At 72.5% G+C, this 56,473-nt stretch carries 53 protein-coding genes, 1 tRNA gene and 2 pseudogenes (1 of these 56 cut by a window edge); 31 read left to right on the forward strand and 25 right to left on the reverse strand.

Translation table 11 applies throughout. The annotated features are described in order from the left end of the window. Positions 1-316, forward strand: partial view of an RNA helicase gene (locus AOM46_RS30150; RefSeq protein ID WP_062217964.1) — the final stretch only. It extends 2,198 nt beyond the left edge of the window; only the last 316 of its 2,514 coding nucleotides appear in the window; the start codon falls outside the window, past its left edge; its stop codon occupies positions 314-316. Here the strand turns inward: AOM46_RS30150 and AOM46_RS30155 are convergent. The 4 genes from AOM46_RS30155 to AOM46_RS30170 form a co-directional block, all read right to left on the reverse strand. Beyond that, the gene (locus AOM46_RS30155; protein ID WP_158920790.1) at positions 288-1,160 is read right to left on the reverse strand and encodes a DUF6397 family protein; all 873 of its coding nucleotides are present in this window, start codon (positions 1,158-1,160) and stop codon (positions 288-290) included. The two genes, AOM46_RS30150 and AOM46_RS30155, sit on opposite strands and share 29 nt — an antisense overlap. Positions 1,161-1,487: 327 nt before the next feature. Beyond that, entirely contained in the window at positions 1,488-1,880 is a 393-nt protein-coding gene (locus AOM46_RS30160; protein WP_062217719.1) for a roadblock/LC7 domain-containing protein, read from the reverse strand. A gap of 394 nt (positions 1,881-2,274) precedes the next feature. Continuing rightward, positions 2,275-2,457 carry a hypothetical protein gene (locus AOM46_RS30165; RefSeq protein WP_062217722.1) on the reverse strand — a complete coding sequence of 61 codons (183 nt, stop codon included), beginning with the start codon at positions 2,455-2,457 and terminating at the stop codon, positions 2,275-2,277. A gap of 195 nt (positions 2,458-2,652) precedes the next feature. After that, a complete protein-coding gene (locus AOM46_RS30170; RefSeq protein ID WP_062217726.1) occupies positions 2,653-3,735 on the reverse strand; it encodes an acyl-CoA desaturase in 1,083 nt (360 codons plus the stop codon). Between the two features lie 321 nt (positions 3,736-4,056). Here AOM46_RS30170 and AOM46_RS30175 point away from each other — a divergent pair, with 321 nt between their 5' ends. Together AOM46_RS30175 and AOM46_RS30180 are read left to right on the forward strand one after the other, a co-directional pair. After that, on the forward strand, positions 4,057-6,891 hold the full coding sequence (locus AOM46_RS30175) for a DEAD/DEAH box helicase (RefSeq protein ID WP_078857342.1): 2,835 nt from the start codon (positions 4,057-4,059) through the stop codon (positions 6,889-6,891). Next, a complete protein-coding gene (locus AOM46_RS30180; RefSeq protein ID WP_067226718.1) occupies positions 6,888-8,207 on the forward strand; it encodes an SWF or SNF family helicase in 1,320 nt (439 codons plus the stop codon). The genes AOM46_RS30175 and AOM46_RS30180 overlap by 4 nt, the downstream gene beginning before the upstream one ends. Here AOM46_RS30180 and AOM46_RS30185 read toward each other — a convergent pair. Further along, on the reverse strand, positions 8,180-8,992 hold the full coding sequence (locus tag AOM46_RS30185; RefSeq protein ID WP_062217731.1) for an SGNH/GDSL hydrolase family protein: 813 nt from the start codon (positions 8,990-8,992) through the stop codon (positions 8,180-8,182). The genes AOM46_RS30180 and AOM46_RS30185 overlap by 28 nt on opposite strands. A 276-nt stretch (positions 8,993-9,268) precedes the next feature. Here AOM46_RS30185 and AOM46_RS30190 point away from each other — a divergent pair, with 276 nt between their 5' ends. After that, positions 9,269-12,214: a glycoside hydrolase family 2 TIM barrel-domain containing protein gene (locus tag AOM46_RS30190; RefSeq protein WP_062217735.1), complete on the forward strand. Its 2,946-nt coding sequence runs from the start codon at positions 9,269-9,271 to the stop codon at positions 12,212-12,214. Positions 12,215-12,253: 39 nt separating this feature from the next. Here AOM46_RS30190 and AOM46_RS30195 read toward each other — a convergent pair whose 3' ends face one another. From AOM46_RS30195 to AOM46_RS30205, 3 genes are all read right to left on the reverse strand, one after another. After that, a complete protein-coding gene (locus tag AOM46_RS30195) occupies positions 12,254-13,063 on the reverse strand; it encodes an SAM-dependent methyltransferase (RefSeq protein ID WP_062217737.1) in 810 nt (269 codons plus the stop codon). A 111-nt stretch (positions 13,064-13,174) separates the two neighbouring features. After that, positions 13,175-13,411: a DUF397 domain-containing protein gene (locus tag AOM46_RS30200; RefSeq protein ID WP_062217741.1), complete on the reverse strand. Its 237-nt coding sequence runs from the start codon at positions 13,409-13,411 to the stop codon at positions 13,175-13,177. A gap of 3 nt (positions 13,412-13,414) precedes the next feature. Further along, complete coding sequence (locus AOM46_RS30205) at positions 13,415-14,239, reverse strand: helix-turn-helix transcriptional regulator (RefSeq protein ID WP_107080226.1); 825 nt, start codon at positions 14,237-14,239, stop codon at positions 13,415-13,417. A 179-nt stretch (positions 14,240-14,418) separates the two neighbouring features. Between AOM46_RS30205 and AOM46_RS30210 the strand changes: the two genes are divergently transcribed. From AOM46_RS30210 to AOM46_RS30235, 6 genes are all read left to right on the forward strand, one after another. After that, a complete protein-coding gene (locus AOM46_RS30210; RefSeq protein WP_234314122.1) occupies positions 14,419-14,871 on the forward strand; it encodes an ATP-binding protein in 453 nt (150 codons plus the stop codon). 435 nt (positions 14,872-15,306) lie between these two features. Beyond that, a complete protein-coding gene (locus AOM46_RS30215; RefSeq protein ID WP_062217747.1) occupies positions 15,307-16,329 on the forward strand; it encodes a TerC family protein in 1,023 nt (340 codons plus the stop codon). A gap of 113 nt (positions 16,330-16,442) precedes the next feature. Continuing rightward, the gene (locus tag AOM46_RS30220; protein WP_234314123.1) at positions 16,443-16,757 is read left to right on the forward strand and encodes a hypothetical protein; all 315 of its coding nucleotides are present in this window, start codon (positions 16,443-16,445) and stop codon (positions 16,755-16,757) included. Positions 16,758-16,868: 111 nt separating this feature from the next. Then, the gene (locus AOM46_RS30225) at positions 16,869-17,708 is read left to right on the forward strand and encodes an alpha/beta fold hydrolase (protein ID WP_062217749.1); all 840 of its coding nucleotides are present in this window, start codon (positions 16,869-16,871) and stop codon (positions 17,706-17,708) included. A 289-nt stretch (positions 17,709-17,997) separates the two neighbouring features. After that, on the forward strand, positions 17,998-18,861 hold the full coding sequence (locus AOM46_RS30230; protein ID WP_267887834.1) for a DMT family transporter: 864 nt from the start codon (positions 17,998-18,000) through the stop codon (positions 18,859-18,861). A gap of 71 nt (positions 18,862-18,932) precedes the next feature. Further along, positions 18,933-19,334 (forward strand): VOC family protein, encoded by a 402-nt coding sequence (locus AOM46_RS30235; RefSeq protein WP_062217756.1) that lies wholly within the window; start codon positions 18,933-18,935, stop codon positions 19,332-19,334. 57 nt (positions 19,335-19,391) lie between these two features. On the opposite strand, the gene xylA is transcribed toward AOM46_RS30235, so the two are convergent. Continuing rightward, a complete protein-coding gene (xylA, locus tag AOM46_RS30240; RefSeq protein ID WP_062217759.1) occupies positions 19,392-20,564 on the reverse strand; it encodes a xylose isomerase in 1,173 nt (390 codons plus the stop codon). 109 nt (positions 20,565-20,673) lie between these two features. Here xylA and xylB point away from each other — a divergent pair, with 109 nt between their 5' ends. The 6 genes from xylB (at position 20,674) to AOM46_RS30270 (ending at position 27,753) form a co-directional block, all read left to right on the forward strand. Further along, positions 20,674-22,107: a xylulokinase gene (gene xylB / locus AOM46_RS30245; RefSeq protein ID WP_062217762.1), complete on the forward strand. Its 1,434-nt coding sequence runs from the start codon at positions 20,674-20,676 to the stop codon at positions 22,105-22,107. A 30-nt stretch (positions 22,108-22,137) separates the two neighbouring features. Further along, positions 22,138-23,379, forward strand: coding sequence for an ROK family transcriptional regulator (locus tag AOM46_RS30250; protein ID WP_062217765.1), 1,242 nt, complete (start codon positions 22,138-22,140; stop codon positions 23,377-23,379). A 135-nt stretch (positions 23,380-23,514) separates the two neighbouring features. Next, positions 23,515-24,144 (forward strand): hypothetical protein, encoded by a 630-nt coding sequence (locus tag AOM46_RS30255; RefSeq protein WP_158920793.1) that lies wholly within the window; start codon positions 23,515-23,517, stop codon positions 24,142-24,144. Positions 24,145-24,153: 9 nt separating this feature from the next. Beyond that, entirely contained in the window at positions 24,154-24,924 is a 771-nt protein-coding gene (locus tag AOM46_RS30260) for a DUF4239 domain-containing protein (RefSeq protein ID WP_062217771.1), read from the forward strand. Between the two features lie 64 nt (positions 24,925-24,988). After that, positions 24,989-26,440, forward strand: coding sequence for an acyl-CoA synthetase (locus tag AOM46_RS30265; RefSeq protein ID WP_062217774.1), 1,452 nt, complete (start codon positions 24,989-24,991; stop codon positions 26,438-26,440). After that, positions 26,437-27,753 (forward strand): carboxyl transferase domain-containing protein, encoded by a 1,317-nt coding sequence (locus AOM46_RS30270; protein WP_062217777.1) that lies wholly within the window; start codon positions 26,437-26,439, stop codon positions 27,751-27,753. Before AOM46_RS30265 ends, AOM46_RS30270 begins: the two co-directional genes overlap by 4 nt. Here the strand turns inward: AOM46_RS30270 and AOM46_RS30275 are convergent. Beyond that, positions 27,750-28,772, reverse strand: a complete 1,023-nt coding sequence (locus AOM46_RS30275) for an MsnO8 family LLM class oxidoreductase (protein WP_062217781.1) — start codon at positions 28,770-28,772, stop codon at positions 27,750-27,752. The two genes, AOM46_RS30270 and AOM46_RS30275, sit on opposite strands and share 4 nt — an antisense overlap. Positions 28,773-28,861: 89 nt before the next feature. Here AOM46_RS30275 and AOM46_RS30280 point away from each other — a divergent pair, with 89 nt between their 5' ends. Further along, complete coding sequence (locus AOM46_RS30280) at positions 28,862-29,797, forward strand: ADP-ribosylglycohydrolase family protein (protein ID WP_062217978.1); 936 nt, start codon at positions 28,862-28,864, stop codon at positions 29,795-29,797. On the opposite strand, the gene AOM46_RS30285 is transcribed toward AOM46_RS30280, so the two are convergent. Beyond that, positions 29,794-30,228: a hypothetical protein gene (locus AOM46_RS30285; RefSeq protein WP_062217784.1), complete on the reverse strand. Its 435-nt coding sequence runs from the start codon at positions 30,226-30,228 to the stop codon at positions 29,794-29,796. The genes AOM46_RS30280 and AOM46_RS30285 overlap by 4 nt on opposite strands. Before the next feature lie 10 nt (positions 30,229-30,238). Then, entirely contained in the window at positions 30,239-30,775 is a 537-nt protein-coding gene (locus AOM46_RS30290) for an ATP-binding protein (protein ID WP_062217787.1), read from the reverse strand. 241 nt (positions 30,776-31,016) lie between these two features. Between AOM46_RS30290 and AOM46_RS30295 the strand changes: the two genes are divergently transcribed. Continuing rightward, positions 31,017-31,892 carry a helix-turn-helix transcriptional regulator gene (locus AOM46_RS30295; RefSeq protein ID WP_199824091.1) on the forward strand — a complete coding sequence of 292 codons (876 nt, stop codon included), beginning with the start codon at positions 31,017-31,019 and terminating at the stop codon, positions 31,890-31,892. Between the two features lie 100 nt (positions 31,893-31,992). After that, positions 31,993-32,808: an SAM-dependent methyltransferase gene (locus AOM46_RS30300; protein ID WP_062217790.1), complete on the forward strand. Its 816-nt coding sequence runs from the start codon at positions 31,993-31,995 to the stop codon at positions 32,806-32,808. Positions 32,809-32,923: 115 nt separating this feature from the next. Here the strand turns inward: AOM46_RS30300 and AOM46_RS30305 are convergent, their stop codons facing one another. Together AOM46_RS30305 and AOM46_RS30310 are read right to left on the reverse strand one after the other, a co-directional pair. Further along, positions 32,924-33,577, reverse strand: coding sequence for a response regulator transcription factor (locus AOM46_RS30305; RefSeq protein WP_062217792.1), 654 nt, complete (start codon positions 33,575-33,577; stop codon positions 32,924-32,926). Continuing rightward, a complete protein-coding gene (locus tag AOM46_RS30310; RefSeq protein WP_062217795.1) occupies positions 33,574-34,710 on the reverse strand; it encodes a sensor histidine kinase in 1,137 nt (378 codons plus the stop codon). The genes AOM46_RS30305 and AOM46_RS30310 overlap by 4 nt, the downstream gene beginning before the upstream one ends. Positions 34,711-34,877: 167 nt before the next feature. Between AOM46_RS30310 and AOM46_RS30315 the strand changes: the two genes are divergently transcribed. After that, positions 34,878-35,078 carry a hypothetical protein gene (locus AOM46_RS30315; RefSeq protein WP_062217797.1) on the forward strand — a complete coding sequence of 67 codons (201 nt, stop codon included), beginning with the start codon at positions 34,878-34,880 and terminating at the stop codon, positions 35,076-35,078. Between the two features lie 6 nt (positions 35,079-35,084). On the opposite strand, the gene AOM46_RS30320 is transcribed toward AOM46_RS30315, so the two are convergent. The 6 genes from AOM46_RS30320 to AOM46_RS30345 all read right to left on the reverse strand — a co-directional run bounded on the left by AOM46_RS30320 (position 35,085) and on the right by AOM46_RS30345 (position 41,328). Beyond that, on the reverse strand, positions 35,085-35,738 hold the full coding sequence (locus AOM46_RS30320; RefSeq protein ID WP_062217800.1) for an ABC transporter ATP-binding protein: 654 nt from the start codon (positions 35,736-35,738) through the stop codon (positions 35,085-35,087). Continuing rightward, on the reverse strand, positions 35,725-36,636 hold the full coding sequence (locus AOM46_RS30325; RefSeq protein WP_078857356.1) for an ABC transporter ATP-binding protein: 912 nt from the start codon (positions 36,634-36,636) through the stop codon (positions 35,725-35,727). Before AOM46_RS30325 ends, AOM46_RS30320 begins: the two co-directional genes overlap by 14 nt. 98 nt (positions 36,637-36,734) lie before the next feature. Continuing rightward, on the reverse strand, positions 36,735-37,622 hold the full coding sequence (locus tag AOM46_RS30330) for an ABC transporter permease (protein ID WP_062217805.1): 888 nt from the start codon (positions 37,620-37,622) through the stop codon (positions 36,735-36,737). A gap of 5 nt (positions 37,623-37,627) precedes the next feature. Beyond that, the gene (locus AOM46_RS30335) at positions 37,628-38,593 is read right to left on the reverse strand and encodes an ABC transporter permease (protein ID WP_062217986.1); all 966 of its coding nucleotides are present in this window, start codon (positions 38,591-38,593) and stop codon (positions 37,628-37,630) included. A 17-nt stretch (positions 38,594-38,610) separates the two neighbouring features. Then, positions 38,611-40,218: an ABC transporter substrate-binding protein gene (locus AOM46_RS30340; RefSeq protein WP_062217806.1), complete on the reverse strand. Its 1,608-nt coding sequence runs from the start codon at positions 40,216-40,218 to the stop codon at positions 38,611-38,613. A gap of 126 nt (positions 40,219-40,344) precedes the next feature. Further along, on the reverse strand, positions 40,345-41,328 hold the full coding sequence (locus tag AOM46_RS30345; RefSeq protein WP_062217808.1) for an acetylxylan esterase: 984 nt from the start codon (positions 41,326-41,328) through the stop codon (positions 40,345-40,347). Between the two features lie 137 nt (positions 41,329-41,465). On the opposite strand from AOM46_RS30345, the gene AOM46_RS30350 reads away from it, so the two are divergent. Together AOM46_RS30350 and AOM46_RS30355 are read left to right on the forward strand one after the other, a co-directional pair. Further along, positions 41,466-42,902, forward strand: a complete 1,437-nt coding sequence (locus AOM46_RS30350) for a lipase maturation factor family protein (RefSeq protein ID WP_062217811.1) — start codon at positions 41,466-41,468, stop codon at positions 42,900-42,902. A 74-nt stretch (positions 42,903-42,976) separates the two neighbouring features. Next, a tRNA-Pro gene (locus tag AOM46_RS30355) sits at positions 42,977-43,050 on the forward strand. A 73-nt stretch (positions 43,051-43,123) separates the two neighbouring features. On the opposite strand, the gene AOM46_RS35710 is transcribed toward AOM46_RS30355, so the two are convergent. Both AOM46_RS35710 and AOM46_RS35715 read right to left on the reverse strand, forming a co-directional pair. Beyond that, on the reverse strand, positions 43,124-43,411 hold the full coding sequence (locus tag AOM46_RS35710) for a tyrosine-type recombinase/integrase (protein WP_234314124.1): 288 nt from the start codon (positions 43,409-43,411) through the stop codon (positions 43,124-43,126). Then, entirely contained in the window at positions 43,389-43,808 is a 420-nt protein-coding gene (locus tag AOM46_RS35715; RefSeq protein ID WP_062217814.1) for a hypothetical protein, read from the reverse strand. The genes AOM46_RS35710 and AOM46_RS35715 overlap by 23 nt, the downstream gene beginning before the upstream one ends. 228 nt (positions 43,809-44,036) lie before the next feature. Here AOM46_RS35715 and AOM46_RS35720 point away from each other — a divergent pair. The 3 genes and pseudogenes from AOM46_RS35720 to AOM46_RS30375 all read left to right on the forward strand — a co-directional run. Next, positions 44,037-44,141: pseudogene (locus tag AOM46_RS35720) on the forward strand (DNA-binding protein); the annotation flags it as partial. After that, complete coding sequence (locus tag AOM46_RS30370; RefSeq protein WP_062217817.1) at positions 44,138-44,347, forward strand: DUF397 domain-containing protein; 210 nt, start codon at positions 44,138-44,140, stop codon at positions 44,345-44,347. The pseudogene AOM46_RS35720 and the gene AOM46_RS30370, both read left to right, overlap by 4 nt. A 465-nt stretch (positions 44,348-44,812) precedes the next feature. Next, positions 44,813-46,504, forward strand: coding sequence for a hypothetical protein (locus AOM46_RS30375; protein WP_199824092.1), 1,692 nt, complete (start codon positions 44,813-44,815; stop codon positions 46,502-46,504). A gap of 13 nt (positions 46,505-46,517) precedes the next feature. Here the strand turns inward: AOM46_RS30375 and AOM46_RS30380 are convergent, their stop codons facing one another. Then, positions 46,518-48,419, reverse strand: a complete 1,902-nt coding sequence (locus tag AOM46_RS30380; protein WP_234314125.1) for an NB-ARC domain-containing protein — start codon at positions 48,417-48,419, stop codon at positions 46,518-46,520. Positions 48,420-49,250: 831 nt separating this feature from the next. Between AOM46_RS30380 and AOM46_RS30385 the strand changes: the two genes are divergently transcribed. Together AOM46_RS30385 and AOM46_RS30390 are read left to right on the forward strand one after the other, a co-directional pair. Next, entirely contained in the window at positions 49,251-50,105 is an 855-nt protein-coding gene (locus AOM46_RS30385; RefSeq protein ID WP_234314126.1) for an aldo/keto reductase, read from the forward strand. A 256-nt stretch (positions 50,106-50,361) separates the two neighbouring features. Further along, positions 50,362-50,565, forward strand: coding sequence for a DUF2255 family protein (locus AOM46_RS30390; RefSeq protein WP_067226721.1), 204 nt, complete (start codon positions 50,362-50,364; stop codon positions 50,563-50,565). A 232-nt stretch (positions 50,566-50,797) separates the two neighbouring features. On the opposite strand, the gene AOM46_RS30395 is transcribed toward AOM46_RS30390, so the two are convergent. After that, positions 50,798-51,817: a zinc-binding dehydrogenase gene (locus AOM46_RS30395; RefSeq protein ID WP_062217823.1), complete on the reverse strand. Its 1,020-nt coding sequence runs from the start codon at positions 51,815-51,817 to the stop codon at positions 50,798-50,800. 390 nt (positions 51,818-52,207) lie between these two features. On the opposite strand from AOM46_RS30395, the pseudogene AOM46_RS36190 reads away from it, so the two are divergent. The 4 genes and pseudogenes from AOM46_RS36190 to AOM46_RS30410 form a co-directional block, all read left to right on the forward strand. Next, positions 52,208-52,330 (forward strand): annotated as a pseudogene (locus tag AOM46_RS36190) (cyclophilin-like fold protein); the annotation flags it as partial. A gap of 26 nt (positions 52,331-52,356) precedes the next feature. Further along, positions 52,357-52,560: a cyclophilin-like fold protein gene (locus tag AOM46_RS35920; protein WP_370592780.1), complete on the forward strand. Its 204-nt coding sequence runs from the start codon at positions 52,357-52,359 to the stop codon at positions 52,558-52,560. A gap of 174 nt (positions 52,561-52,734) precedes the next feature. Further along, a complete protein-coding gene (locus AOM46_RS30405; RefSeq protein WP_062217828.1) occupies positions 52,735-54,501 on the forward strand; it encodes an alpha-glucosidase in 1,767 nt (588 codons plus the stop codon). A gap of 184 nt (positions 54,502-54,685) precedes the next feature. Further along, positions 54,686-55,450, forward strand: a complete 765-nt coding sequence (locus tag AOM46_RS30410) for a glucose 1-dehydrogenase (RefSeq protein ID WP_062217829.1) — start codon at positions 54,686-54,688, stop codon at positions 55,448-55,450. 231 nt (positions 55,451-55,681) lie between these two features. Here AOM46_RS30410 and AOM46_RS30415 read toward each other — a convergent pair whose 3' ends face one another. Then, positions 55,682-56,428: an SDR family NAD(P)-dependent oxidoreductase gene (locus AOM46_RS30415; protein WP_062217832.1), complete on the reverse strand. Its 747-nt coding sequence runs from the start codon at positions 56,426-56,428 to the stop codon at positions 55,682-55,684. Between the last annotated feature and the right edge of the window lie 45 nt (positions 56,429-56,473).

Genomic DNA, 56,473 nt, shown 5'->3' on the forward strand with positions numbered 1-56,473 from the left:
GGAGTTGGCGGCGCTGGGACGGGTGTCGGAGCTGGGCGAGTTGGACGGCGAGGCGGGCTGGGACGCCGACGCGTGGCGCGCGGCGCTGGCCGGCTACTGGGAGGAGTACGACGAGCTGGGCACCGGGCCCGACGCGCGGGGCCCGCGACTGCTGCGGATCGAGGAGGTGCCCGAGGACGGGCTGTGGCGGGTGCGGCAGACCTTCGCCGATCCGGCGGGCGACCACGACTGGGGGATCTCCGCCGAGGTGGATCTGACGGCGTCCGACGCGGAGGGGCAGGCGGTGCTCAAGGTGACGGACGTGGGCCAGCTGTGACGGGCGCCGCCGGGGGCAGCGGCCGGCCTCTGGCGGCCTCCAGCGCGAGGCTCAACTGCGCGCGGTACCAGACCACCTCGTCCGGATCACGGGCGGTGAGGAGACGCCGCACCGAGCGCCAGGGGCCGGCCGCCAGCCGGGCGGCCATCAGCGGTGGGCGGAGCCGGCCCAGCACGGCGCGCTCCACCGGATCGGGCACCTCGGACTCCAGCGTGCCGTGATCGAGGACCGCGGCGGGCACGGCGGCGGCCTCCCAGGGGCCGGCCGCCTGGCCGGTGAGCACTCCCGTGCGCCTGGCGCGCCAGCGACGGGGGCGCCAGTCCTGGCCCTGGCGCAGGGAGTGGCGCAGCCCGTCGGGCAGTTGGCCGGTCAGCAGCCCTGGCCGTCGTCGGGCGAAGACGCTCAGCTCCTCGGGGGGATAGCGCCAGGCGACCACGCCGTGTTCGGTGAGGTGGAAATCGGAGGGGCTGAAGCAGCCGCCCCGGGCCAGCCGGGAGAAGCGGGCGGTGCTGATCCCCATCAGCACGGCGCCCGCCGAGGCGCTGACCGGCCGCTCGGGGAACCGCTTGGCCAGGGGCCGCCGGGGCGCGTAGCGCACGCGCTCGGGGCCGTGAACGGCGCGCTCGGCCCGCCCCCGAAGGCGCCCCTGACGCTTGGGCCGGCGCTGGGCGCCGCGCGCCGGACGCCGGGGCGCCGGCCGGGGCGGGAACGCCTCGGGCGATGTCCGGGGGGCCGGCTGCTCCAGCAGCGGCGAACCGGCGGCGACCGGGGCCGGGAGCCGGGACCGCCCCCGGGACGGCACATCGACGGGGCGCCCGGGGCACTCGAGGTGTGGGGACCGCACGACGGGCACGACCGGCACAAAGGACGCGGCGGATGCGGTGGGTGCAGCGGACGCGGTGGGCGCGGGACCGGCGGGCGCGGGTCGCGTGAAACGCACGGACATGGGGGTTCTCCAACAATTCGGCGATTACTCTCAGTAACGAGAGTAGATCACCGAACCCCACATCGCAACCCTCAGTGACGATCTCATTCCACTGGGTATCGCGACGCCGAACAGAACGACCACCCCGGAGTTCGCCTCCGCCCGGGCCGTCAGACGCCCGCCGGGCCCGGAGGCGCGCGGGGAGTCGGCGTCACGGGGACCCGCGGGCGAGCCTCCGCTCCCGAGTCAGAAGGACTCCCTGGCCGCCAACCCCATATGCTCACCGACCTTGTTGACCAGCAGCGTCATCTCGTACCCGACCTGTCCGACGTCCGCGTCGGGCCCGGTGAGCACGCAGAGACAGCTGCCGTCGCCGGCAGCCGTCACAAAGAGCACGCCGTCGTCGAACTCGATCATGGTCTGCCGGACGCCGCCGCACCTGAAGTGCTCCCCCACCCCCTTGGCGAGGCTGTGCAGACCGGAGGCGACGGCGGCCAGATGCTCCGCGCTGCTGCGCTTGAGACCTCGACTCACCGAGGTGACCAATCCGTCGCTCGACAGCAACAGGACATGTCTGACTCTCGGTAGCCGCTGCGCCAGATCGTCCAGCAGCCAGTCGAGCGTGGTGCTCAGTGCCATCCCCAGCTCCCCCTTCTCGTAAGGCGACCGCTGTGTCAGCCTTCCCCAGCAAGCGGTTGTCGGCAACCATTTGGGCCGCACCGCCATACGGAAGGGACCGTACCGCTTGCCAAGGTCAGCCATGTCACCGGGGTTTCCGAGCCACCCTCGGAGGTGACGGCCCGGGCGCCGGAAACGGCCCGGATGTGGTCGGTTGGCAGACGAAACGGGCCCCGGGCCGCCATGGTGGCGTCCGGGACCCGTCGCGAAGCAGTGAGAAAGCGATGAGAAAGCGGTGGGCAAAAACGTCCCGAAAGCATCGAGCGAGGGATCGACGGCTGGTCGACCGGGCGAACAACCGCCCACCGCGACCGCTCGCCCGGATCCGCCGGACACCACCGGGCACCGCGCGAAGTCAGCGCCCCAGCTCCTTGCGCCCCACGCGCCGCAGCCGGGTGCGCTGGGAGGAGTCGAGCAGCAGATACGCGCCCACCGGGATCCCCACCAGCACCAGCAGAGCGATCCAGAAACTGGTCAGCCACCAGAGCACCACTCCGGCGCCCACCGCGCCGATCGCGACCTTCGCACCCCGAGACATGGTCCGCACCTCCTCCGCCGTGGCGAGCCTCGCCCCGGCACTATGTGAACGTCTCTCCAGTGTCCACCGTTCCGGAGCCGAACGTCCCGACGGGGGAGATGTCCGACCGCGGAGCCGGGCAGGCCCGGGGGCGGGGTCGGACGGCCACGCGTCCGACCCCGCCCCCGGATCCCGCTCGAATCGTCCGGGGCCGCCTCAGCGGCCGGCCCGGCGCTGGGCGCGCAGCTCCGCGCCGACGCCGTGCATATGGGTCAGGGCCTGCCGGTAGGAGTCGATCAGCCCGGTCTCGGCGTAGGAGACGCCGACCTCCCGGCAGTAGTGGCGCACCATCGGCTGGGCCAGCCGCAGGTTGACCCTCGGCATGTTGGGGAAGAGATGGTGCTCGATCTGGTAGTTGAGACCGCCCATCATCCAGTCGGTGACCAGCCCGCCCCGCACGTTGCGGGAGGTCAGTACCTGGCGGCGGAGGTGTCCCCAGCGCACGTTGGGGTCGGGCATCTCCATCCCCTTGTGGTTGGGGGCGAAGACGGCGCCCAGGTGCAGCCCGAACAGCGCGTGGTGGATCGCCGCGAAGAGCACGGCCTTGCCCGGCCCCATCGTGGTGAACAGCAGCGCGGCATAGGCGACGAAGTGCGTGACCAGCAGCAGGGACTCGATCACCCGCGCGCGGCTCTGCTTCTCCCAGCCCTCACCCTTGATCACCATCTGGATGCTGGCCACCTTCAGGGCGATGCCCTCCAGCAGCAGCAGCGGGAAGAAGAGGCGCGCCTGGTTGCGGGTGAGCCAGCGGGCGAAGCCGGTGCGCTTCTCGGCCTGTCCCTCGGTCCACACCATGACGCCCTCGCCGACGTCCGGGTCCTTGTCGAGGTGGTTGGGGTTGGCGTGGTGCCGGTTGTGCTTGTCGTTCCACCAGGCCGAGCTCATGCCGAGCGCCAGGTTGCCGTGCAGCAGGCCGAGCAGCCGGTTGACCTTGCGGCTGCGGGCGATCTGCGAGTGTCCCGCGTCATGTCCGTAGAAGGAGGTGCGGGTGGAGAAGAGCGCGAAGGGCACCGCCAGCAGGACCGTCCACCAGGAGTCGCCCAGCCACAGCATTCCGGCCACCACGGCGGCCATGGCCAGCGCGTTCACCGTGAGTCCTGCGGTGTACCAGCCGATGCGCCGCTCCAGGAGCCCTTGCCCCTTGATCTGCCGCATCAGCGGGGTGAACTCCCCCGCGTCGCCCGCGGCGGCACTCGCGGCGCGCGGCGGCTCGGGGGTGATGAGGGTGGCCTCTGGCATGGGAACTCCGGCACAGTCGACAACTACGTAACACCAGCTTAGAAACGGCGAGTTCCGGTTCCCATGGCATCAACACCCCAACGGGGGGTGTAGCCAGTGACACCATGGACCGGTGGGCCGACCCCCCTGCGGGGACGCGTCGCCCCGGCGTTCATCGGTCGTTTCGTTCCCGCTCCTGGCTGAGGTACGCTCGGCCGTCGCCAGCCCACTAGTCAAATTTGAGGAGATCTTCGGCGCGTGAGTCCGAGTCCACCATCCCCCGCTCAGGTCGGCGCGCTGATCGGCTGTGCCGCGACCTTTCTGCCCGCCGATCCCCCGCGGATGTCCCGGGTCGCCTTCTGGCACCCCGACGGCGAGGAGGTGGGCGTCACCGATCCGCCCGGCGAGCGGTTGACCGTGGCGCTGCCGGCCGCGGACGGGGAGATTCACCTGGTCACCGTGGTCGCCTCGGTGCTTCCGCTGCGCGAGGCGCTGCCCGTGCTGACCCGGGCGCGCGCCGGGCGCGGGGCGAGCGAGGCGGCGCGCTTCTGGGGGGCTGCCGCCGTGCTGGCGCTGCAACTGGCCGCGCAGGGAAAGCTGTTGCCCGGGCTCACCGCCTCGGACCACGACGCCTGGCGGCTCGGTCCACTGGGCGCCGCCGACGCCGAGCGGCTGCGCGCGCTGGCCGACGCCATGCCGGCGCACGCCCACGCCGTCCCACTGCCCGAGACCGCACACGACGGAGCTGCGGAGGACGGAGAGGACGGGGCGGGGCCGCTGCTGCCGTATCCGGGCCCGTTGCTGCGCGCCTTTCTGGACGCGGTCGCCGACGGGCTGCCGCGCACCCCGGCCGCGTCCCTGGCCGCCGGCGGGGACGCCTTCGCCGGCCGGGCCGTGGCGCGTCGCCCCGAGCACCGGACCTGGGCGACCGAGGTGGCGGCGGGGCATGACGCGGGGGTGCGGCTCTCGCTGCGGGTGGAGGTCCAGGCGCCGCTCGCCCCGGAGCCGGCGGAGGAGGCACGGTTCCGCGCGGTGCTCCAGGCGCACAGTCTGGCCGACGCCTCCGTGGTGGTGGACTCGTCCGCGCTCTGGGCCGCCTCCGCCCCGCCCGCCGAGCACTTCGGCCCGGGTGCGCGGCGCGATGTGCTGCTCACCCTCCGGCGGGCGGCCGCGGCCTGGGAGCCCTTGTCGCCGCTGTTGAGCGCGGCGGTGCCGGACGCGGTGGAGCTGGCGGACGAGGAGGTCGGCGAACTGCTGGCGGCCGGCACCCGTCGGGCGCTCGGCGCGGCCGGCCTCCAGGTGCACTGGCCCAGGGAGTTGGTGCGCACGCTCACCACCCACGCCGAGGTCGGCCCGCGTTCCGCGGCGGCGGCCGAGCCGGCCCGTTCGGTGGCGCCCGGGTTGCTGTCGCCCGACGCGCTGCTGTCGTTCCACTGGCGGTTCGCCGTGGGCGACACCCCGCTCACCCGCGCGGAGCTGGACCAACTCGCCGAGGCCGGACGCCCGTTGGTGCGGCTGCGGGACCAGTGGGTGCTGCTGGCGCCGGACGAGTTGACGCGCGCGCGGACGTTGCGGGATCGCGAGGTCGGCGCGGGTGAGGCGCTCAACGCGGTGTTGACGGGCGAGGCGGACGTGTCCGGGGAACGGGTGGCGGTGCGGCCCACGGGCTGGTTGGCCGAGCTGCGGGAGCGGCTGGCGGACCCGGAGCGCGCCTCGGCCGATCCGGTCGAGCCGCCGCCGACGCTGCGCGCCACGCTCCGCGACTACCAGCGGCGCGGCCTGGAGTGGCTGGATCGGATGACCTCGCTCGGCCTGGGCGCCTGTCTGGCCGACGACATGGGCCTGGGCAAGACGGTCACGCTGATCGCCCTGCATCTGCACCGTCAGCGCTCGCCCGAAACGGCCGGCCCCACGTTGGTGGTCTGTCCGGCCTCGCTGCTGGGCAACTGGCAGCGTGAGATCAACACGTTCGCGCCGGGTTCACGGGTGCGGCGCTTCCATGGCAGCGCGCGGGAGCTGACCGGTCTGGACGAAGACTCGTTCGTGCTGACCACCTACGGCACGATGCGGCTGGACGCGGACCGGCTGGCGGGCGCGGTGCGGTGGTCTTTGCTGGTGGCCGACGAGGCGCAGCACGTCAAGAACCCGCTCTCGGCGACCGCCAAGCGGCTGCGCTCGATTCCGGCCACGGCCAGGGTGGCGCTGACCGGGACGCCGGTGGAGAACAACCTGTCGGAGCTGTGGGCGATCCTGGACTGGACGACGCCCGGGTTGCTCGGCTCGCTGCCCGCGTTCCGCCGGCGCTTCGCGGACGCGGCGGAGGCGGGCGGCGATCCGGCGGCGACGGAGCGGCTGGCCCGGCTGGTGCGGCCGTTCCTGCTGCGCCGCCGCAAGTCCGATCCGGGCATCGCCCCGGAACTGCCGCCCAAGACGGAGACGGACCGGACGGTGACGCTCACGGCGGAGCAGGCCGGACTGTACGAGGCCGTGGTGCGCGAGGGGCTGGCCGAGGTGGCGGGGAGCGAGGGGGTGGCGAGGCGCGGCCTTGTGGTCAAGCTGCTCACCTCGCTCAAGCAGATCTGCAATCACCCGGCGCAGTTCCTCAAGGAGGACGAGCCGGTCCTCGGGGGGCGTTCGGGCAAGTTGGAGCTGTTCGACGAGCTGGTCGACACGATGGTGGCGGGCGGGTCGAGCGTGCTGGTGTTCACCCAGTACGTGCGGATGGCGCGGCTGCTGGAGGCCCGGTTGAGTGAGCGCGGGGTGGCGAGCCTGCTGTTGCACGGTGGCACCCCGGTGGCCGGCCGGGAGGAGCTGGTGCGGCGTTTCTCCGCCGGGGAGGCGCCGGTCTTCCTGCTCTCGCTGCGCGCCGCCGGCACCGGGCTCAACCTGACCAGGGCCGAGCATGTGGTGCACTTCGACCGCTGGTGGAACCCGGCCGTCGAGGCACAGGCCACGGACCGCGCCTACCGGATCGGCCAGGACCGGCCGGTGCAGGTCCACCGGCTGATCGCCGAGGGCACGGTCGAGGATCGGATCGCCGCGCTGCTGCGCCGCAAGCAGGCGCTGGCCGAGTCCGTCCTGGGGGGCGGCGAGGCCGCGCTGACCGAGCTGAGCGATGCCGAGTTGGCCGCGCTGGTGACACTGCGGCAGGACGACGCCGGGGAGGGGTTCCGTTGACCGGGGTGCGGGACGGGAACGACCGGGACGACGAGGTGGTGCTGGAGGCGCTGCCGCCCGCGCGCGGCCGTGGCTTCGCGAGCACCTGGTGGGGGCAGAGCTGGCTGAAGGCGCTGGAGGACAGCGCGTTGGACGGCGCCCGGCTGCGGCAGGGGCGTCGGCACGCCAGGGCCGGCGCGGTGGGCGCGGTCTCGGTGCGGCCGGGCCGGCTGACGTCGGTGGTGCGGACGACCTCCGGGGACGGCCGGCGGGCCGATGTGCTGCTGCGACGGCTGTCCGAGGCGGAGTGGGATCGTCTGCTCACGACGGCGGCCAGGGAGGCGGGGCATCTGGCGGCGCTGCTGGACCGGGAGTTGCCGCCCCGGCTGGTGGAGGACGCGGCGGCGGCCGGCGTCGATCTGCTGCCGGGGATCGGGGATCTGGAGGCGGACTGCGAGTGTGGCGAGTGGGATCACTGCGCGCACACCTCGGCGCTGTGTTACCAGATGGCCAGGCTGTTGGACGCCGATCCGTTTCTGCTGCTGCGGCTGCGCGGGCGGGGCGAGCGTGAGCTGTTGGCGGAGCTGCGGCGGCGCGGCACGGAGCGGGCGGCGGCCGCCGGCCCGGCCGGGCCGGCGGGGGTGCCGGCCGCCGTCGCCTACGGCAGGACGGTGCCGCCGCTGCCCGCGCCGCCGGAGCCGGTGCGGGCTCCAGGCCCGGTGCCGGGGCTGGCCGCGACCGGCGGCGGGGCGGCGCGACTGGATGTGGCGGCCCTGGAGTTCCTGGCCGGGGACGCCGCCGCGCGGGCCGGGCGGCTGTTGGCCGAGGCGCTGTCCCCCGGGCATGCGGCCAGCGCCCCGGCGGAGGAGCCCGGCCGGTGGCAGGACGCGGTGCGGCTGGCGGCGGTGGGGCCGCCGGCGGCGGCGCTGCGGCGGCTGGCGGCCGGCTGTGGGTGCGGGGGCGCGGAGTTGACGCGCGCGGCGCACGCCTGGCGGGTGGGCGGCGCGGTCGGTCTCGCGGTGCTGGAGGCGCCGGCGGGGCCGGCCGATCCGCGCGCCGCCGAGGCGGTGGCGCTGGCCTTTGCCGATGCCGATGCCGATGCCGATGAGCGTCCTGAGGTGCGGGGCGAGGGGAACCGTTTCACCGTGCGGGGCGCGGACGTTCAGCTGCGGTTCGGTCCTGACGGCCGCTGGTGGCCGTATCGCAAGGAGCGTGGGCGGTGGTGGCCGGCGGGCCCTTCGGAGCCCGATCCGGCCGCCGCCCTGGCCGCCGCTCGGGAGCGGCGGCCAGAGGCCGCGGCGGGTGGGGGTCAGGCCAGCGACTCGAAGACCGCGTAGTAGCCGCCCGACTGGCCGGCGGCGGTCGGGTGGTAGGAGTCGCCGATGGGAATGGTGACGCTGTGCAGCCAGGAGTCCGCCGAGCAGATCTCATGGCCGGTAAAGGCCGGGCGCACATCGCCGTAGGTGAAGCCGTGGTCGGCCGCGCGCTTGCCGGTCACCGTGCTGAGGTTGTCCGCGGCGCCGTTGATGGCGGCTCGGGCCTCCTCGCTGATGCCCAGCGCACAGCCGCCGTTCAGCTCGTACATGCGGGGGTAACCGAGCACGACCACCTGGGCGTTGGGCGCCGCACCGCTGATCGCGGCATAGACGGCGTCCAGCCGCCCGGGCAGGGTGTCGGTGATATAGGTGTTGGCCTCGGCGACGGCGGCCAGGCAGGCGTCGGTGCCCTGGAGCACACAGGTCTGCATGGCGTCGGCGAAGCCCGCGTCGTTGCCCCCGATGCTGATGCTGACGAGCGTGGTGCCGGCGTCCAGCGGGGCGAGCTGGCTGTTGATCACATCGGTGGTGACCGCGCCCGAGCAGGCGGTGAAGGCGAAGTCGTCCGGGGCGTTGGCGTCGGCCCACAGCTGGGGGTAGGCGACGGTGCTCCGTCGGCAGTCCCCGCTGGAGTCGTCGTAGGAGCCGGCGCCGACGCCGGAGGAGTAGGAGTCGCCCAGGGCCACATAGGAGCCCGCGGCGGTGGGGGTTTCGCCGGCGGCCTGGGCCGTGGTGGGGGTGAGGGCTGTGACGCCGAGTACGGCGGTCGCGGTGACGACCGTCATCAGACAGCGACGCAGGTTCATGGAACCTCCTGGGGGTCCGGTGGGGGGACGGATGACGCAGCAGCACTTACCCCGGCAAGTCGTGTCCATGCCAGGAGAGTTGACGCCCCACCGGGCCAACGAGGCCGCGCCACCCCGGGAAACGGCACCGTGGGCGGTGACCAGCGAAGTGATCGGTTACGAGCAGGCCGGGTAAGGGCTTGTCGAAAGCCCGCTCATCGTTTTAGCGTCTTCCAACAGCACGCCACATTTCTCAACATGGGGCCGGGTCGTGGTCGCCATGTCAGAAGGAGACGTATGCAGACGCGGCCCGAGGGCTCCCGGCTCCCGTACTTCGAAGACCCCTCCCCCGGCTCCGGAACTCTCCCGCCCCGCACGTGGTTTCCGTCCTCGGACGCGGCCAGGATCTCCCTCAACGGCATCTGGTCGTTCCGGCTCTCCCCCACCGCCAAGGCCGCCGACTCCTCCTTCGCCACCGCGAACGAGGAGTCCTTGGCCGACTCGGCCGACTGGCACCCGCTGACCGTGCCGGGCCACTGGGTGCTCCAGGGCCATGGTGCCCCCGCCTACACCAATGTGAAGTATCCCTTCCCCGTGGATCCGCCCCGGGTCCCGACGGAGAACCCGACCGGGGACCACCGTCGCGTCTTCGATCTGCCGGACGAGTGGCCGGACGGCGGCGAGAGCGTGCTGCGCTTCGACGGGGTGGACTCCTGCGCCCGGGTCTGGCTCAACGGCACCGAGCTGGGCACCTTCCAGGGCAGCCGGCTGCCCCACGAGTTCGCCGTCGGACACCTGCTGCGCCCCGCCGGCAACGTGCTGGCCGTCCGGGTCCACCAGTGGTCGGCCGGCAGCTATCTGGAGGACCAGGACATGTGGTGGCTGCCCGGCATCTTCCGGGACGTCACCCTCCTCCACCGCCCCCAGGGCGCGCCCACCGACCACTTCGTCCACGCCGACTACGACCACACCACAGGCCAGGGCACCCTCCGCGTCGACAGCGACACACCCGGCCGCGTCCTCGTCCCCGAACTCGGCCTCGACCTGGCCACCGGCGAACCCGCCACCGTTCCCGTCCACCCCTGGTCCGCCGAGACCCCACGCCTCTACACCGGCCAACTCCGCACCGAGGGCGAACGGATCGAACTACGCATCGGCTTCCGCACCGTGCGGATCGAGGACGGCGTCTTCCAGGTCAACGGCCGACGTGTGCTCTTCCGTGGGGTGAACCGACACGAGTTCCATCCGGAGACGGGCCGCGCCCTGGACCCGGAGACCATGCGCGAGGACGTGCTGCTGATGAAGCGGCACAACATCAACGCCGTGCGCACCAGCCACTATCCCCCGCACCCCGCGTTCCTCCAGCTCTGCGACGAACTGGGCCTGTGGGTCATCGACGAATGCGATCTGGAGACCCACGGCTTCTGCGACTTCGAGGACTGGCGCGGCAACCCGGTCGACGACGAGCGGTTCACCCCCGCCCTGCTCGACCGGGCCGAGCGGATGGTGGAACGGGACAAGAACCACCCCTCGGTGGTGATCTGGTCGCTGGGCAACGAATGTGGCAAGGGCGAAGGGCTCTCCGCGATGGCCCGCTGGATACGCGGACGCGATCCGGGCCGCGCGGTGCACTACGAGAACGACTACAGCTATCGGGACAGCGACTTCTACTCGCGGATGTACGCCCCGCACGACGAGGTGGAGCTGATCGGCCGCCGCGCCGAGGAGCCGCTGGCCGACCCCGAGTTGGACGCGCACCGCCGCTCCCTCCCCTTCCTGCTGTGCGAGTACGGCCACGCCATGGGCAACGGGCCCGGCGGACTGGCCGAGTACCAGCGGCTGTTCCGGGACCACGAGCGCTGCCAGGGCGGCTTCGTCTGGGAGTGGATCGACCACGGCCTCCCCAAGGTCACCGAGGACGGCAGGACCTACTTCGGCTACGGCGGCGACTTCGGCGAGGAGCTGCACGACGGCAACTTCGTCTGCGACGGACTGCTCTTCCCCGACCGCACCCCCTCGCCCGGACTGATCGAGTACCAGAAGGTCATCGAGCCGGTCCTGATCGAGGCCGATCCGGCCGCCGGGCTGCTCGACATCACCAACGACCAGAACTTCGCCGACCTTTCGGCACTGACCTTCAGCTGGCGCTACGAGGTGGAGGGCGAGGGCGTGGCCGGCGGACCGCTGACCGTTCCCCCGCTGGGCCCGGGCGAGACGGCGCGGGTGCCGCTGCCGGACGCGCCGCGCACCGGACGGGCCGGCCTCGCGGTCTGGACCTTCGAGGCCCGGCTCGCCGACGACACCCCCTGGGCGCCGCGCGGACACCGCGTCGCCTGGGCCCAACTCCCCGTGCCCACCGTGCCCGACGCGCGCAAGGACGGGCGCGCGGCGGTGGCAGCGCGGCGCGTGGCGGACCGGATCACCCTGGGCCCCGGGGTCTTCGACGGGGCGCTGGGCACCCTGCGGGAGCTGGGCGGACTGGCCATCCCGCACCCGCCCCGGCTGGATGTCTGGCGCGCTCCCACGGACAACGACCTGGGCGCCAGCTGGCAGTCCGACGAGCGGCACGCCCGGACCTGGCGGGCGTTGGGGCTGCACCGGGTCCAGCACCGGGTGGACGCCGTGGAACCCACGGACTCGGGCCTGACCGTCCGCACCCGGGTGGCGCCGGCCGCGGCCGAGGTCGGGCTGGCGACCGTCTACGACTGGCGGGCCGACGGCGGCGCGCTGCTGCTGACCGTGACCGTGACGCCCGAGGGGCCCTGGGCGAGCACGCTGCCCCGGGTGGGCCTGCGGCTCGGGCTGCCGGCGCGTTGGGACGCCGTCACGTGGCTCGGCGGCGGCCCGGGCGAGGCGTACCCGGACACCCGGACGGCGGCGCTGCTGGGCCGCTACCAGGCCTCCGTCGACCAGCTCCAGACGCCCTATGTCCGCCCGCAGGAGAACGGCGCCCGCGCCGACGTCCGCTGGGCCGAGCTGCGCGACCAGGCCGGCACGGGGCTGCGGATCGAGGCCGGCGCCGAGCCGTTCTGGTTCACCGCGCGGCGCTGGACCAGCGAACAGCTGGACGCCGCCGAGCACACGCCGGACCTGACCCCGGGCGATACCGTCTGGGTCAACCTCGACCACGCCCAGCACGGCATCGGCAGCCAGTCCTGTGGACCGGGACCGCTGCCCGAATACCATCTGCGGCCCCGGGAGTTCCGCTTCTCGCTGACCTTCGCGCCGCTGGCGGCGCGGTAGTGGACGGGCCGGGCGGGGCTCGACCCGCCCGGCCCCGGGTCAGGGCTTGACGCCGACGCCGCAGTGAACCGCCAGGGTGCGCATCTCCTCCGTGTCGGGCACCGGAGCGGTCGGACGCCAGTGGGGCGGCTGCACCAGTCCGGGCTCCAGCAGGTCGAACCCGTCGAAGAAGGCCCGAATCTGCTCCCCGGTACGCAGGTTGAGGGACGCGGTGGCCTGCTGGTAGACCTCCCGTGGGTCCTCCCCCGGGGCGAGGCGGTGGAAGTCATGGGTGGCATGGCTGAGCACCAGGCAGCTCCCGGGGACCAGCCGGGAGGTCAACTCCCCGACGATCGCGGCCGGGTCCTCGGCGTCCTCGACGAAGTGCAGGACGGAGACCAGCAACAGCGCCACCGGCTGGTCGAAGTCGATCAGCTTCTCGACCGTGGGGTGTTCCATGACGGCGCGGGGTTCCCGCAGATCGCCCAGGACGAAACCGGCGTTGCCCTCGTTGGTGAGCTTCGCGCCCGCGTAGGTCGCGACGATCGGATCGTTGTCCACATAGGCGACACGGATGTCGGGGTCGACTCCGCGGGCCACCTGATGCGTGTTGGGCTCCGTGGGAATCCCGGTGCCGATGTCGATGATCTGTCGGATGCCCCGTTCGGCGACGGCCCGGGTCGCCCGGTGCAGGAAGAAGCGGTTCTCCCGCGCGCCGGCCCTGATCTCCGGGGCCATGGCGAGGGCGCGCTCGGCGGCCAGCCGGTCCACCTCGTAGTTGTCCTGACCACCGAGGTAGTAGTCGTACATCCGAGCCGGGTGGGGCCTGCTGGTGTCTATCTGGTCGGCCGCGAATCCCTCTGTACTCACCCAACGCTCCGTTCGTTCTCCGACGTGGATCGCACGTTCTCGTCGTCCCGGCGCGGTGCCCACGCCCCCCGTGCGCGGGCACCGCGCCCTCTCGTCCCCATTCGGTGGGGTTCACACCAGGAGGAAGTCGGCCTCTCCGGACTTCACTCCCTTGATGAAGGTCGCCATCTCGTGGTGCGAGCAGATCAGCGCGGGGCCCTCCGGGTCGGTGGACTGCCGCAGCGCCACCCGGCCGTCCGTCAGCCGCATCGCCTCGACACAGCTGCCGCCGTTGCCCCCGCTCCACGGCTTGTGCCAGCCCTCGGTGCCGAGGTGGGCCGCCGGCATGCCGTTGTAAATGCGATCCATGGTTCAGATCTCCTTGCGAATACCACTGAGGATGGCCTCAGTGCGGTGCACGGGCGCGGCTTGTGCGCACATCCGGTCCAGCGCCTCCCGAAACGTCGAGACGTCGTCGCGCTGGTCGAAGTAGGCGGCGCCGACCAGGTTCTCGGCGCAGGCGATGTCCGACAGCTCCGGGACGGGGAACCGGAAGAGGTGGAACGGGCCGTACATCGCCGGATGCGGTCCGGCCGAGAACGGCATGATCTGCAGCCTGACGTTCGGGGTCGTCGAGGCCTCGATCAGTCGGGAGATCTGGCCGCGCAGCACCTGGGGCAGGCCGATGGGTCGGCGCAGCACCGTCTCGTCCATCACGATCCACAGCAGCGGTGGATGCGGTCGGCTCAACAGCTCCTGGCGGGCGAGCCGCAGGGAGACCAGCCGCTCGATCTCACTCGCCGGGGCGTGGGGCATCCCGGCGCGCAACACCGTGGTGGCATAGGCCTCGGTCTGCAACAGGCCGGGGACGTAGTGCGGTTCGTAGGCCCGGATCTGGTCGGCCTCGGCCTCCAGGGAGACGAACGCGCTGAACCACTCGGGCAGCACATCGCGGTAGCGGTGCCACCAGCCGGGGCGGTTGGCCTCGCGGACGAGGGCGAGGAAGGTGTCGATCTCGGCCTGGTCGGTGGTGCCGTAGATGCGGAGCAGCTTTTCCACATAGGGGACCTTGAGCCCGACCTGGGCCTTCTCCATGCGTCTGATGGTGGCGTGGGTGACATCCAGGGCGCGGCCGGCCTCCTCGAAGGAGAGCCCGGCCGCCTCGCGGAGGTCCTGGAGGCGTCTGCCCAACACCACCCGCAACGCGGTGGCTGCTCCGCTCGTGTGCCCACCGGCCACTATCCCACCCCACCAACTACCGTCATGGCAAAGGAGTCTGCCACGCCGTCAGCAAAACCAACAGACTGGAACGAACGATTCTGTAATTTGCAGGATGCCTCTTGCCGGATGCGAGGGACAGCGCGCACAGTAGTGTCGTGGCTTCCTCCTCGCGCGCCGACTCCCTGGTGCGACACGACAGCTCCGCGCTGCCGAGCGGTTGCCTGCGCTTCCGCCTGCCGGCGATACCGACATCGGCCGCGGAAGCACGCAGGCTCACCCGCCAGCAGCTCAACGAGTGGCGGGCACCGAGCGACACCTGCGACAGCGCCCAACTGGTGATCTCCGAGCTGGTCACCAACGCGCTCCGGCACACCGACAGCGACAGCGTCGGTTGCGAGGTGCGGCTCCTGGGCACCCTGCTGCGGGTCGCCGTCGCCAGCGACGGACGCGGCCCACGCGCCGTGCCGCGCACCGCCGGCGAGGACGACGAGAACGGCCGCGGGCTGCTGCTGGTCTGTTCGCTGGCCCAGGTCTGGGGCGTACGCCCGCACGACGCCGGCGCCGGCCATGTGGTCTGGGCCGACCTCCCCCTCGCCACCGGCGGCTGACCGCCGCCGCGCGTCACGCGCGGTCGCCGACGCCCCCTCCGACGCCCCCGGCGTTGAAGCGAGGGCCGCCGAACCGCCGACGCCGCGCCCACCGGGCCCACCCCCCGGCCGTGACATGGATCACCAAACGGCGGCGAACCAGGACCACGGGGGCGACGGCGGCGGCCGACCCACCGCACCCGCCGCGAGAACGGCGCCCACACCCCCTGACCCGCGCGATCCCGGCCAGGGCGGGCATCCCGCGCCTCTTCCGGCACCGCCTCAAGTCCCGTGACCGGCCGGCGAGCAGCCGAATCCCCCTCGGATATCCGGGGGTTCCCGCCCTCCGAAGCCGCCTTCACAAACCCGCCACTTTACCTTTCTATTACCATTGACCAAGCCGCGACGGAGGGTCGCGGCGCGGCTCCGTCAGCCGCCTCAGGACCCGGAGGAAGAGTGGACGTCTCGTTGACCATGTGGGTGCTCACCGTAGTGGTGTTGTGCGCCTTCATCGCCGTGGACTTCTTCTTTGGGCGCAAACCCCATGAGGTATCGCTCAAGGAAGCGGCCACCTGGACCATCTTCTGGGTGGTCCTCGCCGTGCTCTTCGGCATCGGTCTGTTCGTCGTGGAGGGATCCACTCCATCCGGCGAGTTCTTCGCCGGCTATGTCACCGAGAAGTCGCTCAGCGTGGACAACCTGTTCGTGTTCGTGCTGATCATGAGCAAGTTCGCCGTTCCGGCCAAGTACCAGGCGCGCGTTCTGATGATCGGGGTGCTGATCGCGCTGGTGCTGCGGGCCGGCTTCATCGCCCTGGGCGCGGCGCTGATCGCCAGCTTCTCCTGGGTCTTCTATATCTTCGGCGCCTTCCTGATCTGGACCGCCTGGCAGTTGATCAAGGAGGCCCGCAGCAAGGACGAGAACGAGGAGTACGAGGAGAACCGCTTCCTGAAGATGGTGGAGCGGCGCTTCCCCGCCACCGACAAGTACCACGGCACCAAGTTGGTGATCAAGGAGAACGGGCGCAAGCTGATCACCCCGATGCTGGTGGTCATGTTGGCGATCGGCAGCACGGACATCCTGTTCGCGCTCGACTCCATTCCCGCCATCTTCGGTCTGACCGAGGACGCCTATATCGTCTTCACCGCCAACGCCTTCGCGCTGATGGGGCTGCGGCAGCTCTATTTCCTCATCGGTGGCCTGCTGGAGAAGCTGGTGCACCTCTCCTACGGCCTGTCCGTGATCCTCGGCTTCATCGGCGTGAAGCTCGTCCTGCACGCGCTGCACGAGTCGGGCGGCGTGCACACCCCGGAGATCAGCACCGCGTTCTCGCTGACCGTGATCTGCGGCGTGCTGGTCGTGACCACGATCACCAGCCTCTACGCCACCCGCGGCGAGCGGGCGGAGGCGCGCGCCGGACGGCGCGACGGCGACGAGTCGGAGGAGGGCGCCCAGGAGTCGGCTGATCGCCGCTCCTGACCTGCCCTCCGGTACCGTGGGCCGAACGCCGCCGCCCGCCGGAACCCGGCGGCGGCGTCGGGCGTTTACCTCGCGTGGGGCACCGCGCACGATCGGTGGACAGGAGGCAGCTCATGGGGACGGAGCCCTCGGACCAGGACGAGCCGCGGGGCGGCGACGACGCGCCTCGCGAGGAGGACTGGGACAACCTGGTACTGGACGAGAGCTTCATACGCGGAGCCGAGGTCCGCGAGCCCACCGCCAGGACGCGCATGCTGCGTGAGCGCTGGAAGGACGGCGGCCCGTCCCCCCAGCCCTGGCGCTCCGACGAACCGCCCGCCGGCTGGGTGCACGGCTCCGGGCGGGACAAGCGGGGCAAGAAGGCCCGCAAGGACAAGCCGAAGAAGCGGCGTTGGTTCCGCCGGAAGAACAAGGGCGAGGATTCCTGACCCGGTGGTCCGGCCGCTGCCGGGCCGCCGTTCCGTCCCGTCCGATCACGCCGGCTGGTCCGGGGGCCTCATCGCTCGGGGGCCGGCGTCGAGCAGCCCCCTGGAGCCGTCATGCCGCCGTCCCCCGCCGAGCGTCCCGTGGATCGTCCCGCCCGGCGGTTCGCCGCCGTGGACACCGGCCGGCCCCCGGGAGGCGGAAGGCCCGGTGGGGTGCCGCTGCTGCTGGTGCACGGCTGGGGCGGCGACCGGGAGGACTGGGCCGCGATGCTGCCGCCGCTGGCCGCCGGGCACCGGGTGCTGGTCCCCGATCTGCCGGGGCACGGCCGGACGCCGGCGTGGCCGGGGCGGCACGCTCCCCGGCTGGTCGCCGACGATCTCGCCGACTGGCTCAGGGAGTTGGCGCCGGGACCGGTGGTGGCCGTGGGGCATTCGATGGGCGGCCAGGTGGTGACGGCGCTCTCCGTCGGGCATCCGGATGTGGTGCGCGCCTCGGTGACCGTGGCCACCGGCTTCGGTGGCCGGGCCACCGCCGCCGAACTGGCCGCCGACCAGACGGCGTTGCTGCGGGACCCGACCGGCTGGGCGGAGCGTTTCACGCGCCGGGCCGACGGCCCGACGACCCCGCCCGAGATAGGTGAACGTCACCGCCGCCTCTTCGCCGCCATGGACGCCGGGGTGCTCGCCGAGTACCGCGAGGCGATGTATCTGGCACCAGGCGCCACGGGCACGCGCCAGGCCGCCGAGGCGCTGCTACGCCGGCGGCGCCGTCCGGCGCTCGCGGTGCACACCAGCGCGGAGGCCGCCGCCTGGGAGCGGGCCCTGCCCGCGCCGCCCCCGCCCTCGACGGTGGTGCTGTGGCCGGAGTGCGGCCACTTCCCGCACGAGGAGCGCCCCGCCGCCCTGGCCGCCCTCCTGGAGGACTGGTGTCGCCGAACCGCGCCGATCGGCTAACGTAACGCCATGCGATCGTTCCACCATCACCGGGGCATTTCCCCGCCGTTCGCCCGCTGAGGGCACGGCTCGACCCCTCATTCTTCCGCGTCGACCGCCCGTCGGGCCGGTCGCGTCGGCCGAGTGTGCCCTCCCGTCGATCCGTCATCGGAACCGCTACGGAGTAGGACACCTGATCGCATGACCCGTTCCCCTGTCCTCGCAATCCCCCACGTCCCCCACCTCTTCGATTCCCACGACCGCCGCCCCGCCTTCCGACGGACGTTCGTCCGGTGGCGGTTCCTGGCTGGTGCTGGCCGCCGCCGCGCTGTGGGGTACCACCGGCACGGCGGCCAGCTTCGCCCCCTCCGGGGCCTCGGCCCTGTCCGTCGGCGCCGCCACCATGGGCCTGGGCGGGGTCCTCACCATGGCCCTGGCCGGCCGTTCGCTCCGGTCGGTGGCGCGCGGCGGGTGGCCGTCGCTGCGCTGGGCCCTCGCCGGCGCCGTCGCCGTGGTCTGCTACCCGCTCGCCTTCTACACCTCCATGGCCTGGTCGGGGGTGGCCGTCGGCACCGTCGTCAGTCTGGGCACCGCGCCGGTCTTCGCCGCGCTGTGGGAGCGCTGGGGGGAGGGCGCCGGGCTGAGTCGACGCTGGCTGGCCGGCACCTTCGCGGCGTGCCTCGGCTGTGTGGCCCTGGTCCTGGGCGGCCATGGCGGCGGCGAGGCCCAACGGCTGCCGGCCGGCGTCGTGTTGGGGCTGGTCTCCGGCGCCGGCTACGCGGCCTACGCCTACTGCGGTTCGCGGCTGATCCGCCGGGGGCACGGGACGCGCGCCTCGATGGGGGCGCTCTTCGGCCTGGGTTCGGTGGTGCTGTTGCCGGTCTTCGCGCTGACCGGTGGCGCGTTGGTCGGCTCGGGGCGTGGGCTGCTGGTGATCTGCTATCTGGCGGTGATCCCGATGTGTCTGGCCTATGTGCTGTTCGGCGCCGGGCTCTCCCGGGTGCGGACCAGCACGGCGACCACGTTGAGTCTGTTCGAGCCGCTGGTGGCCTCGGTGTTGGCGGTCGTCGTGGTCGGCGAGCGGCTTGGCGCGGTGGCCTGGGCCGGGGTGGCGCTGATCTCGCTCGGGCTGGCCTCGCTCACGGTGCGCCGGCCGTCGACCGACCGGGCCTGAGCGACGGTTCGGCGGCCCCGGCGGGCGGAATCCCGTTGCCGCCGGGGCCGTCGGGCTCGGATCATCGGCGGATGGCCAGACTCCGTGACATCGTCATCGACGCCGCCCATCCCGCCTCGTTGGCCCGTTTCTGGGCCGCCGCGCTGGACGGCTACGCCGTCGCTCCGTACGACGACGCCGAGTTGGCGCGGCTGGCGGCGAACGGGATCACCGATCCGGAGGACGATCCGACCGTGCTGGTCGAGCCGACGGGCCCCGGGCCCCGGCTGTGGTGCCAGCGGGTCCCCGAGCGCCGGCGGGTGAAGAACCGGGTGCATCTGGACATGACCTGCGCGGACCGGGACGCCGAGGCCGACCGGCTGGCCGCCCTGGGGGCACGGGTGGTGACGCGCTACCCGACCCATCTGGTGCTGGCCGATCCGGAGGGCAACGAGTTCTGTCTGTTCGGCACCGGGGAGGCCGCCGCCGGCTGACCGGCCGGCACGCGAACGGTCCTTCCCCCGCCGGCGGGCGGGGGAAGGACCGGGGCGTCAGCCGCGCACGCCCAGCAGGTGGTCCATGGCCAGCTGGTCCAGCGCCTCGAAGGCCATGCCGCGCGCGGCGGCGGCGTCCGCGTCGAAGTCCTCGAAGGCGGACCTGTCGGCGAGCAGCGCCTCGAAGGTCTCGCCCTCCGCGAGGGTCGGCCGGGCCAGTTCGTCCAGCCGCGCGGCGGTCAGCGCCTCCTGGACGGCGGGGTCGGCGCGGAAGGCGGCGGCCCGCTCCTTGAGGATCAGGTAGTTGCGCATGCAGCCGGCGGCCGAGGCCCAGACGCCGTCGAAGTCCTCGGTGCGCGGCGGCTTGAAGTCGAAGTGCCGGGGGCCCGCGTAGCCGGCGGTCTCCAGGAGGTCGACGAGCCAGAAGGCGGACCTGAGGTCGCCGGCGCCGAAGCGCAGGTCCTGGTCGTACTTGATGCCGGTCTGCCCGTTGAGGTCGATGTGGAACAGCTTGCCGGACCACAGCGCCTGGGCGATCCCGTGCGGGAAGTTCAGCCCGGCCATCTGCTCGTGGCCGACCTCGGGGTTGACGCCGAAGAGCTCGGGCCGCTCCAGCCGCTCGATGAAGGCCAGCGCGTGGCCGACCGTCGGCAGCAGGATGTCGCCGCGCGGCTCGTTGGGCTTGGGCTCGATGGCGAACCTGAGGTCGTAGCCCTGGCTCACCACATACTCGGCGAGCAGGTCGAACGCCTCCTTGAAGCGGTCGAGGGCGGCCCGCACGTCCTTGGCGCCGCCGCTCTCGGCGCCTTCCCTGCCGCCCCAGGCGACAAAGGTCTGGGCGCCCAGCTCGGCGGCCAGGTCGATGTTGCGCAGCACCTTGCGCAGGGCGAACCTGCGCACGTCGCGGTCGTTGGAGGTGAACCCGCCGTCCTTGAACACCGGGTGGGTGAAGAGGTTGGTGGTGACCATGGGCACCACGATGCCGGTGCTCTCCAGCGCCTGCCGGAAGCGCTTGATGTGACCGTCGCGCTCGCTGGCCGAGGCGCCGAACGGGATCAGGTCGTCGTCGTGGAAGGTGACGCCCCAGGCGCCCAGTTCGGCGAGCTTGCCGACCGACTCGACCGGGTCCAGCACCGGGCGGGTGGCGTCGCCGAACGGGTCGCGGCCCTGCCAGCCGACGGTCCAGAGACCGAAGCTGAACTTGTCCTCGGGTGTGGGCTGATATGACATGGCGGCTCCTCGGCTCCCCAGTATTTCGTCATGGCCGTTAACAAATTAGTATGCGAGTACCCAACTGTGGAAGACCTCAGCCTTGTGGCCTCAGAGAGGACCTAAGCTCATGACAGCAGCAGAAGGCCCCCTGGTCGTCGGAGTGGACAGCTCCACCCAGTCCACCAAGGCGCTGGTGGTGGACGTGGCCACCGGGGCGGTGGTGGCCAGGGGCCAGGCCCCGCATGTGGTGACGGCCGAGCACGACAGCGATCCCGAGGTGTGGTGGTCGGCGCTGCGGGCGGCGCTCGACCAGTGCGGCGAGGCCGTGGGCCGGGCCGGCGCCGTCGCCGTGGCCGGCCAGCAGCACGGGCTGGTGACACTGGACGCGGCCGGCTCCCCCGTGCGCAACGCGCTGCTGTGGAACGACACCCGCTCCGCTCCCCAACGGGACCGTCTGCTGGACGAGTTGGGCGGCCCCGAAGCCTGGGCGCAGCGGGTCGGCAGCGTACCGGCCGCCTCGTTCACGGTCACCAAGTGGGCCTGGCTCAGGGAGCACGAGCCGGCCGCCGCTGAGGCGACCCACGCGGTCCGGCTGCCGCACGACTATCTCACCGGACGGCTCACCGGGGGGACCGTGCGGGGCGGCACCACCGACCGGGGCGACGCCTCGGGCAGCGGCTGGTGGTCCACCGCCACCGGCCGCTACGACGAGGAGATCCTGGCCCATGTCGGCCTGGATCCCGCGCTGTTGCCCCGGGTGGTCCCCGCCGGCGAGGCGGCCGGCACGGTCACCGGCGGGCTGCCGCTCCCGGCCGGCGTCCCGGTCGCCGCCGGCACCGGGGACAATATGGCGGGCGCCCTGGGCCTGGGCCTGGCGCCCGGCAGCCCGGTGCTCAGCCTGGGCACCTCGGGCACGGTCTACGCGGTCTCCCGGCGGCGCCCGGCCGACCCCAGCGGCACGGTCGCCGGCTTCGCCGACGCGGGCGACGCCTTCCTCCCTCTGGCCTGCACGCTCAACTGCACGCTGGCCGTCGACCGGTTCGCCACCCTCCTCGGGCTGGAGCGGGAGGCGGTGGAGGCGGGCGGCCAGGCCGTGGTGCTGCCCTTCCTCGACGGGGAGCGCACGCCCGATCTGCCCTACGCCAGCGGCCTGGTGCACGGCCTGCGGCACGACACCACCCCGGGCCAGCTGCTGCAGGCGGCCTATGACGGCGCGGTCTTCGCGCTGCTCAAGGCCCTGGATCTGGTGCTGGACGAGGGCGCCGACCCGGCCGAGCCGATCCTGCTGATCGGCGGCGGCGCGCGGGGCACGGCCTGGCGGGAGACGGTCCGCCGGCTCTCCGGGCGCCCGGTGCGGGTGCCGGTGGCCGAGGAGTTGGTGGCGCTGGGCGCCGCCGCGCAGGCGGCCGGGCTGCTGCTGGGCCGCGATCCGGCGGCCGTCGCCAGGGACTGGGACACCGCGCGTGGTCCCGCCTTCGACGCGGTGCCCAGGGACGAGGCGGCGCTGGAGCGGCTGGCCACCACCCTCGGGGACGCCGACGCGCTGCTGCGTCGCCACTGACGACGCATCGGCCCCAGGTCAGGAGAACGCATGGCACAGCCGGCTCCCCCGTCGCAGTCCGAGATGCGGCAACGGAACCTCTCCCGGGTGCTGCACACGCTCGCCGCCGAGGGCCCGCTCTCCCGGGCGGCGGTGGCCGCCAGGATCGGGCTGACCAGGGCGGCCGTCTCCACGCTGGTGGACGAGCTGCTGCGCGGGGAGCTGCTGGTCGAGGAGGGCCCGGGACGGTCGGGGGCGGTGGGGCGCCCGGGCAGCCAGCTGCGGCCGACCGACCGGGGGCCCTGCGGCTTCGGGGCCGAGATCGGGGTCGACCATCTGGCGGTCTGCGCGGCGGATCTGCGGGGCGAGATCAGGGTCCGGGTGGAGAAGGAGATCCGCAACCGGCACAGCGACCCGCTCGCGGTGCTCACGGTGCTGCGCCGGCTGGCGCGCCGCGCGCGCGCCGAGGCGACCGGCGTGGGCCTGCACCCGGTCGGTCTGGCGGTCGCCGTTCCCGGGCTGGTGCTGCGGGACAGCTGCACCGTGCTGCGCGCGCCCAATCTGGGGTGGCAGCACACCGAGTTGCTGCCGCTGCTGCCGGACGATCTGGGCCCGGTCACCGTGCACAACGAGGCCAACCTGGGCGGGCTGGCCGAGCTGTGGTCCGGCAACACCCCGGAGGCCACCCTGCCGGAGGGCCCCGGCAGCCCCGGCAGCCCGGACAGCTTCGTCTATGTGTCGGCGCAGATCGGCATCGGCGCCTCGGTGGTGGTCGACGGCCAACTGCTCAGCGGCACCCACGGGTTCGCCGGCGAGCTGGGGCATGTGCCGGTGCGCCCCGAGGGGCCGCGCTGCGGCTGCGGGGGACGTGGCTGCCTGGAGACCTACGCGGGCGAGGAGGCGGTGCTGCGGGCCGCCGGTATCGAGCCGGGCCCCGGGGTGCGGATGAGCGCGTTGACCGCGCGCTGCGAGGCGGGCGAGGAGACCGCGCTGCGCGCCGTGCGACGGGCCGGCACCGCGTTGGGCATCGCGCTGTCGGGCGCGGTCAACCTGCTGGACTGCCGGCGGGTGGTGATCGGCGGCACCCTCACCCGGCTGGCGCCCTGGCTGCTGCCGCCGCTGCGCCGGGAGTTGGCGCGACGCACGGCGGTGGCCGCCGGCGGGCGGGACACCCCGGTGCCGGTGACCGCTTCGCCGCTGGGCCCCGACGGGCCCCTGGTGGGGGCGGCCGGTCTTGCGGTGCGCACCGCCCTCGACCACCCCGCCGCCCTGCTCGCCGGTCGGCCGCGCTGACCCAGCCGGCCCCAACGCCCTTGGTCCGTACGGGAGATCGGGCCTGGGACCGGCGTGCGTACCCGATTCACCAGATCCGGCGAAAAGTGCCCCGATCCCCCACATGGCCTATCTCTGAGTCACAGGATCACTTCTGTGACAAGAGGACAGCGAGCGCGGCGGGTGGCCGCCCGGGTCGCCGGGGTGGTGCTGCTGACGGCCGCGGCCGGCGGCGGTACGGCGGAGGCCGCCGGCCGGAGTGACTCCTGCGCGGTGGCGGGCGACGAGGTCTTCGGGGAGTGCGACGACCCCCTTCCGCCCTGGCCCTGGCCGCCGCCCGCGCCCACCGATCCGGCCGACCCCACTCCCCCGCCGGAGCCTCCCCCGGTGCCGACGCCCCCGCCCGCCGGGCCGTCGACGCCGCCGACCGGTCCCGCGCTGCCATTGCCCCAGGGGCCGCCGGCGGTATCGCCGCCCGTGCCCCCGCCCCCGGTGGCCGACGGGCCGGCGGACCCCGGAAGCCCCGAAGACCCCGCGGGCCCCGAGGATCCCGAAGCTTCCGAGGAGCCTCGCGAGCCGGACGAGGCGCCCGGCGCGCCCCCGTCGAGCCCGCCGGCCGATCGGGCCCTGGCGCTGCACGCCGCCCTCTCCCACACCTTCCCCGCCCGCCAACCCCCCACGAGCGGCGGCTCGTTGGTGAGCCAGTTGGTGTTGGTCGTGGTGCCGGCCGTGCTGGCCGCCGCCGTGCTCCGCCCCCGTTCCCGGTCCCGTTCCGGCCCCGCCTAGGAGTTCCCCATGTCCGAATGGCTGGTTCTCAGCCTCACCGTCGTCGCCACCTGCTCCGTGGTCCTGCTGGTCGCCGTGGTGCGTCAGCGCCGCGTGGGCGGGGAGGACGACCCCACCGAGACGCCCGATGTCATCGAGTACATGACGATGATGATCGGCGTGGTCTACGCCATCGTGCTGGGCCTGGCCATCGCCGGGGTCTGGGAGGAACGCTCGGCCGCCGAGGAGTGGGTGCGCCAGGAGGCGCAGGCGCTGCACGAGATGACGGAACGCGCCGCCGGCTTCCCCGAGGAGTCCGGCGCGGCGATCACCGCCGAGATCGACGCCTATGTCACCCATACCGTGGACGTCGAATGGCCCCTGATGCTCGACAACAGGGAACTCACCGAGGAGGGCGACGCGTTGCTCGTCGGACTGCGGGAGTCGGTGGCCGCGCTGGAGCCCACCACGGTGCGCGAGATCACGGCCTACCAGGGGCTGATGGACGAGGCGGCGGCCGTCCAGGAGGCACGGGTCGGGCGCGGGCAGAGCGCCGAGTCCACCATGCCGGCCGTGGTCTGGTTCGGGCTGATCGCCGGCGCCGTGGTGACGGTCGGCCTGGTCTTCACCCTGCAGATCCAGCGGTCGGCACGGGAGTTGCTGCTGGCCGGCCTGTTCAGTGCCCTGATCGCCTTTCTGCTCTTCCTGATCTGGCACTTCGACGCCCCCTACGCGCGGGCGCTCGGCGATTCGGCGGAGGCGTTCAGGACGCTCTTCCCGCACGCCACCGGGGAGGGCTGAGCGGGCGGCCGGCCGGTGGCGCACCCCGGTCGGGTCCGCGTCCCGCCCTTATAGCATGAGGCAGATGAGCTCCCTGTTCCCGGCTTTGGACGCCCCGCCGGCCAAGCCCGCGCTGCGTTTCACGGACCAGACCACGGACCGGACCATCGACTTCCCGACGCTGCGCTCGCTGGCCCACGCGGTGGCCGGCGAGTTGCGGGACCAGTCCCGGGTGGCGGTGTGGGCCACCCCGACGGCGCATACCGCGGTCGGGGTGGTGGGCGCGCTGCTGGCGGGCGTTCCGGTGGTGCCGATCAACCCGAAGAGCGGCGCCCGCGAGTTGGCCCATGTCCTGGGCGACAGCGAGCCCAGTCTGGTCCTGACCCCGCCCGGCGTCGAACTGCCGCCGGCGCTGGCCGGGTTGGCGGCGTTCGAGGTGCCGCTGACCCCGCCGGACACGGCGCCGGCGGCACCGGCGGCCGTCGTGGACCCTGAGCTTCCGGCGCTGATCGTCTACACCTCGGGCACCACCGGGCCGCCCAAGGGCGTGCTGGTCTCGCACCGCGCGGTGGCCGCCACCCTGGACGCGCTGGCCGACGCCTGGCAGTGGACGGCCGACGACGAGGTGGTGCACGGGCTGCCGCTGTTCCATGTGCACGGTCTGGTGCTCGGGGTGCTGGGGCCGCTGCGGCGCGGCGGGACGGTGCGCCATCTCGGCCGGTTCTCGACCGCCGGGGTGCGGGACGCGCTGTCGGACGGCGGCACGGTGCTGTTCGGGGTGCCGACCATGTACCACCGGCTGGCGGAGGCCGTCGAGACGGACCGGGCGCTGGCCGAAGCGCTCGCCGGCGCCCGGCTGTTGGTCTCCGGCTCGGCGCCGCTGCCGCTGCCGGACCACGAGCGGCTGTGGGCCGCCACCGGCCGCCGGATCGTGGAACGCTACGGCATGTCGGAGACGTTGATGAACACCAGCGTCCGGGCGGACGGCCCCCCGGCGACCGGCACGGTCGGGGTGGCGCTGCCCGGGGTCGAGGTGCGGCTGGTGGACGAGGACGGCCGGCCGTTGGCGGCGCATGACTCCGTCGGCGAGATCCAGGTGCGCGGGCCCAACCTGTTCAGCGGCTACCTCAACCGGCCGGACGCCACCGCCGAGGCGTTCGACGCGGACGGCTGGTTCCGCACCGGCGACATGGCCACCCGGGACTCCACCGGCGGCTATCGGATCGTCGGCCGCAAGTCCACCGATCTGATCAAGAGCGGCGGCTACAAGATCGGCGCCGGCGAGATCGAGAACGTCCTGCTGGCCCATCCGGCGGTCGCCGAGGCGGCGGTGACGGCCGGGCCCGATCCGGATCTCGGGGAGCGGGTCATCGCCTGGGTGGTGCCGCGCGACCCCGAGAGCCCGCCGTCGCTTGATGAGTTGAGCGACCATGTGGTGGGTCAGCTGGCGGCCCACAAGCGGCCCAGGGAGGTGCGGTTCCTGGCCGCGCTCCCCCGCAACGAGCTGGGCAAGGTGCTGAAGCGGGAGCTGGTGTGAGCCAGCCGCCGCTCTCCGCGCGCGCCGCGCTCGACCTGCTGGCGCCCGGCCATGTCGCGCTGCCCGCCCGGGAGTCGGTCGGGCCGCCCGACGGGCCGCTCGGCTGGCCGGGGTACGACGCGGGCAGGGAGCGCGCCGCCGCCCGCAGCGGCGCGACGGAGGCGGTGCGGTGCGCCGTCGGCCGGGTGGGCGACGCGGAGGCGGTGCTGATCACGTTCGAGTTCGCGTATCTGGGCGGCTCCATCGGATGGCGCGCCGGGGAGCGGATCGCCGGCGCGCTGCGGACCGCGCGGGATCTGGGGCTGCCGGTGGTGTCGGTGCTGGCGTCCGGCGGCACCCGGGTGCAGGAGGGCATGCACGCGCTCACCCAACTCCAGGGCATCGCCGGCGGGATGGTGCGGCTGCGCGAGGCCGGGCTGCCCCATCTCGCGGTGCTGGTCGGTCCGGTGACGGGCGGCGGTTGGGTGACGCTGGGCGCGGGCGCCGATGTGCGGTTGGCGCTGCCGGGGGTGCAGGTCGGGTTCTCCGGTGCCCGGGTGCGTCCGGCGGACGCCGATCCGGCCGCCTACACCGCCGAGGCGCAGCTGGCCGGCGGGCATCTGGACGGCATCGTGACGCGGGCGGAGCTGCCGGCGACGGTGGCCCGTTGGCTGCGGCTGCTGACCCGGCCGGCGCGCGGCCCGGTGGACCCCCCGCGCGCGGTGCGCGCCGCCGTGCCGCCGGCCACCGGCTGGCAGGCGGTGCGCGCCGCCAGGGCGCCGGGACGGCCGGACGCCGAGGCGTATCTGCGGGCGCACTTCACCGGGTTGGCGCCGCTGGCCAGCACCGATCCCGGTCTCTCGATCGGCTTCGGGGAGCGCTCCGCGCGCTCGGTCGGCTATGTCGCGCAGCGCGGCACGCCGACCACACCGGCCGGGTTCCGGGCTGCCGTCCGGCTGCTGCGGCTGGCCGACCGGCTGGGCATCCCGGTGTTGACGCTGGTGGACACGCGGGGCGCGGCGAACGACGCGGCCGCCGAACGCGACGGGGTGGGCGCGGCCATCGCCGAGACGTTCACCGCCATGGCCGCGAGCCGGCTTCCGGTGACCACGCTGCTGGTCGGCGAGGGCGGCTCGGGTGGCGCGGCGGCGCTGACCGCGCCCGGGCGGACCTGGGTCACGGCGGAGAGCTACTACTCGGTGCTGCCACCGGAGTCGGCCGCCGCCGTCCTGAAACGGGACCCGTCGGAGGCCGCCGAGGTGGCGGAGCTGCTGCGGCTGCGCCCCCAGGACCTGGTGGACCTGGGCCTGGCCCGAGGCGTGGTCGCGCCCTAGCCCGGCACGACGGCGTCGGTGCGGAGGCCGGCGATGTGGGCCAGCCTGCGGTAGGAGTCGAGGCGTTCCTCCTCGCCGTGGGTGGCGAGGGTCAGCAGCATCTCGTCCGGTTCGGTGGCGTCGATCAGCCGGGTCAGCGCACGGGCCACGGTGGGTTCGTCGCCGTGGATCTGGCCGGCGCGCGCGGCGTCCAGATACTCCCGTTCGCGGCCGGAGAGCCGCCGGGCGAGCACCGTGTCCGGGGCGTCGAGCGGCGGGAAGTCGCCCCGGGTGCGGGAGTGCACCACGGCCCATGCCTCGGGGAGTTGGCGGCGTTCGGCGGCCTCGGCGGTGGCCGCGACGGCGACGTTGGCGGCCAGCGTCAGATGGGGTCCGCCGCCCTGCCGGCCGGGGGTGAAGCGGGCGCGGTAGCGCTCGGCGGCGGCGCGGGTGCGGTCACGGTCGGCGGAGACGGCCAGCACCAGGGGCAGCCCGAGATCGGCGGCGGTGTCGACGCCGGCGCCGCCGGCCAGCACGAAGGCGGGCACCGTGAGGCCCTGGGCCGGCTGGGCGCGCACCGGGCCCGTGCCGGCGAAGTAGTCCAGCACCTCGGTCAGCCGCTCGGCGAAGTCGTCGCTGCTCGCGCGCTCCACGCCGAGGGCGCGGCGGACGGCTCCGGTGAAGCCGAGGGAGCGGCCGAAGCCCATGTCGATCCGGCCGGGGAAGAGCGCGGCCAGCACGCCGAACTGCTCGGCGACCACCAGCGGCCGGTGGTTGGGCAGCATCACCCCGCCGGTGCCCACCCGGATCCGGGAGGTGGCGGAGGCGACGGCGGCGGCCAGGACGGTGGGCGCCGAGCCGGCGACGCCCGGCACGGCGTGGTGCTCGGCCACCCAGAACCGGTGGTAGCCCAGCGCCTCGGCGTCCCGGGCGAAGGCCACCGTCGCGCGCAGCGCCTCGGCGGGCTCCTGGCCCTGGCGGATCAGCGCGCGGTCCAGCACGGACCAGCGCACGCGGGACAGTTCGGGATAGGTGCTCACGCCCCGCTAACAACGGACGCGCGGTGCGGGATTCCCCTGTGCCGGCCGAGCGGCTGGCCAGCGCGCCGTCGGGCACGCACCATGGTGCGATGACGGACACGACGGCGGCGGCGCTGGCCAGTCTGCGCGGGCTCGCGCTGGGAGACGCCTTCGGACAGACCTGGTTCGCTGTGCTCCGCTCGGCGGACGACCCCCTTCCCCTGATCCGGTCCAGGACCACGCCGGCCGCGCCCCGCTGGCCCTGGACCGACGACACCGCGCTGGCGCTCGCCCTGCTGCGGGTGGCCGTGCCGGGCGGCGATTTCACCTCGGACGAGTTGGCGCGGGAGTTCGGCGAGACCTATGCGGCCGATCCGGGGCGCGGCTACGCCTCGGGGATGCACACGCTGCTGCCGGAGTTGGCGCGGGAGCCGGCGAGTTGGCGGACCCGTTCGTCGGCGCTGTTCGGCGGGGAGGGCAGCCTGGGCAACGGGGCGGCGATGCGGGCCGCCCCGTTGGGGGCGCTGCTCCACCGCGATCTGCCGCGGGCGGTGGCGCGGGCGGGCCGGGCGGCGCGGGTGACCCACACGCATCCGGAGGCGGTGGCGGGAGCGGTGGCGGTGACCGTGGCGGCCGCGCTGGCCGCGACGGCGGGGCCGGCGGCCGGCGGCCCCGCGTGGCTGCGCGATATCGCCGCGCACACCCCGCCGGGGGCGGTGCGCGACGGGCTGGCGCGGGCCGCCGCGCTGCCGGCGAAGACGCCGCCGGCGGCGGCCGCCGAGGTGTTGGGGAACGGCGTCCTGATGCGGGCGGACGACACGGTGCCGTTCGCCCTGTGGTCGGCCGCCCGGCATCCGGACAGTCTGACGGACGCGCTGTGGACCACGGCGGAGGGGCTGGGCGATATCGACACCACCTGCGCGATCACGGGTGGCGTGGTCGGGGCGCGCACCGGACTCGACGGGGTACCCGCCGAATGGCGCGCGCGGTGCGAGCCACTGCCGGAGTGGGTGGACGCCCTTCAGGCGCGGCGCCGTGGGGACTAGTTCGCCGTGAGGTCGGCGGCGCCGGTGGAGACGGGGTCGACGCCGGCGAGGCGGCAGAGGGCGATGAAGAGGAAGAGCGGGTGGGTGTAGGGGGCACCGTGGCCGGGCCAGTGGACCAGTTGGGGTGTCCACAGCCCGTCGCCGGCCCATTCGGGGGCGGCGGTGACGGGGAGTCGGACGTCGGTGAGGTAGCGGACGGGCTCCGGCCAGTGGAGTCCGGTCTGGGAGCCGGTGGGCACGGGCCACCACCAGCTGGGGCCGATGCCGAAGATGGCGCCGGGGCGTGGGAGTCCGGAGAGGACGCGGCGGCCGTGTTCCTCGGGGACTTCGACCACATCGCCGTCCAGCCAGCTCGGGCCGCTCCTGACCAGATGCAGATGGCGGGGCCGGCGGGCGGGGGTGACGGCTGAGGGGAGGGTTATCTGCGTCATGAGGCGGCCGTCAGGACCTTCGTTCGGCGGCTGGGGCGGCGCGCTGCCCCGGGGCTCTCCCGGTTGTCGGGGCGGGATCGCCCACCGGGCTGAACTCCGCGGGCACACGCGGGAGTTCGGCCCAGACGCACTGGGCGGTGCCATGGCCGGCGGTGGTGACGCCCCAGCGGATGCTGAGGGCCTCGACCAGGGCGAGACCGCGTCCGCCCTCGTCGTCGGTGCCGGCGTCGCGACGCTGCGGGTCCTTCGCGCCGGTGTGTTCGCCGGTGACCTCGACGAGGAGCCGGTCGGCGGTGTCCAGCAGGCGACATCTGAGGGTGGTGGTGGCGGTGTGGCGGACGGCGTTGGTGGCCAGTTCGGATATCACCAGCTCCACCGTCTCGGCCGCCTCGGCGGCCACGCCCCAGGCGGCGAGGGTGACGCGGACCCGGTGGCGGGCCCAGCGGGGGGTTCTGAGTTCGGCGGGGAGTGAGAAGCCGATCTCACCACGGGCGGCCCGAGCGGGACGCGGGGAACGCTGGAGGGCCGTGGCGGCGAGGGGGGCCATGGCTGCTGCCTTTCTCTGCTGAATGCTCCCGCATGACCGGATCGGGGGGACGACGGAACATCCGCTGCCCGATGCCGGTCGCGAGTCAAGCCATGAGTAAACGCTCTCTGCCACTCTGACACTGCCAAGTTCAGTCCGCAACAGGTAAGTTGCAATTTGCATATCGCCACTGTCATGACTCTAGGCTGGGTGTCGAGGTGGCACAACGTGGCCGTCGGAGACGGATCGTGAGGAGGCGTGGGTGCCGGGAGGAACGGACTGGGGCGGGGCGCCCCCCGTGCTGCGGATGATCCTCGGCCGGCAGTTGGGGGATCTGCGCAAGCGCGCCGGCCTCTCCTACAACCAGGCCGGCGACGCCCTCGGCGTCAGCCACTCCACCATCCGCAGGATCGAGGCGGCCAAGGTCGCCCGGCTCCGACTCTCCGATGTCCAGCGGCTGTTGGAGACCTACGGGGTGACCGACCCGGAGGAGCTCGGCACCTTCCTCCAGGCGGTGCGCGAGGCCAACAAGCAGGGCTGGTGGCACACCTACCGCGATGTGCTGCCCGACTGGGTGGCGGCGTATCTCAGCCTGGAGCAGGCGGCCCGGCAGATCCGCGCCTACGAACCGGGCTTCGTGCACGGCCTGTTACAGACCGAGTCCTACGCCCGGGCGTTGATCGTCGCGGAGAACCCGCACGCGACCCCGGAGGCCATCGAACGCCGGGTCGCGCTGCGGATGCGCAGGCAGGAGCTGCTGCACCGGGACGACCCGCCCCGGCTGTGGGTGGTGCTCGACGAGACGGTGCTGCGCTGGCCGGTCGGCGGCCGGGAGGTGATGGCCCGGCAGATCGACCATCTGATGGAGCTGACGGCGCTTCCCCAGGTGACCATCCAGGTGATGCGCTTCGCCCGTGGCCCGCACCCGGCGATGCCGGCCGGGGCCTTCCACCTCTTCCGCTTCCGCGCCCCCGAGCTGCCCGACATCGTCTATCTGACCAGCCTGATCGGCGCGGTCTACCTCGACGGGCGGGACGATGTGATGGTCTACCGCGAGGTGTTGGACCGGCTCGGCGCGCAGGCCGCCCCGGGCGACCGCACCGCCGACCTCCTCGACGAGGTGCGCAAGGAGCTGTGACGACGCCGGGACACACCGTCATGAGAGGCTGCCCCCGACCCGATACCCAACCCCACGTCCAGACCGACTTCCAGACCGACTTCCAGCGAAGGGACCCACGGTGTCCGAGAACGGATGGCCGGCCGACCGCATCGACACCGGCAGCGCGCACTCCGCCCGGATCTATGACTACATCCTGGGCGGCAACGACTACTACCGGGCCGACAAGGAGGCCGGCGACGCCATGTGCGTGGAGTGGCCGGCGCTGCCGATCCATATGCGCGCCAACCGGGACTGGATGCACCGGGCGGTGCGCTATCTGACCGCCGAGGCCGGCATCCGCCAGTTCCTCGACATCGGCACCGGCATCCCCACCTCCCCCAACCTGCACGAGATCGCGCAGGAGGTCGCCCCGGAGTCCCGCGTCGTCTACATGGACAACGACCCCATCGTGCTGACCCTCTCGCGCGGGCTGCTGCACAGCTCCCCCGAGGGCAGGACGGCCTATGTCGAGGCCGACATGCGCGATCCGGCCAGCATCCTGGACGCCCCGGCGCTGCGGGAGACCCTGGATCTCGACCGGCCGGTCGCGTTGACGGTGATCGCCATCGTCCACTTCGTGCTGGACGAGGACGACGCGATCGGCATCGTCCGGCGGCTGTTGGAGCCGCTGGCCCCCGGCAGCTTCCTGGCGATGACCATCGGCACCGACGAGTTCGCGCCGGACGAGATAGCCCGGGTCTCCCGCGAGTACGCGGCGCGGGGCATGCCGATGCGGCTGCGCACCAGGGCCGAGGCGGAGGAGTTCTTCACCGGGCTGGACCTGGTCGACCCCGGCGTCGCCCAGGTGCACCGCTGGCGCCCCGACGGCACCGAACCGGCCGGCGTACGGGACGAGGACATCGGCATGTACGGGGCGGTGGCCCGGAAACGGTAGCCCGCCGGCGGCCTGGCCGAACCGGCGGCACCGCCCCGGGCTCCCCGGCCCGGCGGCCGGGACTCGCCCCACCAGTGCCCACCAACTCAACTCCCGGGCGCAGCCCGGGCCCCGGTCACCGGTCCGCCAGGCGGGCGTCGTGGACCAGCAGGGCGATCTGGACGCGGTTGTTGAGCTCCAGCCTGGTCAGCAGGCGGGAGACATGGGTCTTGACGGTGGGCAGCGACATGTACAGCTCGGCGGCGATCTCGGCGTTGGACTTGCCCTGTCCGACGAGCAGCGCCACCGCCCGTTCCCGTTCGGGCAGCGCCTCAAGCTGGCGGCGGGCCCGCCGCAGCTGCCGGCCTGGCCCGGCGACCTGGGCGATCAGCCGCTGGATGACGACGCCGGAGAGCACCGGATCGCCGCCGGCCACCCGCCGCACCGCGTCGACGATCTCCTCCGGCGGGGTGTCCTTGAGGACATAGCCGGCGGCCCCGGCGCGCAGTGCCCGCAGCACATGCTCGTCGGCGTGGAAGGTGGTGAGCATCATCACCTCGGGCGGGTCCGGCCGTTGGCGCAGTCGTTCGGTGGCGGTCAGGCCGTCCAGGCCGGGCATCCTGATGTCCATCAACACCACGTCGGGGGCGAGTTCGGCGACCAGCGACGGCACCTCGCGGCCGTCCGCCGCCTCGCCGACGATCTCCAGACCGGGGGCGGCGCCCAGCATCAGTCGCAGCCCCGAGCGCACCAGGGCGTCGTCGTCCACCAGCAGCACCCTGATCGTCATGAGGGCCACGGTAGCCAGGCGCTGAGCAGGAAGTCATCCCGGGTGCGGCCGTGCTCCAGGCGCCCGCCGGCCAGCGTCACCCGTTCGTCGAGGCCGCGCAGCCCCGCGCGGGCGCCCGGGATCCGCTCCGACGGGGGCGCGGCCAGCCGGTTGGCTATCCGCACGGTCAGGCCCTCGCCGGGGGCGCCCGCCACGGTGACCCTGGCCTCGACGCCGGGGGCGTGCTTGCGGATGTTGGTCAGCCCCTCCTGCACCACCCGGTAGGCGGTGCGGCCGACGGTGCCCTGGGGCGGCTCCTCGGTGGTCCGGCGGTCCAGCCGCACCTCGGTGCCGGCCGCGCGCGCCTCGTCGACCAGGCGTGGCAGATCGCCCAGCGTCGGCTGGGGCCGCGCGCCCTCGACGGCCGTCGGCTCGTCGCCTGGCCCGGCCCGCAACACCCCGATCACATCGCGCAGTTCCTCCAGCGCCTGGTGGGCGCTCGACCTGATGACGCCGGCGGCCTCCCTGACCTGCTCGGGAGAGGCGTCCGGCCGGTATTCGAGGGCCCCGGCGTGCACGCTCAGCAGCGACAGCCGGTGCGCCAGGACATCGTGCATCTCCCGGGCGACGGCCTCCCTGGTGCGCCGCTGCGCCTGTTCGTAGAGGGTGGCCCGCAGATGTCTGCGGTAGCGGACGGAGAGCCCCCAGGAGATCACCGCCACCATCACCACCAGCATGAACGCCACCGACTGCCCGTCGGAGATCGAGGATTCGGGGCGCTGCTCCACGTTGATCGGCATGGTGACGAGCTTGGCGAGGAGCAGCAGCACCAGGGTGCGGGTGCGGCAGTGCACGGCCACGGTGAAGAGCATCGCCAGCATAGGGCCCGCCATGGCGTGCGAGGGCAGCCCGAGCAGCATCACCAGCACGGAGAGCGCCACCGGCCGGCGGCGGCGCCACCAGAGCGCGCCGCAGACCAGTCCGGCGACCACCTGGTCCAGCACGACGGCCCGGGTGCTGTCGTGGGTCTCGCCCGCCAGCACCCCGGAGCTGGCCACCGTGGCGACGGCGGCAAGGCCGATCATCGCCAGATCGACGGCGGCCTGACGGGGTGGCCACCGGCGGCCCGTGACCTTGGATATCAACGCGTTCACGAGGTCCGAAGGTACCGGCAGGCCGGCGCCGAGGGGACGGACGGCCGCCGGCGGGCTACCAAGGTCGACCGGACCGCTACCAAGGTCGAGAGGCCGCTACCAAGGTCGCGCCGCCGGCTACCTCGGACCGAAGCGGCGCACCGCCGGCGGCGCCTAGCGTCCCGGCCATGAACAAGATTCTCGGTCTGCTCAGCTTTGTGCTGATCACCCAGGGCGCCGGCGGCCTGGTGCACTACTTCTGGGACTGGTTCGACGTGTGGACGGTGGTGCACCGGATCGGGTTCCTGAACGGCTACGAGGTTTTCGTCTGTGTGGTGCTGATCGTGTTGGGGGTGGCGGTCGGCGGACTCTCGGAGCGGTTCGAATGAGCCGGCTCAGCCGCCCGTCGGGAAGTCCACCACGCGGTCGCACCAGCGGCGCAGCAGCACCCGGTCGTGGCCGACGGCCAGCAGCGCGGCGCCGTGCTCCGCCCGGTACTCCTCGACGACGGCGACCAGCGCCGCGGTGGTCGAGGCGTCCAGCATCGCGGTCATCTCGTCGCAGATCAGCAGCTTCGGGGTGAGCAGCAACGCCCGGGCCAGGCAGGCGCGTTGCAGCTGGCCGTCGCTGACCTGGTGCGGGCGGCGGGCCAGCAGCTCGGGGGTGAGCCCCACCGTCGAGGCGAGCGCGGCGACGCGTTCGGCCAGCTCGGCGCCGCGCCCGGTCGCGGCGGCGGGCTCGGCGATCAGCTGCCGCAGCGTCAGATGCGGGTCGGCGGCCATCCTGGGCTGTTGGAAGACCACGCCGACGCTGGTGCGTTGGGCGCGCGGGGCGCGGAAGCGGTAGCCGCCGGCCGGCCGGCCGGCGAGCGTGACGGTGCCGGCCCAGGGGCGGTGCAGCAGCGCGGCGACCCGGGCCAGCGTCGACTTGCCGCAGCCGCTGGAGCCGAGCAGCCCGACGGCCTCGCCGTCGGCCACGGTGAGGGAGAGGTCCCGCACCACGGGGGTCCGGCGTTCGTATCCGGCGGTGATTCCGTCAAGACCGAGCATCGGCGGGCTCCCGTGGGTGGTGGCAGGCGACGCCGTCGGCGGGCTCCGGCAGCGTGGCGCAGCTGTCGGTGGCGCGGACGCAGCGCGGGGCGAAGGCGCAGCCGGTGGGCAGCGCGTCCAGCTCGGGCGGCAGCCCGGGGATCGGGGTGAACGCCCGCTCGGGCAGCGCGTCCAGCAGCCCGGCCGCGTAGGGGTGGCGGGGTCCGGCGGCGCCGAAGAACGCGGCGGCGTCGACGAGTTCGACGATCCGGCCGGCGTACATCACGGCGATCCGGTCGGCGATGCGTTCGGCGGCCGCCAGATCGTGGGTGATCATCAGCAGTCCGTGCCCGTCGTCGACATGGCGGCGCAGCTCGCCGACGGTGCGGTCGACCAGATCGCGGTCGAGCCCGGTGGTGGGCTCGTCGGCGATCAGCAGCGGCGCGTCGGCGACCAACGCCAGGGCGGTGGCCGCCCGTTGGGCGAGGCCGCCGGAGAGCTGGTGCGGATAGCGGTCCAGATGGTCGAGGGGGAAGGCGGCGCGCTCCGCCGCCCGCCGCGCGGCGTCCCGCAGCTCGCGGCGCGGCACGTCCGTCAGCTCCCTGACCGTCTCCTCCAGCTGGGAGCGGACGGTGCGCACCGGGGTGAGGTGGTTGGCGGGGCTCTGCGGGATCAGTCCGAGGCGGCGCCCGCGCACCGAGCGGGCCAGCGTCGCCTCGGGCGCGGAGAGCAACTCGGGCCCCTCGGGCAGGATTCGGGCGCTGCCCTGGGTCTGCGCGTTGGCCGGCAGCAGGCCGAGCAGGGCGGCGGCGAGCACGGACTTGCCGCAGCCGCTCTCCCCCACCAGCGCCAGACACTCGCCGGCGGCCAGCTCGAAGGACACCTCGTTGACGGCGGCGACGGGCCGGCCGCCGGCCATCCGGAAGCGGACGGACAGCTTGTCGACGCTCAGCAGCGTCGGCCGGGCGGGCGGCGCCGACTCCTGGGGGGAGGGTGCCGTCGAGGTGGATGTCTCGCTCACAGGACCAGCTCCGATCGGCGGCGCGGGTTGATCCGCTCCCGCCAGACGCCGGCCAGGCCGGCGATGGCGAGAGTGGTGACGACGATGAAGAGGCCGGGGAAGAGGGTGGGCCACCAGTCGCCGGCCGAGAGCGAGCCACGGGCCCCGTTGATCATGGTGCCCAGGCTGGCCTGGTGCGCGGGGATGCCCAGGCCGAGGAACGACAGCGCGGACTCGTGCCACACCGCGTGCGGCACCATCAGCACGGCGGCCAGCCCGGCCTGCGGCAGCACGGCCGGCAGCAGATGGCGCACGGCCACCCGGTAGCGGGAGGCGCCGCCGGAGACGGCCGCGTCCAGATAGGGGCGGGAGCGCAGCGAGAGCACCTCGGCGCGGACGATCCTGGCCGTCGACACCCAGTGGGTCAGCCCGACGGACGCCACCACCGGCCAGACGCCGGGCCGGAACATCGCCACGATGAAGATGCCCATCAGCAGATGCGGCACGGCCGTGAAGGTGTCCACCAGACGCATCAGCAGCCGGTCGACGCGCCCCCCGACCGCGCCGGCCAGCGTGCCGAGGGCCAGCCCGATGACGGAGGCGACCAGCGCCGCGACAAGGCCGACCAGCAGCGAGACCCGCAGCCCGTAGACGCTGCGCAGCAGCAGGTCGCGGCCCATGTCGTCGGTGCCGAAGAGGTGTTCGCCCGAGGGCGGCTGGAGTTTGGCGGTGAGGTCGACCGCCTGCTGGTCGAGCGGGAAGAACAGCGGCACCAGCAGCACCGCCAGCACGGCTGCGGCGACCAGGGTCACCGAGGCGGTCCGGCGGACCGTTCTGGTGCCCCGGCGGGCGTCCCCCGGGGAGCGCCACCGGGCGGGCGCGGCGGGAAGGGTTTCGTTGGCCATGGCGCTCACATCTCGTTGTGGTCGACGCGGGGGTCGGCCAGCCCGTAGAGCAGGTCGGCCAGCAGGTTGCCGGCGAGCACCGCCAGGGCGGAGAGCGCGGTCAGCGCGGCCAGCAGCGGGAAGTCGGTCGCGGTGGCGGCCCGCACGGTGGCGGAGGCGATGCCGGGCCAGCTGAAGACGGTCTCCACCAGCAGCGCCCCGGTGATCAGCTCGGGTATGCGGGTGCCGACCAGGGTGAGCACCGGCAGCAGCCCGGAGCGCAGCGCGTGCCCGGTCAGCACGGTGCGTTCCCTGACGCCGCGCGCCCTGGCGCCGCGCACCGGGTCCTCGTGCAGCGCGTCGGAGACGCCCTGGCGGACGTAGAGCACGAACCACGGCAGCTGCGAGACGGTCAACACCAGGGCGGGCAGCGCCAGATGGCTGACCAGCCCGCCGAACGTGACGGCGTCGCTGCCCGGTTCGGTGAGCCCGCCGGCCGGAGCGATGTCCAGTTGGAGCGCGAAGAGCCAGATGGCCAGCAGCGCCAGCCAGAACGGGGGCGCGGCCTGGAGGGTGTAGCTGAGCGAGGTGACCACCCGGTCCAGCCAGCCGCCGGGCCGGCGGGCGGCCAGCACGCCGAGCGCGGTGCCCAGCAGTACCGAGGCGACAAAGGCCACCCCGCACAACAGCAGGGACCAGCCGACGCGTTCGGCGATCACCTGGGAGACCGGCTGGCGCAGCGAGAGGGACTGCCCGAGGTCGCCGCCGAGCACCGAGCCCAGCCAGCTCCACCACTGTTCGACGAAGGTGCCGTCGGGCGAGAGGTTGGCGCGCAGCGCGTCCAGCGTCTCCTGGGAGGCGGAGGTGCCGTCCCCCACATAGCGCCGCACCGGGTCGAAGGGGGACGCCGCGGCCACGGCGAACATGCCGAGCGTGACCAGGGCGAGGACCGGGACGGCGGCCAGCAGCCGCCGCCCCGAGAGCCGGGCCATCGCGGCCCAGGGGACACTCACGAACGGACCCGCCACTCCTCCACGTTCCACCAGGGGCCGTGCCCCAGGCCGTGGTCGTGCGGCTCGACCTGGGTGGTGACGCCGTCCCAGGCGTCGGCCATCACATAGACGTGGTCGATATGGGTGAGGAAGGTGTAGCCCGGGTCCTCGGCCAGCTCCCGCTGCACCGCCTCGTAGGCGGCCTCGCGCTCGGCCTGGTCGCCGCTGCGCCGGCCGATGTCCAGCTGCTCGTCCACGGCGGTGTTCCGGTAGTGGGCCATGTTGTTGTAGCCGTTGCCGGCCAGCTCGGAGTAGAGCAGGGTGTAGAGCTGGAAGTCCGGGTCGGCCGGGTCGCCGCCGCCGGAGAGCACGGCGTCCTCGGCGAGTTGGCCCTCGATGATCTCCCAGGAGCCGGACTCCACGGTGATGTCGATGCCGATGTCCTTGGCGTCCGAGGCATAGGCCAGGGCGTGCTCCTGGCGCAGCCGGTCGCCGGCCGGGTACCAGAGGGTGAACGCGGCGCGCTCGCCGTCCCGCACCCTGGTGTCGCCGTCCAGCTGCCAGCCCGCCTCGTCCAGGATGCGCCCGGCCTCCTCGGGGTCGAACTCCCGCTCGGTGCCCTCGGCGAACCAGGGGCTGGCCGTGGGGATCGCGTTGTAGGCGGGGTGCCCGGCGCCCAACAGGATGCTGTCCACCATCAGTTCACGGTTGACGGCCAGATCGAGGGCCTGGCGGATCGCCCGGTCGCCGGTGACCGGGTTGTCCGAGGGGAGGGTGACCGCGCGGAAGTCGGCGCTCTCCGCGTTGACGGATGTCATGCCGTCCTCGTCGGCGAAGCCCTCGGCGAGGTTGGGCGGCAGCACGGCCGCGTCCAGATCGCCGGAGCGCAGCCGGGTGGCGCGCACGTCGTCGTCCGGGATGACGGCCATCGTGACCCGCTTGACCTCGGGTTCGCCCCCCCAGTAGTCCGGGTTGGCGGTGAGCGAGATGCGCTCGCCGGGGGACCAGTCGGTGAGCAGATAGGGCCCGGTGCCGACCGGTTCGGTGTTGTAGGCGCCGGTGTTCACGTCCTGGTCGCCGGCGGCGGCCGCCGAGGCGATGGGGAGCACGGTGCGCTCGGCGAACGGGGCGTACGGGTACTCCAGGGTGAACTCCACCCCGAAGTCGCCGTCCGCCACCACGCTCTCGATCGCGTCCAGCTCGCCCTTGGCGGCGTTGTTGGTGCCCTCGTCGAGGATGGTCTCGTAGGTGAAGACCACGTCGGCGGCGGTGAACGGCTCGCCGTCGCTGAAGGTCACTCCCTCCCGCAGCGTGTAGCGGTAGGTGAGGCCGTCCTCGCTGACCTCGGGCAGTTCGGTGGCCAGCGCCGGTTCGAGGCCGAGCTGGTCGTCGTGGCGCAACAGGCCGTCGAAGATCTTGGAGTTGCCGTCCTTGCCGTAGCCGAGGAGCGGGCTGAGCGTCTCGGGCTCGTTGGCTATGCCGATCACCACGCTGTCCCGGCCACCGCCCCCGCCGTCGCCCTCGTCCCCGTCGTCGTCGCTGGGCGCCGAGCACCCGGCGGTGGCCACCAGGGCCGCCACCGCCGTTGCCACGGCGCCCCCGCCGTACCGCCTGCGGACCGTCATCACTCACACCCCTGCTGATCGCCCTGTGTTGTTGCAAATACTTCGCAACTAGGGCGCAATTAAAACAGGTGCTCGGGTGGAGTTGTCCAGAGGTGTCCGATCGCTGGTCGGCGTGGACGAACGGGCTCAGCGCGCGCCGCCGAGCCCCCGTTCCGCCAGCCAGTCGAGACGGGCCAGCGACTGCGAGGCGCGACCGCCCCCGTGATCGCCGAACTCCCAGACGGTGATGTCCTTCTCCCCCGCGTAGCGGTTGTAGGCGGCATAGACCGTGGACGGCGGGCAGACCGGGTCCATCAGGCCCACGCTGAACAGCGCGGGCGCGCTCGCCAGCGGCGCGAAGTGTTGACCGTCGAAGTAGTTCAGCACGTCGAACACCCGGGCCGGCGCGACCCGTTGGTGGCTGCCCAGATAGGTCACCAACTCCTGGTAGGGCCCGGCGCCCGCGATATCGGCACCGCGCCGGTAGTGGCACAGGAACGGGACGTCCACCAGCGCGGCGGCCACCGCGTCCCCGGCGAGTCCGGCGGTCGCCAACGCGAGACCGCCGCCCTGGCTGCCGCCCTCCACGATCACCCGCTCGGGATCGACCGCCGGATGGGCGCGCGCCGCGTCCACCGCGCGCACGCAGTCCGTCATCAACCGCCGGTAGTAGTAGTCCTCCCGGCCGGCTATCCCCCGGGTCATGAACCCGCCGACCCACTGGGCGCCCGTCCCCGGATCGGGATCGGGGGTGTCGTGGCCCTGACCACGGCTGTCGACCACCAGCTGGGCGTAGCCGGCGGCGGCCCACAGCAGCCGCTCCAGATAGAGGCCGCGTCCCCCGCTGTACCCCTGGAAGCCGACCACCGTCGGCAGCGGCCCCGACGCACCGCGCGGCAGCAGCAGCCATGCGGCCACCGGCTGCCCGCCCCAGCCGGGGAACCGCACGTCGAAGACGTCGACCGTGGCGAGCCGCACCGGGCTCACCGGCCGGTACTCGGCCTCCTGCCCGGCGCCGGCGGCCCGCGCCTCCTCCAGCGTCCCGGCCCAGAACTCGGCGAAGTCCGCCGGCGCGGCCACCCCCGAGTCATAGCGGCCCAGCTCCTCCAACGACAGATCGGTCAGCGCCATGGCCAGCCCTTTCGTGCCCGCCGACCCACCCACGAGCCGGTGCCTGATCAACGCCGGAAAGCTACGTGGTGCGCTGTTCCCGGTCAACGGCTGTCCACGTCCGTGCCCGGGGGGAGACGCCGTGGTACCCACGGACCATGGACCTCGTCGCCGATCCGGACGCCTGGCTCAGCCGGCTGGTGCTCCAGCGCGGGCTCGCCCTCGTCTATCTGCTGGCGTTTCTCTCCGCCCTGCGCGAGTTCCGGGTGCTGGCCGGCGAGGCCGGCCTCACCCCGGCGCCCGCGCTGCTGCGCCGGATCTCCTTCCGACAGGCGCCCAGCCTCTTCCACTGGCACTACTCGGACCGTCTGCTGGCCGGCGTCGCCCGGCTGGGCGCCGCGCTCTCCGCCGCGCTGGCCGCCGGCCTCGCCGACGCCGTGCCACTGCCCGCCGCCATGGCGCTGTGGGCCGTGCCCTGGCTGCTCTATCTGTCGATCGTCAACATCGGCCAGGACTGGTACGCCTTCGGCTGGGAGTCACTGCTGCTGGAGGCGGGCTTTCTGGCGGTCTTCCTCGGCAACGACGAGATCGCCCCGCCGACCGTCACCCTCTATCTGATCATCTGGCTGGTGGTCCGGGTCGAACTCGGCGCCGGGCTGATCAAATGGCGCGGCGACCCCTGCTGGCGGCGGCTGACCTGCCTCTTCCACCACCACGAGACCCAGCCCATGCCGGGACCGCTCAGCTGGTACTTCCACCGACTGCCGGCGCCGCTGCACCGGCTGGAGGCCGCCGCCAACCACATCACCCAACTCCTGCTGCCCCTGGGCCTGTTCCTCCCCCAGCCGATCGCCAGCTGGATCGCCCTGACGGTGATCGTCACCCAGCTGTGGCTGATCGCCTCGGGGAACTTCGCCTGGCTCAACTGGCTGACCGTGCTGCTCGCCCTGGCCGCCGTGGACGGCGCACTCGCCGCCCGCCACCTCCCCCTCCCCGCGCCACCCGCCGACCAACCGGCGGCGCCCGGCTGGTTCACCGCGACCGTCCTCGCCGTGGCGGCGCTCTGCCTCGCCCTCAGCCACCGGCCGGTGCGCAACCTGCTCTCCCCCCGCCAGCGGATGAACGTCCGCCACAACCCGCTGCACCTGCTCAACAGTTACGGCGCCTTCGGCACCGTGACCCGGCTGCGGCACGAGATCGTGCTGGAGGGCACCGACGATCCGACGCCGGACGAGTCAACCGTCTGGCGGGCCTACGAGTTCCACGGCAAACCGGGCGACGTCCACCGCCTCCCCCGCCCCTTCGCGCCCTTCCATCTGCGCCTCGACTGGCTGATGTGGTTCGCCGCGCTCACCCCCCGCCACCCCCGCCCCTGGCTGCGGGCCCTGGTCAGCCGCCTCCTCCAGGGCGACCGGGCCACCCTGCGCCTGCTCCGCCACAACCCCTTCCCCGACCGGCCCCCCACCTTCGTGCGCGCCCGGCTCTACCGGTACCGCTTCACAAACCGGGCCGAACGCCGCACCACCGGCGCCTGGTGGCACCGCACCCCCGCCGGCGACCACCTCCCGCCCCAGGGGCCACCACCAGCGGGGTGAGCGAGCACCCCGACGAATGCGGTATGGTTCTGCTGCGCGGTGATCGAGGGCAAAGCCCCAGATCAGACGGGCACCGGGACGTGGCGCAGCTTGGTAGCGCACTTGACTGGGGGTCAAGGGGTCGTGGGTTCAAATCCCGCCGTCCCGACGGTGCTGAAGGCCCGCTGAGCGGGAGGTTCTCCTCCCAGCTCAGCGGGCCTTTCTCCATTCTTGATCATGGATCACCGCACCACCCGCAGATGCCCCCGCGTTCCGGCCTTGGGGACCACCTGGGGACCAGCGGGGTCCGCGCCCGGACGACGCGCCGTCAGATGGCTGTTGAGCGCCTCCCCCGCCTGAAGAATCGAGTCGCTGCTCGGGTGCAGGTAGCGCTGCGTGGTGGCCAGCGACCGATGCCCGGCGATCTGCCGCGGGACGTGCACCTTGCCCCCGGCGTCGGCCATCCACGTCAGCCCGGTGTGCCGCAGGTCATGCCGGCGCAGGTGCTCATACCCGAGCGCGACGACCACCTCGTCCCAGTGCGTGGCACCGCCGCTTGCCCTTGGTTCCCTTGTCTAGCAAACCGCCCGGTCCGGGGGTCGTCTGCCGACAGACGGTCCGGATCCGCCGTGAACGGTCGATGTCCAGGACCCGGACGCCGGAGACCTCACCGATGCGCGCTGCCCTGCAGGCGGCGAAGCGTAAGACGTCACCCCACCCCTGGTAGTGGTCGGCGGAGCGGGCGACGAGGGCCTTGGCCAACTCGTCCAGAGCGTCCCAGTCTTCCAGCGCCAGGGCGCGAGGATCGTCGAGTTCGTCTTCAGCCTGGCGGAACTCGCGCTGCCAGCCGGTCACCCGGGCTGGGTCGGCCTCGATCAGTCCGCCCCGATCGGAGAGGGAGGGGCGTTTCTTGGACTCCGGGTCCACCCACCTCACTCGGGCGCGGTAGGGGCGTGGGCGATCGGGGCGGAACTCGATGTCGGCCGACAGAGATATGCCGAGGGGAACGATTCGCTTCGCGCTCAATCGGCATTACCCGGAACGATGCGGCGTGATTCCATCCAGGCATGTAGGTCAGAGGCGCTGTACCGCGTGATGCGGGGAGCCAGAACGACGAAGGGAGGACCCTGGGGAGGCGGGAAGTGCGACGGCCCGTCTGTGGTGCCCATGCTCGCGGCATACCATCAACTACAGGCGGAAGCGCTGTCGCAGTCAGCCTCTGTCGCCGCGATCCAGCAGTTACGAAAGGGCACCCCGTGACGTCCGAAGCTCCTCGTTGGTTCAAGTCCTCCTACAGCAACAACGGTGGCGCCTGCGTGGAGGCCGCCGACAACTTCGCCGCGACGCGCGGCACCGTTCCGGTCCGTGACTCCAAGAGCCTCGATGGTCCGACGCTGAGCTTCACCACTGCCGCGTTCTCGTCGTTCGTAGCAAGCGTCAAGGCCGGGAAGATGGGCGCCGTCTAAGCACCTCACAGGCTGTGCGCGCGCTCAGGGTCGCCCCATCGCGCGATGCGGTGGGGCAACTGACTGGATCGAACACTGCAAAGGCCGAAATGGGACGCCTGCTTGCCGTTGGACCCAACGGGCTGGCGCCTGAACCGAGCGCCCGTTCCATTCCGAAAGGTTGTAGCCGGCTTTGACATGTGCTAGCGACGCTGCCCGGAGCCCGGAGCCCGGAGCCCGGAGCCCGGAGCCCGGAGCCCGGAGCCCGGAGCCCGGAGCCCGGAGCCCGGAGCCCGGAGCCCGGAGCCCGGAGCCCGGAGCCCGGAGCCCGGAGCCCGGAGCCCGGAGCCCGGAGCCCGGAGCCCGGAGCCCGGAGCCCGGAGCCCGGAGCCCGGAGCCCGGAGCCCGCTTATGCCCTTATCCGGCGCGCCTCGGTGGTAGTTCGGAGTGACGGTGGGGGGTAAAGCGGCTGGGCCACTCCGGGCGGTGGTCGGCGCGGAGGCGGCCCAGTGGAGAACGTTCCCGCAGGAGCGCACGATCGCGGTGGTCGCGCGGACGGTCACCTCGGTCGTCCGCATCCTGGAAACGTTGCCGACCGTGGTGCGTGGCGATCCTCGGATCGCGGTGGTCTTCGCCCACGATCCGACCTCCGCCTTCCACGACGGTGTCCGCAAGCTGCTGGAGGAGAACGACTGTCGCGTACTGCCGGTCTCCCGGTTGGCGGAGATCCAGCCCGATCTGATCCTCTCGGCCAGCGAGAACGTGCCCGTCGAAGGCGCCTCCTGTCCCGTGCTGGTTCTCCCCCATGGCGTTGGCTTCCAGAAGTTCGTCCCCACACAACGGGGCCCCGGGGTCAGGGTTTCCGGTGTTGTGTCGGATCGGCTCCTGGAGGCGGGGCGGGCCTGGCTGGCCATCTCGCATCCGGACCAGCAGAGGCAGTTGGAGGAGATCCACCCCGCGACCAAGGGCCGGACGCTCCTCATCGGTGACCCCTGTTTCGACGACCTGAGGACGAGCCTTCATCAGGCGTCGGCCTTCCGTCGGAACCTGGGGGTCCCGGCCGGCAAGCGCCTGGTGGTCCTCAGCTCGACGTGGGGCCCGGAGTCCTTGCTGGGTTCGGATCCTCGGCTGCCCAGCCGGCTGCTCGCGCGGCTGCCTTATGACGAGTATCGGGTGGCGGCCGTCCTGCATCCCAATATCTGGGCGGCACATGGGAGTTGGCAGATACGGGCCCTGCTGGCACCGGCGTTGGACGCCGGTCTGCTGTTGATGCCGACCGTGCACGCCTGGCGAGCGGCACTGGTCGGGGCGGACGTGGTGATAGGCGACCACGGCTCCGTGACCCTGTACGGTGCCGCGTTGGGCAAGCCGACCTTGCTGGGTACGTTCGGCGCCACGGAGGTCGTCGCGGGCACCGCCGTGGACCGGCTCGGCGAGGTGGCGCCGCGACTCAGCACGAAGGCGGGCCTCGCCGAACAGGTCGATGAGGCCATCCGCGAACAGGGGCCGGAACAGTACACGGAGGTGCGGCGGGCCGCCTTCGCCGACCCCGGCCAAGCGGTCTCCAGGTTGCGCACCGCGATCTACCGTCTCCTCGATCTCGCCGAACCAGGCTCGCCACTCCCCCGGCCGACCCTGCCGGTGGCCAAACCGCAGGCCACCACGGTCAGATCGTGGATCGTCACCACCTCGATGTCGACGGTGGAGGGCCGGCCCGAGGTGACCGTGTGGCGCCACCCGGCCGCGGTCTTCGACGAGTTGGCGGTCGCGGACGACCGGTACGTCGTCCACCTCGCCTGCCTGGACAGCGAGCCCGACCAACGGATCGCCGAAAGCGCGAGCGTGGTCATCGGACAGGAGCCCGCGGCGGACGAGGCCGAGGCCCAGGCATGGACCGCGCGCACCCTGGCCCTACTGCCCGGCAGCAGGGCCGCCGCCATTCAACTCGGCTGGACCGGCCGTCACTTCATCGGGCTGTGCGACGGCCGGAACGTCGAGGTGACCGGCGAGTCGAAGGAGCTGGACACGGGCCTTGCCGCAGCGCTGGTCTACACCGTGCTGCGCTCCCAACCGCTGTTGCTCGACGGCCAGTTCCTGCTCCGGATCGGCCCCGACCACACTCACCGCCTGCGGCTGCACCTCACCCCACACAACCTGCCCCCGCCTCCCCTGCCGTGAGATCGGTCAGACGTCACCCGTCCAGTCGCGTCAGCCAGTCCTGGAGTCGCGCGGCCTGCGGATGACCGATCTCCTCCCAGATCCCCGACGCCCGGGCCACGCACTCCCGTACCGCCACCGGGTCGCCTCCCGTCCGCTCCAGAAGCTCCGCCAGACGAACCAAAGTCTCGCCCTCGTAGTGACCGGCTCCCAGCGCGTTGAGCGTGGCCGCCGCCTGGCGCAGGCGGACGGCTGCCTCCTGGTCGTTCCCCAGATGTTCATGGACCGCCCCCAGCGCCGCCTGAACGCGCGCGGCCATCCGTTCGTCCGCTTCGTCCAGCGCGAGCAGATCCGCGTGTGCCTTCTCCAAGGTGGCCAGGGCGGCGTGGTGTTCGCGCGCGGCGTCCTGGGCTCGTCCGAGGAAGAAGGCCGCGATGGCGGCCCCCCGCTTCTCCCCGGCCTCCATGTTCAGGGCCAGCGAGCGCCGGTATGCCTCGATGGCGCGGGCCGGGTCGTGCCGGTCCCAGTACCGGCCGGAGAACTCCGCGACCGAGGCGCGCAGAACGGCCCGGTCCGAGGACTGCGCGCGCTGCTCCGCCAACTCCAGCTCACCCTTCGCCCGTTCGTCCTCGTCCAGGTCCAACAGAGGCCGGGACAACAGGCTCCGCAGCCTCGCCTCACCATCGGTCTCGCCCAGCGCGACGGCCGAGGCAATCGCCAGCTCCAACGATTCCCACCAGGCGCGCACATCCCTGCGGTGCAGGAACAGCACGGTAAAGCTCTCCCCCAACGGCCATACCAGCTCATGGAGTTCAGCCCGGCTGGCCTCCCTCAGCACAGCCATGATCGAGTCACGTTCGGCCGCAAGCCAGTCCAGCGGGGGCGGTCCTCCCTCGCCGGCGAAGGGGTCCTCGGCCCGGCTCAGCAGCTCGGACAGGTCCGCGATCCGCAGCCGCTCCTCGCGGATCGCCCGGTCGGCCAGGGCGGTCAACGCCAGGAAGTGCGTGGTCACCCGCTCCAGAACCGCCCTACGTGCCCCCTCCGGCTCCTCCCGCTCGGCCTGCTCGCGAGCGTGGAGCCGCACGAGATCGTGGAACCGATACCGGTCGGATCCTTCCTCACTCAACAGACTCGCGTCGACGAGTCCATCGAGCAACGGGCCGACCTGCTCCACCGCCGTCCCCAGCGCCGCAGCGGCCGTTCCGGCATCGAAGGTACGTCCCGGAAGCCACCCCAGGAGGCGGTACACCTGAGCCTCCGCAGGCGGCAACTCACGGTAGGCCAGGCCTAAGACTGCGGACACGGAATGCTCCCCTCCATCATTCATACCTTTCAACCGCCGGTTCTCGTCGTCGAGTTCGGCGACAAGAGCCCCAAACGTCAACCGCCGGTTCCGGGCCAGCCGCGAGCCCAGCACGCGAAGAGCCACCGGCAAACCACCGCAGAGCGCCACCAGCCGTTCCGCCAGGGGACGTTCGGCCGGGGCGATGGCCCTGCCGGCGAAGTCCGCCAGAAGTTCCAGCCCGCTCTCCTCACCCATCGGCTCCAGCGGCAGCACCTCCGCTCCGTCCAGCACCAGGTCGCGCAGGTCCCGGTGACTGGTGGCCAACAGCACGCTCCCTCTCCCCTTCGGAACCAGGGGCCGGACCTGGGCCGGCTGGCTCACATCGCCCAGCACGATCAGCAGACGCTTACCCGCCGTGCGGGAACGAAGCTCGTTGGCCCGCTCCTCAAGGCTGCTCGGCATGAACGCATCCGACACACCCAACGCCCGCAGACACATCGCCAGTGCCCCGGATACATCGGCGCCCGCCCCATGCCTCCTGGACCCGAAGTCCACAAAGAGCTGGCCGTCCGGAAAGGCATCCTGAGCAGACTCGGCCCACCGACAGACCAACGCGGTCTTACCCATCCCCGGCAGAGCCTTGATCACCACCTGTCGAACCGCATCCGACCCACCGCTCCCCGCCCCCAACAGCCCATCGAGACGACCGATCTCCCGCCGGCGATTCCTGAACCTCCCAAGGAACGGCGGTACTTGGTCGGGACGGACAGACTGCCCCGCCACCTGTTGGGACACCTGGAACGTGATCCCGCCATGAATCTGCGCGGCCTGCACCACAGAGCCCCCGACCACCCCGGACAGATCATTCCGCGAGGAAGACACCGCCCACTGCCCTTCCGCCCCACTCTCTGTCACAGCACCCCTTCACTTCACACCCCGTCAGCGACGATCGAGCACGCCCAGTATCGCCCATCAAGAATGAACACGGCCGAGACTGGCCGGTGCCGGACCTCGCCTCCCGGGCAGGAAACGCCGAGGCTGGACGTATGCCCAGGAGCGCACAACGATGGCGAGTTCCGTGGTCGGCGACCTTGTGGCGGGGAGAGGCCATGACCACGCGATGGTGGCTGTGCTGCCGGCTCTCCAAGCTGGCGGAGCTCTTCACCGCCGGCTGACAGCCCGCCGAGCGGGCGGAGGAGTGGATGCTACGGAGAGGTCCGACTCGTGCGTTGGATGTCGACGTTCACGGCCCGGCGTTGGTGCGCCAGGTCGAATGGACGATCTGGCAACGATGCCCCTGGAGGGCATTTCTGAACGAGGGCTTCAACGGCCGGGGAAGGGGTGCCTCGGGTATCGCCCCGAGCGGTCACGGTGACGGCGCGGTGCCCGCTTCACACCAGGCCCGAGGACCTACACTCCACCGGGTGGTGACCGCTGACGCAGCGTGACGCAGATTGCCGCCGACGAACGATGAGGAAGACCGTGCTCCTGAACGAGACTTACCCCCTCTCCAACGGTGTCCAGATCCCCAAACTGGGCCTGGGCACCTGGTTCATCGACGACGGCAAGGCCGCCCGGGCGGTGAGGGACGCCATCGAGATCGGCTATCGCAACATCGACACCGCGCAGGCCTACGGCAATGAGCGCGGGGTCGGCGAGGGCGTGCGCGCCAGCGGTATCGCCCGTGACGAGGTGTTCGTGTCCACCAAGCTCGCCGCCGAGATCAAGGACTACGACGAGGCTGTCGCCGCCATCGACGAGTCGCTCACGACCCTGGGTCTCGGCCATATCGACCTGATGTTGATCCACAGCCCACAGCCGTGGGACGACTTCCGCGGTGGCGACTACGCCGAGGGCAACCGTGCCGCGTGGCGTGCCCTCGAAGACGCGCACAGGACCGGCAAGCTCCGCGCCATCGGCGTCTCCAACTTCCGGCAGCGGGATCTGGAGAACATCCTCGGCTCCTGCACCGTTGCCCCCCAAGTGAACCAACTGCTCGTCCACACGGGCAACACCCCGGTGGAACTCCTCGCCTACTGCGAGAACAGGGACATCATCGTGGAGGCGTACTCGCCCATCGCGCACGGAGAGATCCTCAAGAACCCGGACGTTCGGGCGATGGCCGAGCGGTACTCGGTGACCGTTCCGCAGCTGTGCATCCGCTACACCCTGCAACTGGGCACCGTGTCACTGCCGAAGACCGCCAACCCGGAGCACATGCGCGGCAACGCCGAGGTGGACTTCGTCATCTCCGACCAGGACATGGCCACGCTGCGGGACATGCGCGCCCAGGACTACGGGGAACACAGCGTCTTCCCCGTCTACAGCGGAAAGTAACGCGCCGAGCCCTCGGGAGGGCGCACATGGGGCGGGTGACCGGACTTCTGCGGTGCCCGGAGAGAATCTGGGGCCCTTTCGGATCATCCGATCGCCGGAGTGAACTTGTCGTTAACCGACAGCCCCCCACGACCGAAAGGAGAACCGCCCATGGCCACCTGGAGTCCTGAGCCCCCTCAGCACATCGCCGACGCCACCGAACTGCGCGTCGCGCCCAGGGGGGCCGAAGCTGCGAACGCCGACCACAATCTGGGTCGTGCGCAACGGCGACGACGTATACGTCCGTTCCTGGCGAGGCACGGCCGGCACAAGATGGAACACAGCCCACACCCACCAGACGGGGTGCATCAGCGCCGGCGGTGCCGAGGCCGAGGTCTCCTTCACACCGGTCGACGATGCGGCGATCAACGACCGCGTGGACGCCGCCTACCAGGCCAAGTACGGCCGCCACAGCAGCTAAGTCGAGCCGATGGTCGCGGAGCCGGGTCGTGCCGCCACGTTGCGACGCCCGAGTCCTGAGCCCGTCTGGCGGAGTCCGCCAGCCGGTACAGGACGTCCACGCGATTCGTCCTTCAGGAGGTCCGTGCCCCGGAGCGCGTGTGCTGACCGGGGCACGGAGCTGGCCGAGCGCGAGCCCGATGAGGCCCAGGCTGGCACCTGGGGATTCGCCCCGGGCCCTCGGAGGCGAGGTTTCAGAGGGTGAGTAGGACCTTGGTGGCGCGGCGTTCGTCCATCGCTCGGTAGCCCTCGGCCGCCTGGTCGAGGGGCAGGGTCAGGTCGAAGACTCGGCCCGGGTCGATCGTGCGGTCCCAGATCAGCCGCACGAGTTCGGGCAGGAAGCGGCGCACCGGGGCCGGGCCGCCGTGCAGGTGCACCCCGGAGAAGAAGAGTTCCTCGCCAGGGAGGGAGACGCCGTGACCGACGCCGACGAAGCCGACGTGTCCGCCGGGCCGGGTGGAGCGGATGGCCTGTGTCATCGACTGCTGGGTGCCCACGGCCTCGACCACGGAGTGGGCCCCGAGCCCGCCGGTGAGATCCTTCACGCGGGCCACGCCCTCGTCGCCGCGCTCCTCCACGATGTCCGTCGCGCCGAACTCCCGCGCCAGGGCCTGCCGGTCAGCGTGCCGGGACATCGCGACGATCCGCTCCGCGCCGAGCTGCCGGGCGGCCAGCACCGCCAGCAACCCGACCGCTCCGTCCCCCACCACGACCACCGTCCTGCCAGGCCCGGCCTCGGCCGCCACAGCCCCGAACCAGCCGGTACCCAACACGTCGGAGGCGGCCAGCAGCGAGGGGATCAGGTCCTCGTCGGGCATCCCCGGTGTGGGCACCAGCGTCCCGTCGGCCCACGGGATACGGGCCAGCGGCGCCTGCGTTCCGATCGACCCCATCAGCACGCGGTTGACACAGTGCGACTGGAAGCCGGCCCGGCAGATCTCACACGTGTTGTCCGAGGCCCAGAACGACCCGACCACGAAGTCGCCGACCCCCACACTCCGCACCTCAGAACCGACCTCCTCGACGACCCCGACGTACTCGTGCCCCATCCGCGCGTCACGCACCTCCTCCACGCCCCGGTACGGCCACAGGTCCGACCCGCACACGCAGGTCGCCACCACGCGGAGGACCGCGTCGGTCGGCTCGACGATCGAGGGCTCCGCCCGCTCCTCGACCCGGATGTCCCCGGGGGCGTGCAGCACCACTCCGCGCATGGGCGACCTTCCTCGTCTCCTCTGCCGGCCGCCAACGGCCCCGGCACCGTTCCCAAATTCCGCGCCTCACTATCCCCGAAGGCAGAACGGGTTCGGGGAACCAACGCATCGCGTCGTCGCTGTCACCCGAAGAGCCGCGATCACCCGACGACGGGGTACCTCGGCAGTTGGTGCAGAAGACCGAACTTTCCTACCCCGATCCCGACACATCGGTGTGGGAGGACCGTGCACACCGCGGGGCCCCTGACGGGAGTCGAGCGATCGGCGCACTGTGGCAGACCCCACCCGGCCCCTGACGTCCCGTGGGAGACCTCACCGTGCGGATGCGGAACCTCGCCGAGCCCCACACCCACCGAGGGGGTCCCCGTGGAAGCGACCATCGGCACCATCATGCGCTTTACCGCCCCCGAGGGGGTGATCGACGTGACGATCGACGAGGACAACCCCGCCGTACGCGACCTGCTCTCCATGCTGCCGGTCACCCTCACCTTCGAGGACTTCGCCGGGCGGGAGAAGATCGCCTACCCCCACCCCGGGACATCGCGGTGGCCGGAGCGCCTTCGTCGTCAGCCGGCGCCGGCGACCTGGCGATCTACACACCGTGGGGCAACATCGCGTTCTTCTACGAAGGCGAACGCGGTGAGCACAGCGACGAGCTCGTCCACCTCGGCACCTTCGACGCCTCCCGCGAGCAGCTCGCCGCGCTGGAGAGCGGCGACGTGACCGTCACGGTCGTCGACTGACCGGATCGCTGGCCGCGTCTGAGAGGGGGTCCCTCGCGGTACCACCACCGGGCGGGGCTCCCTCGGTGGGGCAACGTTCTGATGGACTGGGAACGTCGGACGGTCCGCTTCTGTGGTTGCGGGACGCGCCAGGGGGCCGCCGACCGCATCGACGATCCTCAAGGAAAGAGCCCGATGAACGGCGAGGTCACAATCCGGCAGCACACCACCTCCCATGCGAGGGGCGACTCCTGGTGGCAGCGGGCGGTCGTCTACCAGGTGTATCCGCGCTCGTTCCAGGACTCCGACGGCGACGGCGTCGGAGACGTCCGGGGCATCCTCCAACGGGTCGACTACCTCGCCGAGTTGGGTGTGGACGTGGTCTGGCTGTCGCCGATCTACCGCAGCCCGCAGGACGACAACGGCTACGACATCAGTGACTATCGGGATATCGACCCGACCTTCGGCACCCTGGAGGACGTCGACGAGCTGCTGGCCGCCCTCCACGCGCGCGGGATGAAGCTCGTGATGGACCTTGTCGTCAACCACACCAGCGACGAGCACCCCTGGTTCGTGGAGTCCCGTTCCTCGCCTGACAACCCGAAGCGGGACTGGTACTGGTGGCGGCCGGCCCGCCCCGGCATGGAGCCGGGCACGCCCGGCGCGGAGCCGACGAACTGGGGCTCGTTCTTCTCCGGCCCGGCCTGGGAGTACGACGCCGCGACCGACGCGTACTACCTGCACCTGTTCAGCCGGAAGCAACCCGACCTGAACTGGGAGAATCCCGAGGTTCGCCGGGCCGTGTACGCGATGATGCGCTGGTGGCTCGACCGGGGCGTCGACGGCTTCCGGATGGACGTCATCAACCTCGTCTCCAAGGACGTCAACCCCGACGGGTCCCTCTGCGACGTGCCCGTGGCGGACGGACCCTACGGAGACTCGGGGGTGGCCACCGCCAACGGCCCCAGACTGCACGAGTTCCTCCAGGAGATGCACCGCGAGGTGTTCGAGGGCCGCCGCGACGGGCTGCTGCTGGTCGGCGAGACCCCGGGAGCCACCGTCGAGGACGGCAAACTCCTCACCGACCCAACCCGGGGCGAACTCGACATGGTGTTCACCTTCGAGCACGTCTCCCTCGACCACGGCCCCGGCGGCCGCTTCGACCTCGTCCCACTGGACCTGCGCGACCTGAAGGCGACGCTCGGCCGGTGGCAGGCCGGCCTCAACGACATCGGCTGGAACGCCCTGTACTGGAACAACCACGACCAGCCCAGGGTCGTCTCCCGCTACGGCAACGACCGCGAGTACCGGCGTGAGCCGGCCGCGACCCTCGCCATCGTCCTGCACCTGCACCGCGGCACCCCCTACATCTACCAGGGCGAGGAACTCGGCATGACCAACGCCCACTTCACCGCCCTTGACCAGTACCGCGATATCGAGTCACTCCGCTACGCCGCCGACGAGAGCGAACGCGGACGGCTCACCGAGGAGCAGCTCCTGGCTCAACTGGCCGCCGGCAGCCGCGACAACGCCCGCACCCCGATGCAGTGGGACGACTCCCCCCAGGCCGGCTTCACCACCGGCGAGCCCTGGATGGCCGTCAACCCGAACCACGACGCCATCAACGCCGCCACGGCCCTGGCCGATCCCCACTCCGTCCTCCACCTCTACCGACGCCTGATCGCCCTCCGCCACCGGGACCCGGTCGTCCAACGCGGCCACTTCCACCCCCTGCTCCCCGACGACCCGCACCTCTACGCCTTCACCCGGACCCTGGACGACGAACAGCTCCTGGTCACCGGCTACTTCTCCGATACCGGCCGAACCGCCGACATCGGACCGGGCTGGGACGACGCCACCCCGGTCATTGGCAGCCACCCGACGCCGACGACGGCGCACGGCGACCGGGTCACGCTCCGCCCCTGGGAAGCCGTCGTCCTACGCCGGACCCTCAGCCGGTAGCTCCCAGTACGGTGCCCCGCCCAACCACCGGAGCCGAGCGCCGCCGTCCACCGTCCCGAAGCGGCCACGCTGACCGTGCACATCTGGCAGCCCTCTGAGTCGAGCAGGCCCGCCGGAGAGCGGTCCTCCCGACCGCTTCGCGGTCTTGCCCACCCCGCACAAGATCTCCCCGAAGGGAAACCTCATGCCCACCTACGACTTCACCGGCAGGGTCGCGTTCGTCACCGGCGGGAGCGCCGGCATGGGCGCGGCGACCGTGCGGGCGTTCGCCGAGGCCGGTGCCGCCGTCGCGATCGTCGATCTCGACGGGGACACGGCACAGCGGCACGCCCGACAGCTCAACGACGCGGGCCACCGCGCTCTCGGCATCGGCTGCGACGTGTCCGACGAGCAACAGCTGCAAAACGCCGTCGCCCGAACAGTGCAGACGTTCGGAGGCCTGGACATGGCGTTCAACAACGCCGGCATCATGCTGCCCCCGGTGGACACGGCCGAGGAGAGCGCCGAGGCGTTCGACACAATCGTCGCGGTCAACCTGCGCGGCGTGTGGGCGTCCATGAAGCACGAACTGGCGCAGATGCGGGAGCAGGGCTCCGGGGCGATCGTGAACTGCTCCTCCCTGGGCGGCCTGGTCGGCGGCAGCGGGCGCGCTACCTACCACGCGACCAAACACGGCGTGCTGGGGCAGACCAAGAGCGCCGCGTTGCAGTACGGTCCGCTCGGCATCCGCGTGAACGCCGTCTGCCCCGGCACCATCGACACCCCGATGGTCGCGCGGATGACCGCCGGCGGCGAACTCGACCCGGAAGCCGCCCTCGCGGCCATCCCGATGGGCCGTCTCGGCCGCCCCGAGGAGATCGCCGCAGCGGTGCTGTGGCTGGCCAGCGACGCCGCCAGCTACGTCACCGGCGTCGCTCTCCCCGTCGACGCCGGATACACCGCCCAGTAGGAGCCCCGGGACCACGCCGGCGGATGACGCCGTATTCAGGTCACGCGCGAGCACGGACTCGCCCCCCACCGGAACAGGGCCCGCGTCGGCGTCGAGGGTCAACTCACCGTCAGCAGGACGCGGACGTCCCCAGGCGAGTAGGGGACGGTGATTTCCCAACCGTCGTACTTGGCCGCTAAGGCCTCGACCACCCTCGGTTGGAAGCCGTCACGGTGGATACGTGCGGTGCTCTCAGCTACCACTGGGTGGCAGGGGGATGCCGGTGAACGTCCCGAGCGCGTCCAGGAGTTGGTCCTGGAACACGGCGTCGACGACGGCGGGATGCGGAGGTCGCGGCACCCCGTGGTACCAGTACGCGCCGGTGCGCGGCTCGATGTCCGAGTCGTCGGCGGTGGCGAGCCAGGCCTGGGTGCGGTGGCCCTCCTCCAGATTGTCGGACGCGCTCGGACCCCCCATCCGGGTGGGCACCCAGCCGGGGTCGACCGCGTGCGCGAGGTCGCGGGGGCGGAGCCGGGCGAGGGCCATCGCCAGCGCGGTGACCTGGAGCTTGGAATCGTCGTACGGGCGACGCCTGGCCTCGGGATCGGAGAAGTCCACCGTCTCCAGATCGGTGGAGCCACCCCGGTGCATCGAACTGCTCAACACGACGGTGCGACCCGGCGGCGCCATCAGCGCGGCCAGCACGTAGGGGGCGACGATGTTGACGGCGAACACCGAGGGCCCGCCGATGACGCCCGCGTTGTGGATCACCGCGTCGAAACGTCCGATCCGCTCGATCTGTTCGGCGAGGCGAACGACCTGCTCCAGGCAGGAGAGATCCGCATACACCACCTCCCGCGCCATGCCGGAGACGTCCAGCCCCGCGAGCCGCTCAGGCGCGCGGGCGTGCAGGACCACATCGTGCCCGACCGCCCCCAGCTCACGGACGGTGGCCAGCCCGAGGCCGCTCGAAGCGCCGGTGACAAGAACGCGCGCCATCAGAAGTGCCCTCCACTCTGAATCCGTATCTGAAAGCGAGTCACC

Source organism: Streptomyces sp. NBRC 109706, assembly GCF_000974485.1.
In the GTDB taxonomy this organism is placed as follows: Bacteria; Actinomycetota; Actinomycetes; order Streptomycetales; family Streptomycetaceae; genus Streptomyces.

Excerpts from the sequence above, each read along its gene's own strand:
- AOM46_RS30160 (WP_062217719.1), bottom strand. The coding sequence starts at position 1,880 with ATGGCACTGAGCACCACGCTCGACTGGCTGCTGGACGATCTGGCGCAG.
- AOM46_RS30165 (WP_062217722.1), bottom strand. The coding sequence starts at position 2,457 with ATGTCTCGGGGTGCGAAGGTCGCGATCGGCGCGGTGGGCGCCGGAGTG.
- AOM46_RS30170 (WP_062217726.1), bottom strand. The coding sequence starts at position 3,735 with ATGCCAGAGGCCACCCTCATCACCCCCGAGCCGCCGCGCGCCGCGAGT.
- AOM46_RS30175 (WP_078857342.1), top strand. The coding sequence starts at position 4,057 with ATGTCCCGGGTCGCCTTCTGGCACCCCGACGGCGAGGAGGTGGGCGTC.
- AOM46_RS30185 (WP_062217731.1), bottom strand. The coding sequence starts at position 8,992 with ATGAACCTGCGTCGCTGTCTGATGACGGTCGTCACCGCGACCGCCGTA.
- AOM46_RS30190 (WP_062217735.1), top strand. The coding sequence starts at position 9,269 with ATGCAGACGCGGCCCGAGGGCTCCCGGCTCCCGTACTTCGAAGACCCC.
- AOM46_RS30200 (WP_062217741.1), bottom strand. The coding sequence starts at position 13,411 with ATGGATCGCATTTACAACGGCATGCCGGCGGCCCACCTCGGCACCGAG.
- AOM46_RS30220 (WP_234314123.1), top strand. The coding sequence starts at position 16,443 with ATGGGGACGGAGCCCTCGGACCAGGACGAGCCGCGGGGCGGCGACGAC.
- AOM46_RS30225 (WP_062217749.1), top strand. The coding sequence starts at position 16,869 with ATGCCGCCGTCCCCCGCCGAGCGTCCCGTGGATCGTCCCGCCCGGCGG.
- AOM46_RS30235 (WP_062217756.1), top strand. The coding sequence starts at position 18,933 with ATGGCCAGACTCCGTGACATCGTCATCGACGCCGCCCATCCCGCCTCG.
- xylA (WP_062217759.1), bottom strand. The coding sequence starts at position 20,564 with ATGTCATATCAGCCCACACCCGAGGACAAGTTCAGCTTCGGTCTCTGG.
- xylB (WP_062217762.1), top strand. The coding sequence starts at position 20,674 with ATGACAGCAGCAGAAGGCCCCCTGGTCGTCGGAGTGGACAGCTCCACC.
- AOM46_RS30250 (WP_062217765.1), top strand. The coding sequence starts at position 22,138 with ATGGCACAGCCGGCTCCCCCGTCGCAGTCCGAGATGCGGCAACGGAAC.
- AOM46_RS30260 (WP_062217771.1), top strand. The coding sequence starts at position 24,154 with ATGTCCGAATGGCTGGTTCTCAGCCTCACCGTCGTCGCCACCTGCTCC.
- AOM46_RS30265 (WP_062217774.1), top strand. The coding sequence starts at position 24,989 with ATGAGCTCCCTGTTCCCGGCTTTGGACGCCCCGCCGGCCAAGCCCGCG.
- AOM46_RS30280 (WP_062217978.1), top strand. The coding sequence starts at position 28,862 with ATGACGGACACGACGGCGGCGGCGCTGGCCAGTCTGCGCGGGCTCGCG.
- AOM46_RS30285 (WP_062217784.1), bottom strand. The coding sequence starts at position 30,228 with ATGACGCAGATAACCCTCCCCTCAGCCGTCACCCCCGCCCGCCGGCCC.
- AOM46_RS30290 (WP_062217787.1), bottom strand. The coding sequence starts at position 30,775 with ATGGCCCCCCTCGCCGCCACGGCCCTCCAGCGTTCCCCGCGTCCCGCT.
- AOM46_RS30305 (WP_062217792.1), bottom strand. The coding sequence starts at position 33,577 with ATGACGATCAGGGTGCTGCTGGTGGACGACGACGCCCTGGTGCGCTCG.
- AOM46_RS30315 (WP_062217797.1), top strand. The coding sequence starts at position 34,878 with ATGAACAAGATTCTCGGTCTGCTCAGCTTTGTGCTGATCACCCAGGGC.
- AOM46_RS30320 (WP_062217800.1), bottom strand. The coding sequence starts at position 35,738 with ATGCTCGGTCTTGACGGAATCACCGCCGGATACGAACGCCGGACCCCC.
- AOM46_RS30325 (WP_078857356.1), bottom strand. The coding sequence starts at position 36,636 with ATGGCCGGCGGCCGGCCCGTCGCCGCCGTCAACGAGGTGTCCTTCGAG.
- AOM46_RS30330 (WP_062217805.1), bottom strand. The coding sequence starts at position 37,622 with ATGGCCAACGAAACCCTTCCCGCCGCGCCCGCCCGGTGGCGCTCCCCG.
- AOM46_RS30335 (WP_062217986.1), bottom strand. The coding sequence starts at position 38,593 with ATGGCCCGGCTCTCGGGGCGGCGGCTGCTGGCCGCCGTCCCGGTCCTC.
- AOM46_RS30340 (WP_062217806.1), bottom strand. The coding sequence starts at position 40,218 with ATGACGGTCCGCAGGCGGTACGGCGGGGGCGCCGTGGCAACGGCGGTG.
- AOM46_RS30345 (WP_062217808.1), bottom strand. The coding sequence starts at position 41,328 with ATGGCGCTGACCGATCTGTCGTTGGAGGAGCTGGGCCGCTATGACTCG.
- AOM46_RS30350 (WP_062217811.1), top strand. The coding sequence starts at position 41,466 with ATGGACCTCGTCGCCGATCCGGACGCCTGGCTCAGCCGGCTGGTGCTC.
- AOM46_RS30395 (WP_062217823.1), bottom strand. The coding sequence starts at position 51,817 with ATGCGCGGAGTGGTGCTGCACGCCCCCGGGGACATCCGGGTCGAGGAG.
- AOM46_RS30405 (WP_062217828.1), top strand. The coding sequence starts at position 52,735 with ATGAACGGCGAGGTCACAATCCGGCAGCACACCACCTCCCATGCGAGG.
- AOM46_RS30410 (WP_062217829.1), top strand. The coding sequence starts at position 54,686 with ATGCCCACCTACGACTTCACCGGCAGGGTCGCGTTCGTCACCGGCGGG.
- AOM46_RS30415 (WP_062217832.1), bottom strand. The coding sequence starts at position 56,428 with ATGGCGCGCGTTCTTGTCACCGGCGCTTCGAGCGGCCTCGGGCTGGCC.